Genomic DNA, 57,671 nt, shown 5'->3' with positions numbered 1-57,671 from the left:
TCCCGGACCTCAACGAACGGAGAGACGCGCGATGAGTCTCGCGCCAGAACTGCTGGACATCCTGGTCTGCCCGAAATGCAAGGGAGACCTCGAATACCGGCCGGACGATCAGGTGCTGATCTGTCATGTCTGCAAGCTGGGCTATCCGGTTGAAGATGACATACCCGTGATGCTGATCGACGAGGCGCGCCCGCTATGACCGAGGTCGTCGATCGTACCCTCTCCACTGCGCGAGGGTTGGCGGCCGAGCATCGCCACGGCTTCGTAGGAACCGAACACCTGCTTGCTGCGCTGCTGAGTGACGACACCAGCTTGGCAGCGACCCTGTTTGCCAGCGCCGGGATCGAACCGGCGCGGGCGCGTCAGGAGCTCCTCACCGGACTCAGACAGGGACCGGAAGGGGCACCGTCGGAACCGACCCTCAGTCGCTTTGCCGAGCGGGTGGTGGAAGCGGCCCGGACCGAGGCGCTCCGCGAGGGGCGCGAAGCGGTGGAGGATCGGGACCTGTTGCGTCAGCTGTTGGCGCAGCCGAAGGGCCGGATGTCCCAGTTGCTGAAGGCGGATCCGCGCGCACCGGTCGCGCTGCGCGCGGCGCTCGGACTTCCGGACCCACCGGTCGCGCCGCCGCAAGCCACTGCGCCGGCAGCTGCGGAGGCATTCTCCGGCAGCGAGGAGGCGGTGGCCAAGCCTGCCGTCGAGGCGCGACAGGGGCGGGAGGCGCGCGAGCCACGGCCGCCGCGAGAACCCCGCGACAAGAAACCGCGTGAGGAAGCGAACCCGCAGCCGCGGGGTGAGGCCAAGCGCGAGAGGCCAGAGCGCCCGAAACGGGAGGAGGGCCGGCGGGACGACCCGAAGAGCGCCTCGCCTCGTGCTGAACAGCGCGCCGATCGTCCAGGTCGGGATCGGTCCGACTCGAACCGGCAGCCGGCGCGTCCGGCGGTGCAGCCTCCGGGGCCTCGTCGGATTGCCCGCCCGCAGCCGACCTTCCGGTTTCGTCTCAGTTGGCTGCTCTTCCTCGCTCTGCCCGCCGCGGCAGGCCTTTGGTACACGGGAGCGGACCCGCTGGCCGTTCTGCCGGCGGCGGCGGTTGGCCTGGCGGCGTTCGCTGTGCTGGCCGGATATGTCTCCGAAGCCTTGGCGGATCGCGCCGGACCGACCATCGGGGCCGCCGTCCATGGCCTGTTGGGCAACACGGCTACGCTGGTCGTGGTCGTCGTTGCGCTGATGGCAGGTGCCACGCAGCTGGCGCAGGGAGCGCTGGTCGGTGCGATCGTGGCGACTGCGCTGCTGGTGCCCGGGCTGGGGTCGCTCGCGGCCGGCATGGAGCCTTCCGTGCGAACCAACCGGTCATTGCAGCGGGCGTCTGGCGCGGCGGTGGTGCTCGCCCTGGTCGGACTCGGGGCTGCGACCGCGTTCGTCCGGCTCGGTCAAGACACGGCGGCCGTGGCCGATCCCTCCTACGGAATGGCGACAGTCCTGCTGCTGACCTACCTGGCCGCGATCTGGCATGCCCGTCGAACCAAGACGGCCGTTTTCGGGCGAGGCGAGCATACCCCTGTCGCTCCGCCGTGGGGCCCCGGAACCGCGATCGGCCTGCTGGTGCTGGCCCTGGGGGGCCTGGCCGCCAGTGCGGGCCTGCTGGTTGGTGCCCTGCCGGCGGCGACTGCGCGGGGAATCCCCTTCGAACTCCTGGCATTTGTCCTGGTTCCGCTCGTGGCGGCACTACCGGAGCGGGCGCCGGCCTTGGAAGGCGCGCGACGCGGTCGGGTCGACCTGGCGTTTCAAGGGGCGTGTGCCGGCGCGGCGCAGGGCGCCCTGGTTCTGGCTCCGTTGGCCGTCGCCATCGGGGCAGGTCTCGGATCGGGAATGAGTCTTGTTCTGGGCAGACTGGAACTGGCCGGTCTGGTGGTAACTGCCGCGGCCTTGACGGCCGTTTCCTCGGAAGACGAAACGGGCTGGTTCCGGGGGGCGCAGCTGGTGGCGCTCTATGGCCTGATCGCAGTGGCGGCGCTGTTCATTTGACAGTCCGGTCCGACGGTCCTAAGTTGCCCATTTGTAATCTCTTACGGGATGTGACCTGGTGAGGAATCGCCCGACCATTCTCTACTTCGGGCCGGTCGGGCGACCGGTACCTGATCTGGTCCGTCGGTGGGCCACCGATCAGCGTTTCCCGGTGGAGGTGCTCGACGAACCCGACCAGGTCGAGTCGATCATCTTGCGTGGGCATCCTTGCATTCTGCTGGTCGACGGCGATGCAACCAGTGCAGCGGGTACCGAGCTGATTCGCCGACTCAAGTCGGATTCCTTCACGGCGATCGTCCCGGCGCTCGTGCTCGGCGGGCAGCGTCAGGCCGACAAGATGCAGCAGTGGTTTGCGGCCGGGGCGGACGAGATCCTGACGGACGTGTTTCCTCCGGAAGAACAGTTGGCCCGGCTCGACGCCCTGTGCGTTCGCAGCCAGCGTGACGTCTCCGTTCATCCGTCGACCCGTCTGCCCGGTGCGCCGGAAATCGACCGGGAAATTCGTCGGCGGCTCGAGAGCGACCAGGAGTTCGCGGTTTGCTACGCCGATCTCGACCATTTCAAAGAGTACAACGACCGTTACAGCTACTACGATGGCGATCGCGTCATCTACATGCTGTCGCGTATCCTGCACGATGTCGTCAAAGGCGTGTTGGGCCCGAACGGCTTTGTCGGCCATATCGGCGGCGATGACTTCATCTTCATCATCCCCGCGGCCGAGATTAGCTTGGTCTGTACCGAAATCCTGTCGGTCTTCGACACGCTGGTGCCCTATCAGTACAACGAGCAGGATCGGCGCGCCGGATATTACTTCGGCAAAGACCGGCGGGGACAGCTGCACCGGGTGCCGCTGATGACACTCTCGGTCGGCATCGTCACCAACCGCCATCGCACCTTTGCGCATCCGGCGGAGGTCAGCGAACTGGCTACCGAGATGAAGAGCTATGCCAAAACGCTGCCCGGATCGGTCTTTGTGGTCGACCGGCGTCAGACCCGGACGGGCGATGACCGGGCCGGGCGGTAGGGGCTTCGTATGAACGCAACCTGTACATCCTGTCAAACCGTCTTCAGGGTCGATCCGGCCAAGGTGCCTGCTGCCGGGGTGCGGGCGCGCTGCTCTGTCTGCAGCGGCATCTTCTGGGTTCGGGTGACTGCTCCCGTGGCGGTGCCGGCTGCGATCGAGGTCCCCGCGCCCCCGCCGGAGCCCGTACGCCCGGAGCCCGCCCGAGACGATGCCCCTGGCTCGCCCTTTGGTGATTCCTTCGACGACTGGCATGCCCGCACCACGGCGCCAACGGCGGCGGACGCCATCGAGGAGCGACGGACCCGGGAACCGGACATTCCGACGCCTTGGCCTGAGTTCCCGCCGGAACCAGCCGCTCCGGAGGTGCCGCAGCCGGTCGGCGTCGATCCGGTGCCTCACGCCGTTGAGCGCCCCTCGACTCCTGCGTTCGGCCCGGGGCCGGCACTAGCGCCACCTGCGGTCGGGGGGCTCACCTCCCCGGCAAGGCCGGTCGAGAAGGCTGCGGCCATGGTGGACGCTGCGTTGCCCCCGGTGACACCGCCCGTAACCGCACCGCGATCTCCGACGCCTCCGGCGGTCTCGAGCGGCGGGTTCGGCCCCGCCTTCGCCCCGCCTCAGGCGGCGGCTGTCCCGGCTCCGGCCTTGCCTGGATTGCCGCGTCCCGCCGCTCCGGCACCGCCTGTGGGCGCCGCGGTACGGAAGGCTCGGGTCAATCCATTCATGCGCCAGGACCCGGCCGCCAAAGCCCGGCGGCTGGCGCGTGCGCTGATTTCAGACATGGTGGTCTACCATCCCGCCAAGCGGCGCGAAGGGCTGCAACGGAACTCGCTCAAGGCGCTCTTCGAGGAGGAAATCAAGAAGAGTTGGGAAGAATACGTCGACCAGGTTGGGGCTGAACTGGCCGAGTCGACCCCGTTTTTCCACGAGGCGCTCAACGAAATCCTGGCCGACGGGCAGACGCTTTTCCCATAGGAGAGGCCGGGGGGTCCCGGTATATTGCGACAGATGAGCCGACCTTCGCGATTCTCGATGGTCGGCTCGATCGTTTCTACGAATGCGAAAGGAACTCCCAGATGTCGAACCTCACCGATCGTCTCGCCGCGCTCGACCGCCGCGCAACCGAACTGCGAGACTTTCTTTGACTTGCCTGGCAAAGCGCAGCGGCTGGAAGTCCTGGAAGGTGAGCAACTCGGCCCCGGATTCTGGTCCAACCAGGAACGGGCGCGTGAGCTGGTGCAGGAGGTCAAGGCGCTCAAGGGCTGGTTGACGCCGGGGAACGAGATTGCCCAGCGCCTGGCGGATGCCAAGAGTCTGCACGAGTTGCTCGAGGTCGAACCGGATGAGGGGCTGACCGAGGAACTGGGGTCCGAGATCGAGCGATTGGAAAAGGCGCTGGCGGCGTTCGAGTTGAAGTCGATGCTGCAAGGCCCTGATGACATGCGGAACGCACTGCTCACGATTCATCCCGGTGCGGGCGGCACCGAGTCGCAGGATTGGGCCGAAATGCTGACCCGGATGTACCGCCGCTGGGCCGAGCAGCACGGCTATCGGGTCAAAGTGCTCGACTATGAGACGGGTGAGGAAGCCGGTATCACCTCCGCCTCGCTCGAGATCGAAGGCGATTACGCGTACGGATTCCTCAAGGCGGAGAAGGGGGTCCACCGTCTGGTGCGGATCTCGCCATTCGACTCGCAGGCGCGGCGACACACCTCGTTTGCCTCGGTCTTCGTCTATCCGGACATCGACGACACGATCGACATCGATCTTCGCGATGAAGACATCAAGATGGATGTGTTCCGGGCGTCCGGTGCCGGCGGACAGCACGTCAACAAGACCTCGTCGGCCGTTCGTCTGACCCACATCCCGACCAAGATCGTCGTGTCATGCCAGCAGGAGCGCAGCCAGCACAAGAACAAAGAGACCGCGATGAAGATGCTGCGCGCCGCCCTGTACCAGCGGAAGCTCGAGGAACAGGAAGCGGAGAAGGCCAAGGTCGAGGCGACCAAAACGGACATTTCCTGGGGCAATCAGATCCGGTCGTATGTCTTCCAGCCCTACACCATGGTCAATGATCACCGGACCGAGCTCAAAGTGAGCGACGTCCAGGGTGTCATGGACGGCGATCTGGACGACTTCATTCACAGCTATCTCAAGCGGTTCGGAGGATCGGCGGCGTGACCCAGGGCGACGAACGGACGTATGTCGAGGCGGCCCGGCGGCAATCGCGCGCCGCGCTCGAAGCCATGGGCGAAAACCCGTATGCCTATCGTTTCGATCGAACCCACCCGGCCGGTGAGATCGCCGCGTTGTATGACGATGCGATGGGGGAGCAGGGACCGGAGGTCAAGGCGGCCGGACGCGTCGTCGCGCTCAGGTCGCAGGGGAAGACGACCTTTCTCCATCTCGAGGATGCGACCGGCCGGATCCAGGTCTACCTCCGTCAGGACGCGTTGGGCGATCGGTACGCCGTCGTCAAGCAGATCGATCTCGACGACTTCATCGGGGTGACGGGCGCGCTCTTCCGGACCAAAACCGGCGAGGTCACGATCAAGGGCACTGGCGTCCAGTTCCTGACCAAGAGTCTCAAGCCGCTGCCGCGCGGCAAGGTCCAGACCACGGATACCGGCGAGACGGTCACCTATGGGGGCGTCGCCGACCCGGAGTTCCGCTATCGGCAGCGCTATGCCGACCTGGCGGTTCATCCCGAGGTTCGACGCGTCTTCGTGCTGCGTGCGGAGGCCATCAAGTTCATTCGGCGTTTTCTGGATGAGCGCGGGTTCCTCGAGGTCGAAACGCCGATTCTGCAGCCGCTCTACGGTGGCGCGTCGGCCCAGCCGTTTGTCACCCACCACAACGCGCTGGACATGCCGCTCTACCTGCGCATCGCGGATGAGCTCTATCTCAAGCGCCTGATTGTCGGCGGCTTCGACCGCGTCTATGAGATCGGGCATGATTTCCGGAATGAGGGGATGGACCGGACCCATAACCCGGAATTCACCATGCTCGAGTTCTACGCGGCCTACATGGACTACACCGACATGATGGCGATGATGGAGTCGATGCTGCCGGAGCTCGTGCGGCACTGTCATGGGACGTCGTCGATCACGGTGGGAGGACGGACTATCGACTTTACGCCCCCCTGGCAGCGGGTCTCGTTCGTCGAGGCTATCGAGGAGCGGGCGGGCCTCAGCCTTGCCACGGCAACGGAAGCCCAGATGCGCGACCGCCTGGTGCGCGCGGGTGAGCCGCGCGAGGCGGTCGACACAATGACCGGGGGGCGCCTGATCGACGAACTCTTCAAGACCTTCGTCGAGCCGGAACTGGTGCAGCCGTCCTTCGTGATCGATCACCCGATGTCGATCTCGCCGCTGGCCAAAGTGCACCGGTCGAAAGCCGGCGTGGTCGAGCGTTTCGAGCTCTTCGTCAATACCAAAGAGCTTGCCAACGCCTTCAGCGAGCTCAACGACCCGGACGATCAGCGGGCCCGGTTCGAGGACCAGGTCCGGCAGCGCGCCGCCGGCGACGACGAAGCGCAGCCGTATGACACGGACTACATCCGGGCGCTGGAGTACGGCATGCCGCCGACCGGCGGCCTCGGATTGGGCATCGACCGGCTGGTTATGCTGCTGGCGGATCAGGCTTCGATTCGGGATGTCATCCTGTTTCCCGCGATGAGGCCGGAGGGGGGCGGGCAGGGGTGAGCGCGCCCCGTCGACCCTGGTGGCCCGATCCGCTCGAGCGGCGGGTGGCGCTGCGTTACCTGGCGGGACGCACGTCCTCTCGTTTCGCGAGCCTCAACACCAAGATTGCGGTTGCGGGTGTCGCCATCGGGGTAGCCGCGCTGATCGTTGTCTTAGGCATTATCAACGGCCTTCGGAACGATCTGCGAGACAAGATTCTGGTCGGTAATCCGCACCTGCATGTCCTGACCTTTGGGGCGAATCTCCGGGTCAATGACTGGCGCGCCGTGCTCGATTCGGTGCGGCAGGACCCCGACGTTGTGGCTGCAGCGCCCGAAGTCCTCGTCAAGACGCTGGTGCTCAACAGCGCCAACTATCCGGCTGCGGCGGACGTCGTCGGACTTGATCCTGATACGGGTGCGGTAGCGGTGACGGCGCTGCCGCAGGCGATCACCGAGGGAGCGCTCGATTTCCGGACCACCCAGGATACGGTCGATGGCGGCATCATCATCGGGTATCGGCTGGCCAACCGGCTCTCGACCTACGTCGGCGACGTGGTCTCGCTGATCTCGCCTAACGACGTGCAGAACCGGAATCGGGCCCTGGGCGTGCCGACGGTTCGCCCCTGGCTTTTCGAAGTGGTCGGCACCTTCAACACCGGGATGTACCAGTACGACGATGAGTTCATCGTGATGCGCCTGGCTGAGGCGCAGCGGTTTGCCGGGCTGGGCACCGCTGTTTCGGGCATCCAGGTCCGGGTCAAAGACCCCTGGAAGGCCCAGGAGGTGGGGCGCCGGATCGAAGCACGACTCGGCTATCCGTATCGGACCATTGCCTGGCAGGAGCAGAATCAGAGCCTCTTCGGCGCCATGCAGCTCGAGAAGCTGGGCATGGCGCTGGTGATCATGTTTATCAGTGTCGTGGCAGCGTTCAATATTATCGGCACGCTGACGATGATCGTCGGCGAGCGAACCCGTGAAATCGGCATTCTTCTGGCCATGGGACTCCGCCCGGCCTCGATTGGCCGCATCTTCGTGGCGCAGGGCGCCACCATCGGCGTCGTCGGCACGACGCTGGGGCTGATCCTGGGCTTTACCGTCGCGTTCGTGCTCGACGGCAGCCAGCTGATTCGGATCGACCCGTCGATCTATTTCATCGACCATCTGCCGGTTCACATCGAGCCGTTCGACGTGTTAGCGATCGTGACCGTCAGTCTGGCGATTGCGCTGGCGGCGACGATTCCCGCGTCGCGGTTCGCCTCGCGACTGCAACCCGTCGAAGCGATTCGTCACGAATGACGCCCGTGGTGGAAGCCGTCGGCGTCGGCAAGACCTATGTGGGTGGCGACGGCACGCCGATTCGGGTGCTCGACGGACTCGACCTCGCGATCTACCCGGCTCAGTTTCTGGCGGTCGTCGGCGCCAGCGGGGCCGGCAAGAGCACGCTGCTCCACATGCTTGGTGCGCTCGACACGCCCGATCAAGGCCAGGTGCGCATCGAAGGAACCGATGTCGGGACCCTGTCCATCGAAGCCCGGGCCCGCCTGCGCAACGTCCGGATCGGGTTCGTCTTCCAGTTCCACCATCTGCTGCGCGACTTCACGGCGGTCGAGAACGTGATGATGCCGCTGCTGATCGCCGGGGTGCCGAGTGCCGAGGCAGAGGCGCGCGCCGCCGCCGTGCTCGGGCAGCTCGGACTCGGCGCGCGGCTGCGCCACTATCCGGCTCAGCTGTCGGGCGGTGAGCAGCAACGGGCGGCGGTGGCGCGGGCCGTCGTTCCGGCGCCGGCCGTCGTGCTGGCCGATGAGCCGTCGGGCAATCTGGATCCGCACAATGCCGCCGTGCTGCACGAGGTCCTCGCGGGCGTCCGCGATCAGTTCCAAACCGCCGTGGTCGTCGCCACCCATAACCGCGATCTCGCCAACCGGGCCGACCAGATTCTGCGTCTGGCCGACGGCCGTCTGTCGGTGGAGTCGATAGCTGCGGACGCCGGCCCATGACCCTGTGCAGCAATTGCCAGGAGCGCGAAGGCATCATTACGCTGACCCAGATCGTTGGTGGGCAGGTCGAGACGGTGCAGCTGTGCGCTCAGTGCGCCGCGGAAAAGGGGATCCAGACGCCGGCCTCCATGGAGGACACGCCGATCGGCGGGTTGCTGGCTGCGCTTTCGCTGGAAGCCGAGGTTGCTGCCGCCGACCCCACGTCCGAAAGCGTGGTCTGCCCCGGGTGCGGCGCGTCACTGCAGGACTTTCGGGAGACGGGTCGCCTCGGGTGTGGACGATGCTACGACACCTTTGGAGAACCGCTGCGCGAACTGCTGCGACGCCTCCACGGTTCTGCGCATCACACGGGGAAGGTCTACCTCGCTCCGGGCGCCGCGGCCCGACCAACCGAGCCCGAATCGACCGAGCGGATCCGGGAGCGGCTCAAACGAGCCATCGAGCAGGAGCAGTTCGAGCAAGCCGCCGAGTTGCGTGACCGGCTCAAGGAGCGGGAATGATCGATCTCGATCTGTTGCCCGACGGCGGCCTCGGGTGGCTCGAAGCCAGTGGGCCAGCCAGCCACCTGGTCCTCTCGACTCGAGTCCGGTTGGCGAGGAACCTGGCCAATCGTCGCTTTGGTGTCCGGATGGACGCCGCGGAGCGCCGCCAGGTGCTCGACGAGGTCATTCAGGCGGCTGGCAGCACAACCGGGCTGGGCCATGCGCTGGTGATTCGGCCGGACCAGCTGGAAGAGTGGGACAATCGACTCCTGCTGGAACGGCACCTGATCAGCCGCGAGTTGGCCGGCCTGAGCGACCGAAATTCGGGCGCTGCGGCCCGAGCGCTGCTCCTGCAGGATCGAGCGGCGGTGATGGTAAACGAAGAGGATCACCTGCGGTTGCAGGTCCTTGCATCGGGGGTCGATTTCGCGGCGTGCTGGCGCGAGGTCGAGGGGCTGGACACTGAACTGGGGCAACGACTTGCCTTCGCATTTCATTCGGCGTTCGGTTACCTTACGTCGTGTCCCACCAACGTCGGAACGGGGCTTCGGGCATCGGTTTTGATCCACCTGCCGGGGCTCGTGCTGACGAAGGAGATCAACAAAACGTTGCACGGTCTGACCAGGATCGGGCTGACGTATCGGGGTCTGTACGGGGAGGGCAGCGAGGTGGTCGGCAACTTCTTTCAGTTGTCGAACCAGACTACGCTTGGCAAGAGTGAGGCGGAGTTGCTGGAGCACCTTGGCACGATCGTGCAGCATGTGATCGGGGTCGAGGAGTGGGCTCGGCAGGTGCTGCTGCGTGATGCCCCGACGGTGCTCGAAGACAAGTGCTGGCGTGCGTTTGGCTTGCTGCGCTACGCTCGCTCGCTGAGCTTCGAAGAAACGATGAACCTGCTATCCGGCGTGCGGCTCGGTGTGAGCCTCAAGGTGATTCCCAGCGTCGGAATGTATGCGCTCAACAAGCTGCTGGTGTTCAGCCAGCCGGCTCACTTGAATGCCAAGGCGGGACGGGTGCTGGAAGAAGAAGAAATGGCAATCCGTCGGGCGGAGTTCGTCCGAGGAACGTTGGAAGAGGAAGTCCGACGCGGGCAGGGAGCATGAACGGCTATAACTTCACCGATCGAGTGCGTAAGGTCCTCCAGATGGCACGGGAGGAAGCCGCACGTTTGCACCACGAGTACGTGGGCACCGAGCATATCCTGCTTGGTTTGATTCGCGAGGGCGAAGGGGTTGCCGCTGCGGTCCTGACCAACCTGAACGTCGACCTCGAAGAGATCCAGCAGAAGATCGAGGAAACGGTCAAGAAGGGCAAAGCGTCCTCGGCGCCGGGTCCCGACTTGCCCTACACCTCGCGGGCCAAGAAGGTGCTCGAACTCGCCATGACGGAAGCCCGCGAGCTCAACCACTCGTATGTGGGCACCGAGCATCTGCTGCTGGGACTGCTGCGGGAAGAAAAGGGCATTGCCGCCCAGGTGCTGACCGATGCCGGCGTCACCCTCGAGCAGTCGCGCGCCGAGACGCTGCGCCTGCTCGGCAGCGACATGCCGCCGCAGACGTCGACGGCGGCACCGTCCGCGCCGGCCGCAAGTGCGGCAACCCCCAAGTCGGAAAAGAAGTCGAAGACGCCGGCCCTCGATCACTTCTGCCGTGATCTGACCCAGCTCGCCGCCGATGGTCAACTCGACCCGACGGTGGGCCGCCAGAAGGAAATCCAGCGGGTCATGGAAATCCTGGCCCGGCGCAAGAAGAACAATCCGGTCCTGATCGGCGAGCCCGGTGTGGGTAAGACGGCCATCGTCGAGGGCCTTGCCATCATGATTGCCACGGGCACCTGCCCGGACGTGCTGCGCGACAACCGGGTCCTGTCGCTCGACATGGCCGCCGTGATCGCTGGTACCAAGTACCGCGGCCAGTTCGAAGAGCGGCTCAAGGCGGTCATGAACGAGATCGCCCAGAACAAGAGCATCATCCTGTTCATCGACGAGCTGCACACGCTGGTCGGCGCCGGAGCGGCCGAGGGCGCCATCGACGCCTCGAACATGCTCAAGCCTGCGCTGGCGCGTGGCGAGCTGCAGTGTGTCGGTGCCTCGACCCTGAACGAGTATCGCAAGTACATCGAGAAGGATGGCGCGCTCGAACGGCGCTTCCAGGCCGTCATCGTCGACCCGCCGACGGTGGACGAGACGATCGAGATCCTCAAGGGCGTCCGCAAGAAGTATGAGGACCATCACCGCGTCAGCATTCCCGATGCGTCGCTGGTGGCGGCTGCGGAGCTGTCCGAACGATACATCACGGACCGGTTTCTGCCGGATAAGGCAATCGACGTGATCGACGAGGCGGGCGCCCGTGCGCGCCTGGCGTCGCAGGCGCCGCCGCCCGAGTTGTCCGAGCTCAAGGCGGAGCTCGAGAAGGTCAATCAGGAGAAAGAGAACGCGGTCCGCGATCAGAACTTCGAGCGGGCAGCGGCGCTGCGTGACTCCGAGCGCGATCTTCAGAACAAGATCCGCCTCAAGCAGGAGGAGTGGGAGCGCGACCGTCAGAGCCGCCGTCCCGTCATCGACGAGGAAGCCATCGGGTTCATCGTCTCGCGCTGGACCGGTATTCCGCTCACCCGCCTGCAGGAGGCCGAGACGGCTCGGTTGCTGCGGATGGAGGATGAGATCCACAAGTCGGTGGTCGGTCAGGAAGAAGCCATTCAGGCCGTCTCGCGGGCCATTCGGCGCTCGAGGGCCGGGCTCAAAGACCCCCGGCGGCCCATCGGATCGTTCATCTTCTCGGGTCCGACCGGCGTCGGAAAAACCGAGCTGGCGCGGTCACTGGCCCAGTTCCTCTTTGCCGATCCGAGCGCGTTGATCCGGGTCGACATGTCGGAGTACATGGAGAAGTTCTCGGTGTCCCGTCTGATCGGCGCGCCTCCGGGCTACGTCGGCTACGAAGACTCAGGCACGCTGACCAAGGCAGTCCGACGCAAGCCGTATTCGGTGGTCCTGCTCGATGAGATCGAGAAGGCGCACCCCGACGTCTTCAATCTGCTGCTGCAGGTGCTCGACGAGGGGCATCTGACCGACAACTACGGTCGCGTCATCGACTTCAAGAACACCGTGCTGATCATGACGTCGAACGTCGGCGCACGCGACATCTTCAAATCGAAGTCGCTCGGATTCCATCAGCAGAGCGCCGCGGCGTCCTTTGCCAAGATCGCTGAGACGGTCAAGGAAGAGATTGCGAAAGTCTTCAATCCGGAGTTTCTCAACCGGGTCGACGACGTGATCGTGTTCCATCCGCTCGAGAAGGAGCATATCGAGCAGATCGTCACCATCCTGCTGAGAGAGCTCGATCGGCGGGTCGGCAATGAGGTACGGCTCACCCCCGCGGCAACCGATTTCCTGGTGGCGAAGGGGTACGACCAGACCTACGGCGCTCGGCCGCTCAAGCGGGCCATTCAGAAGTACATCGAGGACCCGCTCAGCGAGCGGCTCCTGGCCGGCGAGATTGCGCGGGGCGAGGAACTCGAGATTGACCTTGCGCCGGAGGGCGACAAGCTCGTTTTCCGGGCCCTGTCCGGCTCGTCGCTGTAAGGAGCCTTCGGTGGTGAGTTCCGGTCGTGCGGCCGATCCGGCTGGTCGGGGACGCGGACGATGGCATCATGCCGTGGTCGCGTTTCTCGCGTTCCTGTTCCTTCCCGTGATGGCGGCGCCGTTGGCGGCGCAAGATCCCGATCCGATCCAGGAAATCCTGGTCGACAGTATCGTCGTGCGCGGCAATCAGCGCCTCAAGCCCGACGAGATTGCGACCTTGTCGGGCATCCAGATCTTCCAGACCCTCAACTATCGAGGAGTGCAGCGGGCCATCACCAGCCTGTACCAGACCGGGCAGTTCGATGATGTCCGGATCGAAGCGCAGGAAGTGGAGGCCCTCAACATCGTCACCATCGTGGTGCGTGAACGTCCGACGCTCGGGCGGTGGTCGCTGCGGGGAGTCGAGAAGCTCGAGCTGTCGGAGGTTCGCAAGAAAGTTGCGGTGCTGGAGGGGCGACCGGTCGATCGGGTGGCACTCGCGCGATCGGCCGCGGGGATCGACTCACTCTACCAGCGCAAGGGATACTACGCCGTCCAAGTCGAGGTCGAAGAGACCCGGAGCGATTCAGCCAATTCGGTGGACATCGCGTTCGTCGTCAGCGAAGGCAACCGGGTGGTGATCAGCCAGGTCATCATCGAGGGCAACGAGCGCTTCAAGGATAGCGAGATCGTCAAAGGCATGTCCTCGCGCCCCGAGGGATTCTGGTGGTTCCGAAAGGGCGAGTACAGTGAGGATCGGGTGCAGGACGACCTGCGCAACCGGATTCCGCAGTGGTACGCCAATCGAGGATATGTCGATTTGCGGGTGCTGAGGGATACCCTGGTGGCCGACACGGTGCCGGGGAAAGCCATCCTCGTCGTCGAGGTCGACGAAGGTCAGCCGTACAAGGTCGGCAACTTCGATATCATCGGCAACCGCCGATTCTCGGCGGACGAGCTGAGCCTGTACTACCCCTTTGGCATGGCTATCGTCGCGGGCAGCGGCGTCGACGCCGATGTTGCCTTCAGCCGGGCCGAGTGGGAGACCGCCACGGACAAGATTCGCGATCTGTATTCGAACAACGGCTACATCATGGCGCGGGTCGAACCTGAAGAGATCCGTCGCACCGGAGCCGATGGTCGGCCGATCGTCGATCTGCGCTGGCGGGTGTACGAAGGACAGCCTGCGACGATCAACAAGATTACCATCGTGGGCAACGAGGTGACGCACGAGCGGGTCATCCGCGAGCAGATCGTGCTGGTGCCCGGTATGACATTCAATCGGGACCTGTTGCTGCGATCATATCAGAACATCTCGAACCTCAACTTCTTCGAGCAACCCTTACCGGGTCCGGAGGTCGAGCAGGCCGAGAACGGTGTCGATGTCGACATCACCTTCCGGGTCAACGAGAAGAGCACCGGTAACGTCAACTTCGGTGCGTCGGTTGGCCAGGGCGTCGGGGTTGGCGGTTTCCTCGGCCTCGAGGAGCCCAACCTGTTTGGCAAGGCCAAGCGGGGCCGGGTGCAATGGCAGTTCGGCGCCAACATCAACGATTTCAACCTGAGCTACTCCGACCCGGCGATTCGCGACAGCCGTTTCTCGGGAACGCTCACTCTCTTCAACAGCCGGCAGCGGTACACGGTGGGCGACCTGGGTCGGATCCGTCGTGAGGGTGCCAACCTGCAGTTTGGTTTCCCCTTCTTCGGCTCGCGCTACACCCGGGTCTTCGCCAGCTACGGATTCCAGCGGAACCGGTTTACCGACATGCCGGCCGACCTGGCGGACCAGTATCGCTGCGACGACAACTGCGTACGCTCGTCCATCGGGCTCAGCCTGGTGCGCGATACCCGCATCGGCCTTCCGTTCCCGGTTGCCGGGAACTCGATCACGACCTCGTTCGAGCACAACGGCGGGTTTCTGGGCGGCAGCGGCCAGTATCAGAAGATTGACCTCGACGGCGCCTGGTATGCGCCGCTTGGCCGGGCCGGCGGTGACGCCTTCGGCGGGGGAATCCAGTTCACCTTGGGATTCAAGGCGAAGTCTGGTTTCGTCTTTGGGACCGTCGGTCCCTTCTTCTATGAGCTCTACTCGTTGGGCGGGGTGCAGTACGGCATTCCGCTCCGCGGCTACGACGAGTTTGCGGTGACGCCGTTAGGCTACAACCCCGGCGCCAGCGGAGCGAGCGTTCGTCCCGACGCGTTCGGTAAGTCGTACGCGACCTTCACGGTCGAAGCCGGCGCGCGGCTGTCGCAGCAGTTCTACGTCAACATCTTCTCCGACGCCGGTAATGTCTACGGGCGTGCCCGTCAGTACAATCCGACGCGGCTGTATCGCAGTCTGGGCGCCGGTGTCGCATTGATTTCCCCGCTCGGTCCGATTGGCATCGACGTGGCGTACGGTCTCGACCGGACCGACGTCGCCGGGCGGCCGGATCCGGGATGGCAGTTGCATTTCCGGTTAGGCAACTTCTTCTAGGTGGCTACACTCATACCATCCCCTTAGGGTTGGAGGATCGACGATGTCGCTGGTTCGGTTCGTTCTGATGTCAACCACGGTTCTGGCCCTCGCGGGAACCGCATCACAGCTTGCCGCGCAGGCAACGCCGCCGCCGGCTCAGCCGCCTCGCGCGACGACGGCCCAGCCGCAAGTCGCTTCGTCCAGGATCGCCTTCATCAACGCCGGCGCACTCCTCCGCGGCATGCCGGGTTACGCGGCAGCCGAGAGTCTGTTCACGCGGGAAGCGACCCAGATCCGGGGCGAAGCGGACAAGCTGCGAGCGGCCTTCGATTCGTCGGTGGCGACGTATCAGCAGAGTCAGGCGATGATGACGCCCAGCAACCGCACCGCCCGCGAGCGGCAGTTGCAGGCGCAGGGCGACTCGCTCCAGGCCAAGCTGCAGGCGCTGCAAGCCAAACTGGGCAATCGGCAGCAGGAGCTGATGGCGCCGATGGAGCAGCGGCTCCGGGCCATCATCGAGGGGGTCCGCGCCGAGGAGAACATCGCACTGATCATCGACATTGGGGCGGAGGAGTCGGCCAACATCATCACCTACGATCGGTCGCTCGACATTACCCTCCGGATTGCGCAGCGGCTGGCGCAGGCGCCCCCCGGTTGACGTGACCATCGCCGCGGCGTCCCTGACCGCGGCGGCCATTGCCGAGCTCGTCGGGGGCCGCCTCGAAGGGGATGGAACAGTGCAACTTCACGCCGTGGGCCCGCTCGATCGGGCTCACGGCGATGCGCTTTCGTTCCTGGCCTCCCACAAGTATGTCGATCAGTTCATGGTGAGCCGCGCCGGCGCTGTCCTGGTGCCGCTCGACCTTCCCCCTGAGACGCCGGGACCGGCAACCCGGATCGCCGTGCGCGATCCGGCCGGAGCGATCGCTCGCGTGGTCAGCACCCTCTTTCCGACGGCACGCCCCACACCGAGTATCGACCCCTCGGCCCGGATCGGCACCGGCTGTCAGCTCGGACACGATCTCGCGCTCGCCGCGCACGTTGTGCTCGGCGATGGCGTCGTGCTGGGTGACCGCGTCGTGCTGGCGGCGGGCGTCGTTCTCGAACCGGGTGTCCGGATCGGCAACGACAGCGTGCTCGACCCGCATGTGGTCTGCTACCGGGGCACCGAGATCGGCGACCGGGTTCACATTAAGGCCGGGGCGGTCATTGGCGGGTCTGGATTCGGATTCATTTCGGACCGGCAGGGTCACCACCCGATTCCGCATGTTGGGGGCTGCCGGGTGGCGGACGACGTCCAAATCGGCGCCAATAGCTGCATTGACCGAGGTAGCATCGGTGACACAGTCATCGGGCCAGGGACCAAGCTCGACAATCACGTGCACATCGGGCACAACGCCCGGATCGGTGCCCGCTGTCTGATCATGGGTGGGGTCGTCGTTGCCGGTAGCGCCCGCGTAGGGGATGACGTGATCCTCGCGGGTCATAGTGCAATCGGTGGACATTTCACGGTTGGTGATCGGGCCCGGGTCGGTGCCAAAGCGGGGGTTATTTCCGAGGTGGCGCCGGGCACCGATGTGAGCGGGTTTCCCGCCCGGCCCCATCGCGAGTTTCTCCGTGCCCAGGCGGCGTTGTACCGGCTCGCGCCGCTCGTGGCCGAACTCGAAACCATCGTTAAGGATCGAAGGCAGGATGGCTAGACGAACCTTGAAGGACGTGGCGACCCTGACGGGGACAGGCCTCCATACGGGTGCCACCACCACGGTTCGCTGCGGGCCCGCAGCGTCGGGTACCGGGATCCGTTTCCGGCGGGTGGACCTGCCCGATACGCCCGAGTTTGCCGCCCGGATCGATGCGGTCGAAGCGACCGAGCGTCGCACGGCCATCGGACCGGTCGGCGCGACCGTCCATACGGTCGAACACCTGCTGGCAGCGGTTGCTGCGCTTGAGCTCGACGATCTGCTGATCGAGATCGACGGGCCCGAGGCCCCGATTCTGGACGGCTCCTTTGCCCCTTTCCTGGCCGAGCTGGAGCGGGTGGGGACGACCGAGCAGGATGGCACGCCGGCTGTCCTGACGGTCACGACACCGTTTACGGTCACCGTGGGTGACGCCAGCTACATCGTGTCGCCCGCCAAGGCGCTGCGGATTACCGCGACGATCGAATGGCCGCACCCACTGATCGGTCGCCAGGTTGGTGCGTATGATGTGACGCTGGACGAGTTCCGCCGCGAGTTGGCGCCCGCCCGCACCTTCGGTTTTGCGAACGAGCTCGATAGTCTGCGTGCCAAGGGACTGCTCAAAGGCGGCACCCCGGAGTCGGCGGTCGTGTTATCGGACACCGAGGTGCTGACGGGGCCGCTCCGCTGGCCGGACGAGTTTCTGCGCCACAAGGCGGGCGACATCGTGGGCGATCTGGCGCTGACGGGATCCCGGATCCGCGCGCATATCGTCGCCACGCGGCCGAGCCATGAGGGGAATGTGGCCCTCGCACAAACCCTGATACGCACCGCGGCATCGAACGGCCAGGTGCTCGATATCGGGCGAATCCTGGACGTCATCCCGCATCGGTATCCCTTTCTCCTGGTCGATCGGATCATCGAGATCGAGCCGCGCAAGCGCGTGGTCGGAATCAAGAACGTCACCATCAACGAGCCATTTTTTCAGGGACACTTCCCGAACCACCCCGTCATGCCGGGCGTATTGATCGTGGAATCGATGGCGCAAGCCGGCGGGATGCTGCTGATGGGAGAGCTGGACGCCCCGGCAGACAAGGTGGTTTACTTCATGACGCTGGACAATATCAAGTTCCGGCGTCCCGTAGTTCCCGGGGACCAGATCCGACAGGAGGTCGAGATGGTCCAGTTACGAGGCCGGGTGTGTCGCATGAAAGGCGTGGCGTACGTCGACGGCGTCGTCGTCTGCGAAGCAGAGATGATGGCCATGGTTATGGACAAGTGAGCCTTCAATGACGGCGCCTCCGACCGAGACGACGGTCCATCCCACCGCGATCGTGGATCCCGATGCGGTGATCGGAACTGGCGTCGAGGTAGGTCCGTTTGCGATCATCGGTCCCAACGTCACGATCGGCGACCGCTGTCGGATCGGTCCGCGCGTTACCCTCGAACGGAATGTGCGGCTGGCCACCGGCGTGTCGATCGGTGCCGGCTCCATTCTCGGCGGTGACCCGCAGGACCTCAAGTTCAGAGGCGAAGAAACCTGGGTCGAGATCGGGGCCGACACCACGATCCGCGAGTATTCGACCGTGAACCGCGGCACTGCGGCGTCCGGTGTGACACGGATCGGCGCGCGCTGCTTCATCATGAGCTATGTGCACCTGGCGCACGATTGCCATGTCGGCGATCACGTCAGCATCGCCAATGGTACGCAGCTGGCAGGGCACATTACCGTGCACGACCGCGCGATTCTCTCCGGCGTCGTGGCCCTGCATCAGTTCGTCACGGTCGGCTCGCTGGCTTTCGTGGGGGGCTGTTCCCGGGTCAATCAGGATATTCCGCCGTTCGTCAAAGCCGTGGGCAATCCGGTCGAGCTCTACGGGCTCAACAGTGTCGGACTGCAGCGGGCCGGCATGCCGGAGGAAACCGTCCGGGCCCTCAAGCGGGTCTACCGCCTCTTCTTCAATTCGGACCTCAACGTCTCCCAGGCCATGGCGCGGGTGGAGGCCGAAGTTCCGATGATTCCTGAAGTGCGGCAGTTCCTGGAATTCGTTTCACGATCCGGGCGCGGCATCCCCTCCTGATGTGTCGTCTGCCCGTCGGGGTGATCGGAGTCGGCGCGCTGGGACGCCATCACGCCCGGCACGTTGCCCGGCTTCCTGACGCGGAACTCGTCGGGGTCCACGATACCGATGCGGCTCGCGGGCAGGAGATCGCGCAGGCCAACGGCACATCGTTCTTTGCGGACCTGGACGGGTTGCTCGACCGTGTCGAAGCGGTGACCGTGGCCGTTCCGACGCCGGACCACGCCACAGTCGGGTTGCGTGCGCTCGCTCGCGGGCGGGCCGTCCTGATGGAAAAGCCGCTGGCGGCGTCTCTGGCAGAGGCCGATGCCCTGCTGGCGGCGTCCTCGCGTTCCGGCGCGCCGCTGTTCGTCGGCCACATCGAGCGATTCAATCGAGCCGTGCGGGCGGCCGAACCGTACCTGGGAGAGGTTCGCTACTTCGAGAGCACCCGACTGGCGCCGTTCCAGCCCCGGGGAGCGGATGTGGCGGTGATTCTCGACCTGATGATCCACGATCTGGACCTGGTGCTGCACCTGAGTCGCGGATCGCCGGCCGTGGAGGTTCGGGCCAGCGGGGTGGCCGTTCTGACACCCCACGTCGACATCGTCAACTCGCGGGTCGAGTTCGGGTCTGGTGCGGTCGCCAACATCACGGCCTCGCGGGTGGCACGGGAACGCGTCCGCAAGTTACGGCTCTTTCAGCCTAACGGTTACTTTTCACTCGACCTCGCAGCCGGGACCGGCGTCTTCATGCGTCTGCGCAGCGATCGCCCGGCCAACGGAGCGCTCAATCTCGAGGAAATCGTCGAAGTGATTCCCCTGGCTGCGCCCGAGCAGGATGCCCTGGGCGAGGAAATCCGCAGCTTCGTCCGGTCGGTCCGCGGCGAGGAGGCTGCGGTCGTGAGCGGGGCCGAAGGACGGGCGGCGCTCGAGTTGGCGCTCCGCGTGGGCGAAGCGGTCAAGCCGGGGTGACGGACCGAATCTTCCTCTCGGCGGGGGAGCCCTCGGGCGATCTGCATGGCGCGGCGGTGGTACGGGCCCTCAAGGCCCGGATGCCGGGGGTCGAGATCGAAGCCTTCGGCGGACCCGCCATGGCGGCCGCCGGGGCCCGGATACGCTGGCCGATGGAACGGTACACGGTCATGGGCTTTGCCGAGATCATTTCGAAGATCCCAGCCCACGCCCGCCTCCTGGGCGACCTTCGGCGCGACCTCAAGGCCGGCCGCTATCGGCTCGTCATCCCGGTCGATTATCCCGGCTTCAACCTCCGGGTCGCCGAGGCCGCCCAGGCGGCGCAGGTTCCGGTGCTGTATTACGTCGCCCCCCAGCTCTGGGCCTGGGGGGCCAAGCGTGCGGCGCGGTTCCGGAAAGCGGTCGATCGTTTCGCGGTCATCTTTCCGTTCGAAGCCCCGTTCTTCGCCAAGCTGGGCCTGGCGGCCGAGTACGTCGGCCATCCCCTCGCTGATCGGGCGGTCGTCCCGACCCGCGCCGACGCGCGCGCCGCGCTCGGGATTCCACCGGATGCGCGGGTGCTCAGTCTGTTCCCGGGCAGCCGGCGTCAGGAACTGGCCCGCCACTGGACGGCGTTTCGCGGGGCGGGCGCCAAGCTCCTGGCAGAGGGGCAGGTCGACCGGGTGCTGGTGGCTACCGTCGCCGTGGGCACCTATCCCGACTCGGGGGCGCTGGAACTCCTGGATGCCGATCCGATGCTGGTCCTGGCCGCTGCCGACGCAGTCCTTGCCAAGTCTGGCACCACGACCCTGGAGGCGGCACTGACCGATACACCGATGGTGGTGGCCTATCGGGTTCACCCCTTCACGGCATGGCTCGCGCGGCGGATCATGCGGGTGCAGTGGATCAGCCTGCCCAACCTGATTGCCAACCGGCCGGTCGTGACCGAACTAGTGCAGGGCGAGGTCAAGGTAGACCGCCTGGCCGACGCGGTGCGTCCCCTCCTCGATCCCGACGCCGATGCAACCGTGACCCAGCGGGCTGACCTGGCGGCTGTCCGGGAACAGCTGGGCGGCCCCGGCGCCGCCGAACGGGTTGCGGAGCTTGCTGCGACCTTGCTGCGATGAAGTGGCGCCTGGCGCCCCGGACCACGGCACGCCTGGTCGGTCCGCTGGTCTCGTCGCTGGCGCGAACCTGGCGGATCGAGGCCCGGGGCGACGACGCCTGGCGCGCACTGCGCACCGCGCAGCGCCCGTTCGTCTTCCTGCTCTGGCACGAGGTCCTTTTGCCGCTGCTCTGGCATCACCGGCATCAGGGCATTGCCATCGTGGTGAGCGAAGCGAACGACGGACGTTACCTCGCCGCCTACGCCGAACGGCTGGGATATCGCTGCTTGTATGGATCGAGCACCCGGGGCGGAGTCCGCGCGCTGGTCGGTGCCATCAAGGCGCTCGAGTCGGGAACTCCCGTGGCGTTTACACCGGACGGCCCCCGCGGCCCTCGTCGCGAACTCAAGCCGGGTATCCTGGCGGCGGCGGCCAAAGCAGCGGTGCCCATCCTGCCGATTCATGCCGAGACCGATCGAGCCTGGCGACTGTCGTCCTGGGACCGTTTTGTCGTTCCGAAGCTGGCCGCTCGCGTCCGAATCGGCTATGGCAACCCCTTTTCCGTGGGCCCCGGCTCTGAGGCCGCCGCCGGAGCAGCCGGGCAGGCTGAAGCGGCATTGAGCACGATCGAAATGGAGATCGCATGGCAGCGCGACGCGGCGACAGCCACCGGCTGATCCGATGGCTCTGGACCAGCCGGCGGATCGACGCCCGGCTCGTCCGGGCGGGACTGGTGCCGCTGGCCGGCCTGTGGCGGGCCGCAGCCAGTGCCCGGAACCTGGCATTCGACCGAGGCTGGATTCCGGTCCGCGATCTGTCGCTGCCCACAGTCGCGGTTGGAAACCTCACGGTCGGCGGGTCAGGGAAGACCCCCATCGCGGGGTGGATCGCGGCTCGGTGGGCCCGCCAGGGCCGTGTGCCGGGCATTCTGCTGCGGGGCTACGGACACGACGAGGTCCTGGTCCATCAGCGAACGGTTCCCGACGCCGTGGTCGTGGCCGATGCCGACCGGGTCCGAGGCGCTGAGCTGGCGGCGGCCCGAGGTGCCGAAGTCCTGGTGCTGGACGATGCCTTTCAGCGGCGCGACGTCTGGCGCGACCTCAACATTCTTCTCGTGGCAGCCGAGTCTGCTCGTGCCGTCCGCTGGTGTCTGCCAGCGGGGCCCTGGCGCGAACCCGCGGCCGGTGCACGGCGCGCCGATTGCATCATCGTCACCCGGAAGCGGGCGGATGCGGCCACGGCCGCGCAGGTGGCGCGTGAGTTCGGTGCGATGATCGACGGTCCGGTGGGCATCGTGCACTTGGGCGTTGCCCAGTATCGCGGCATGGTGACGGGCCGGACCGTGGCGCGGTCGGAACTGGCCAATCGGCGGGTGGTGGCCGCCTCGGCCATTGCCAACCCGGAAGCGTTCATTGCCCAGACCAAGGCGACTGGCGCGCAGGTCCAGGCGGCCACCTGGCGCGACCACCACAGCTTTCGTGACGAGGACGTCGCCTGGCTGGCTCGCGCGGCGCGCAAGGCGGATTTCGTGATTCTGACGGAAAAGGACGCCGTCAAGCTGCGCGATCGCTGGCCGGCCAGTATTCCGGAGCCGCTCGTTGCGGAACTCGAGGTGCAGTGGGAGGACGGGCAAGCCGAATTCGAAGCGCGCCTCGACGGCCTCCTCCGCCCACCGGGAGCCGATTAGTTTTATCGCTCCTTGCGTGACCTAACCTTCTGGAGATCGTTACCGATGGCTTCCGTCCATGGCCAGATTCGGCCTGAAAAGGACACCCATTTGGGCGGGGAAGAAAACCCGTTCGAATCGATGATGGCTCGCTTCGACGTTGCGGCGGCCAAGCTCAACCTCGAGCCGGGTCTCTACAGCGTCCTGCGACATGCCGAAAAGCAGATCATCGTGGCGTGTCCGCTTCTGCGCGATAACGGCCAGACAGAGGTGTTTACCGGATATCGAGTGCTCTATAATACCGCCCGCGGCCCCGCCAAGGGCGGTATTCGTTATGACATGGGCGTCACGCTCGACGAAGTGAACGCGCTCGCTGCGTGGATGACCTGGAAATGCGCCGTCGTCAACCTGCCGTTCGGCGGGGCCAAAGGCGGGATTCTCTGCGATCCGTCGACCATGTCGATCGGAGAACTCGAGCGGCTCACCCGTCGCTACACCGCAGGGATCATCGACACCCTGGGACCCGACTCGGATGTGCCGGCGCCGGACGTCAACACCAATGAGCGCGTCATGGCGTGGATCATGGATACCTACTCCATGCACAAGCGCCACACGGTAACGCATGTCGTCACCGGCAAGCCGATCGCGATGGGCGGCTCGCTTGGGCGCCGCGAGGCGACCGGGCGGGGCTGCATGATCTCGGCTCGTGAGGCGCTCAAGACCCTGGGCATGCCGATCGATCGGTCGACACGCGTGGTGGTCCAGGGCTTCGGCAACGTCGGGTCGATCGCTGCCCAGCTGATGGAAGAGCTCGGGCTCTGCATCGTTGCCGTGAGCGACAAGAGCGGCGGTATTTACAATCCGAACGGGCTCGACCTGCAGAAGGTGCGCGACTACGTTCGCGAGAACCGGTTCCTGCGCGGATTTCCGGAAGCCGAGCACGTATCCAACGAGCAGATCTTGACGCTCGACTGCGACGTCCTGCTCCCGGCCGCGCTCGAGAACGTGATCACCGACGACAACGCCTCCGAGATCAAGGCGCGGATCATCGTCGAAGGCGCCAATGGGCCCACCTCCGCAACGGCAGACCAGATCCTCCAGGACAAGGGCATCCTGATCGTGCCCGACATTCTGGCCAACGCAGGCGGCGTCACGGTCAGCTACTTCGAGTGGGTCCAGGACCGCGGCGGCTACTTCTGGGACGAGGAAACCGTCAATACCCGTCTCGAGAAGATCATGGTCGACGCCTTTGCCGAGGTGTCCGCAATGGCGGCCAAGCACGACGTCAGCATGCGGATCGCCGCGTACATGGTAGCGATCGACCGGGTGGCCCAAGTCCATCGACTCCGCGGGATGTATGCGTAGTAACCTGGCGCGGCGGTGGTCACCCAGCTGATTGCCGTCGGCAGGCTGCGCCCGGCGTTTCGAGAGGCGTGCGACGATTATCTCGCACGCCTCCGACGCTTCGGCGAGGTGGAGGAGCGGGAAATCAGGGAAGGGCCCGCGACCGCCAGCGCCGACGAACAACGGCGCTTCGAAGGCCGGAAAATCCTCGAGGCGATTCCCGATCGGGCGGCCGTGATCGTCCTCGATCGGACCGGAACGGCGTGGTCGAGTACCGCGCTCGCCGCGCAGCTCGATCGCTGGCGTCAGCGTCAGCGAACCCTGGCCCTCGTGATCGGTGGGTCTACAGGTGTCGATGAGTCGGTGCTGACCCGCGCCGAAGCGCGTTGGAGTCTGGGTCCGCTCACGTTGCCGCATGAGCTGGCGCGGGTGGTGGTGGTGGAACAATGGTACCGGGCCCTGACCATTCTTCACGGTATCCCGTATCACAAGTAGCGTGAACGCTGCCGTGCGCCGCCGGTCGGGCCGCGCACCGCAGCATCCCGATGATTGGCAGAAGGACCCATGATCTCGATTATCGATACGCCGCTGGCGGGATGTCCCACCATTCCGGAACCACGCACCGGCGGGTGGAACCCCGCGCTGGAAGGCGCCCTCTTGCCGGGCGCGGCGGCGGCGCGTGCCAAGCTGGCGGCCGGTGCGCTCGTCGTGACCACGGGTCAGCAGCCCGGGCTCTTCACCGGACCGCTCTATACGGTCTACAAGGCCCTGTCGGCGCGCTCGCTGGCTGCCGCCCTCGAGCGCCGCTGGGGACGTCCCGTCGTCCCCGTCTTCTGGGTCGCCGGTGACGACCACGACTACGCCGAGGGGTCTACGGCGGCCTGGTTCGGCCAGGACGGCGGCCTGGTGCGGGCCACCCTCGACCCGAGGGACCCCGATGCGCCGCTGCGCCCGCTGGCCCGCGAGCCGGTGCCCGCTTCCACCGCCGGCTGGCTCGATGATCTGGAGCGGTCGCTGCCCGCTAGCCCCTCGCGCGACGAGGTCGTGGCCTGGCTCCGGCGCCATTACAGGACCGACCAGACGCTCGGACGGGCCTTCGGGATGGCGCTGGCCGAGCTGCTCGATCCGTTCGGAATCGTCTGCCTCGATGCATCGGCGCCGGAAGTAAAACTCGCCGCGACGCCGCTGCTTCTCGAGGCGGTTCGCCGCGCCGCCGATCTCGATGCGCTGCTGACGGCGCGGGCAGCGGAATTGGCGGCAGCTGGGCAGCCCGTGTCGGTCAAGGTGGGCGATGGGGCTACTCTGGTGTTCGTCGAAGGGGCAGGGGGACGCGATCGGCTCCGACGCGACGGCGATGCGCTGGTCGCCCGCCGGAGCGGCGAACGCTACACCGAACCGGCGCTGGCCGCCCTGGCACGAGCCCAACCGGAACGATTCTCTCCCAACGTGCTGCTCAGACCCGTGATGGAGAGTGTCCTGCTCCCCACCGTCGCCTACGTCGGCGGCCCTGGGGAACTCCGCTATCTCCGCCTGGCCGAGGTGCTGTATCCAGCGCTTGATGCGCACCGACAGATTCCGGTACCGCGATGGTCCGGCGTGCTGGTCGAGCCGCGGGTCAACCGGACGGCAGATAAGTTCGGCCTGACGGTCACCGAGCTGATCGCCGGCGACGGTGCCCTCGAGCAACGGGTCTTGAAGAGCCTCTCCCCCGAGGATTTCGACCCGGCGTTTGCGGCGGCGCGGCAGGCAATCGCCGCCGGGTTCGAGCGCATTGCCGCCGTGGCACGCCAGATAGACGTAACCCTGGAAAAACCCGTCATTTCGGGGCAGAACTCGGCCATCGGTCAGCTCGGCGACCTCGAGAAACGCCTCCTCCAGGCCCAGAAGCGCCGCCAGGGAGAGCTGGTCAGCCAGCTCGATCGCGCTCGGACCGCGGTGCGTCCCGACGGCGAGCCGCAGGAGCGTGTCCTGGGCTTTCCGGCGTTCGCCGGCCGGTATGGTGGCCCCGCGCTGCTCGAACAGCTCGCGACCCATATCGATGCGCGCTACGATGCTGCCCTTGAAGCCGGCACTGCCACCCCCTAGACTCGATCGTATGGTACTCCTCGGCTTGATCGTATTGGCGGCGTTGATGATTCCCATCCTCGTCGTGCTGGTCGACTCGCCGATCGGGCGGGCGATTGCCCGACGGCTCGAGGGACCCGCCGTCAACCCGCCCCAGGTCGACCACCTGGCCAAGCGCGTCGAGATCCTGGAGTCGGAGGTCGACGACCTCCGGGGCTCGGTCGAGTCTCTGCGCGAAGAGAATCGCTTCCTGCAGCGGTTGCTCGAGGCGCCGCGCGGTCCCACCCTCCCGCCCCCGTCCGACACCTGAGCACCCGGCGCCGCAGTGCAGCGGCGTTCGTCGCTGCCGGAATCCTGACCAGCCGTCTTGCCGGCCTGGTGCGCCAGCGAGTCATTGCGCACCAGTTCGGCCAGGCCACGGCCGCCGCCGATGCACTTGCCGCCGCGTTTCGGATTCCCAATTTGCTCCAGAATCTCTTCGGCGAAGGTGCGCTGTCCGCGTCGCTGATTCCCGAGTACACCAAACTGCGGGCGGCCGGCCGACACGATGAGGCGCACCGCCTTGCCGGCGCCATTGCCGGTCTCCTTTCGCTCGTCGTCACTGTGGTCGTCGCGCTCGGCGTCCTGGCTGCCCCGGCCGTCATCGACCTGCTGGCCCCTGGGTTCGGCAGCGAGCGCCGCGACCTTGCCATTCGCCTGGTACGCATCATCTTGCCTGGTGTCGGCCTGCTCACTTTGTCGGCATGGTGTCTGGGTATCCTCAACAGCCACCGCAAGTTCTTCCTGTCCTACGCCGCGCCGGTCGGCTGGAACGCGGCCATCATCGTTGCCACGTTGTGGGGAGCCACCCGGGAAGGCGACCCGGACCGACTGGTCGTCTGGACCGCGTGGGGCGCGGCCGCAGGCAGCCTGCTGCAGCTGCTGCTGCAGCTGCCGCGGGTCTGGAAACTGCTCGGTGGCATCCGGCTATCATTCGATCGCTACGCACCGGGCGCGGATCGAGTACTCCGCAACTTTGTTCCCGCAGCTCTCAGTCGGGGTGCTGTCCAGGTCAGTACCTTCGTCGACGGAATCGTCGCGAGCTTTCTCCCATTGGGATCCGTGGCGGCACTCACCAACGCGCAGCTGCTCTACACGCTCCCGGTCAGCCTGTTCGGGATGTCGGTCGCGGCCGCGGAGCTGCCGGAGCTGTCGGAAACGGCGGGCCACGATCGTCCCGACCCGGCAGGCGCGCGCGCCGGAGCGTTGCGTCAGCGAGTCGCCACCGCTTCGGGACACGTAGCCTTCTTCATCATCCCGTCGGTGGTGGCATTTCTCGCCTTCGGTCACCTGATTGCCGGTGTCGTGCTGCGCAGCGGGGCGTTTACGCAGGAGGATACCCTGTGGGTCTGGGGCACGCTGGCCGGCGCGACGGTCGGTCTGCTCGCCGCCACCCTCGGGCGTCTGTATGCGTCGGCCCATTTCGCCTTGGGCGACACTCGGACTCCGTTGCGCTGCGCCGTCGCTCGGGTCACAACCGGCGTTACCCTCGGCGTGACAGCCGCGTGGGGTCTGCCTGCGTTGTTTGGGGTATCGGCTCACTGGGGAACCGCGGGCCTGACGTTAGGCTCCGGCATTGCCGGGTGGGTCGAATTCAGCCTGCTGCGCCGCTCGCTCGGACGTCAAGTCGGCGCCATCGCCACGGACTGGCCGCGGCTGGTGCGATTGTGGGCTGCTGCCGTCCTGGCTGCGGCCGCCGGGTGGCTGGTTCTCGCCTCGATCGATCGTGGCTGGATCGTCGATCTGGCGGCGCTCGGCCTGTACGGACTACTCTACATCGTGCTGACCATGGTGTTTGGCGTGCCGACTGTGGCCGCAATCCGACAACGCTTCGGATCGAAAGGATGAGCGGGCCCAGTCCACTCGAGCGTCGGCTCGATACGCTGCCTGACAGCCCGGGCGTCTACCTCTGGAAGGATCGAGACGGACGGGTTCTATACGTCGGCAAGGCCAAGAACCTCCGCAGCCGCGTTCGCAGCTATTTCGGCATCGACCACACCAACAGCCCGAAAACACAACTGCTGCTGCGCCACATTGCGGATGTCGAAACCATCGTCGTGCCGGATGAGGTCCAGTCGCTGCTGCTCGAGAACAATCTCATCAAAGAGCACCAGCCCCGTTTCAACCTCCGGCTCAAGGACGATAAGAGCTATCCCTCGATCGCGGTGACCGTGCGCGAGCCGTTTCCGCGCATTCTGGTCACCAGGCGGCGGGACATTCCGGGGGCCCGGTACTTCGGACCGTACACCGATGTGAGCGAGATGCGACGAACCCTGTCGCTGATCCGGCGCATTTTCACGGTCCGGAGTTGCGCCGACGATCTGCCGCTGGCGCGACGCGAACGCCCCTGTCTCGATTATCACATCGGACGCTGTCTGGCCCCATGCGTCGGGTGGCAGGACCAGTCGTCCTATCGGGCGATGATCGATGAAGTGCTCCGCTTCCTCGACGGGCGCACCGTCGATGTGCGCAGTCGGATGCGCGAAATGATGGCCGACGCGAGCGCGCGAGAGGACTACGAGCGCGCCCGCGACCTTCGCGATGCGCTCAAATGGCTGGAGCAGCTCGAAACACCGACGGCCGTCGATCTGATGGCTGGCGGCGACGCCGACGTGATCGGCTACGCCCGCGACGGCGACGACGCCGTGGCGGTCCTGCTCAGGGTCCGGGACGGGAAGCTGATTGCACGGGATCATCGGATTCTGGACAATCTCGAAGAAGAGGAAGACGCCGCCATTCTGGAGCACTTCCTGCTCAGGTACTACCTCGCGACGGACGACCGCGCCAAGCGCGTCGTTCTGCCATTTCTGCCCGGCGATCTCGAACAGCTCGAAGTCGTTTTTGCCGGCGGCGATCTCAGCGTCCCGGTGCGGGGCACCGGTCGTCGCTGGCTCGACCTGGCCGATCAGAACGCGCGACACTTGCTCGAGAGCCTGAAGCTCGAGTCGTTTGAAACCGATGAACGGTCCGACGATCCCGTCTACGCATTGGGCCGCGCCCTTGGGCTGCCGACCGTACCCCGGATCCTGATTTGCGTCGACATCTCGACCAACCAGGGGCGTGACACCGTGGGTTCGCTGGTCTGGTTCGAAGCGGGCCGACCCAAGAAGGCCGAGTATCGGAAATTCAAGATCAAGACGATCGAGCAGCAGGATGACTTTGCCTCCATCCACGAGGTCATCAGTCGCTATTTTCGGCGCCGGCTCGACGAACGGAAGCCGCTGCCGGATCTCGTGGTCATCGACGGCGGCAAGGGCCAACTCGGCGCCGCACTCGCAGCCGCAGAAGCGATCGGCCTGGCGGGCATTCCGTTCATCGGCCTCGCCAAGCGGGAGGAAGAGATCTACCTCCCGGGCGTCGACGAGCCGCTTCGGCTGTCCCGACGCCACGCCGGGCTCAAGTTGTTGCAGCGAGCCCGTGATGAGGCCCATCGCTTCGGCGTCGAGTACAACCGGAAACGCCGCGCCAAGCGAACCATCAGCTCCGAATTGCTCGGTATCCCCGGAATCGGAGCCGCCCGCCGGCGCGCCCTGATCGAGCGGTTCGGCAGCTTGGCAGGGATCCGCTCCGCCACCGCCACCGAAATTGCCACCGTGCCCGGAGTCTCGACCACCCTGGCAGATCGAATCGTGGAGCAGCTGCGCAACCCCGGTGGGGCCTGAGCCCCCCGTCATTCGGCGTACCCTAAACCGATCCAAGGTCCGATGAGTTCCTGGCATCTCGAATGCTCACTATGCGGAGCCACCGAGTCCGCGGCTGGTCTCCCCACCGTCTGTCCGGTCTGCCAGCGGCCCTGGCTGGTTCGTTATCCCGGCCGGACCCACGGACCGGAAGATCGTCGCACAGCGGCGACCGGGCGCGGCATGTGGCGCTTCCGCTCGTTTCTGCCGCTCGAGCCGGGCGAAGACCCCGTCAGCCTCGGCGAGGGCGACACCCCACTCCTCGCGATCCCGATCTGGGGAGAGCCGATCGGGATTCCTGGATTGATGGTCAAGGACGAAGGCACCAACCCGACGGGGTCGTTCAAATCCCGCGGCCTCGCGGCTGCGGTGACCCGCGCGGTCGCGGGCGGCGCTACCAGCTTTACGCTGCCGACCGCCGGCAACGCCGGTGTCGCGGCGGCAGCCTACGGGGCGCGCGCCGGGGTGCCGGTACGGGTCTACGCACCCGCCACGACGCCGGCGCCGATTCTCGATCAGATCCGGCGGTTCGGTGCTCGACTCGAGCTGCTCGAGGGACATATCGGAGACTGTGGCAAGGCCAGCCGCGCCTTCGCAGCCGAGTCAGGGGCATTCGACCTTTCCACCCTCCGCGAACCCTATCGGATCGAGGGCAAGAAAACCCTCGGCCTCGAACTCGCCGAGGCGCTGGGCTGGAGTCTGCCGGATGTCATCCTTTACCCCACGGGCGGCGGGACCGGCTTGATCGGCATGTGGAAGGTCTTCGGCGAACTCCTTAGCGCCGGTTGGCTCACGGGGCCGCTGCCGCGCATGTTCTCTGTCCAGGCCGAAGGCTGCGCCCCCGTGGTCAGGGCTTTTGCCAACGGCGCCGACGCGTGCCAGCCCTGGGCCGATCCCGTCACGAGTGCCAGTGGACTCCGGGTCCCAGGCCCCCTGGGCGATCGGCTGATGCTGGCGGCGCTGCGGGAGAGCGGTGGGGGGGCGATTGCGGTATCCGAGGCAGCGCTCTCAGCCGCTGCCTCAGGGGCAACGGCCAGGACGGGGATTGATTTCTCCCCGGAGGGGGGGGCCGCCCTCGCCGCAGCAGAACGTCTGCGCCAAGACGGGGTTATCCGCCCGGAGGATCGGGTGGTTGTCTTCAACACCGGGGCCGGCTGGCTCTACCGCTGAGGTTGGTCCTGGTACCGGTATCGCTGGTTGCCGGAAATTGGAGCTGGGGCGATATTTCCATGTCTGTGCCCGATCGTGGCACCGAGCCCCCGCGCCTGTGGGGTGCCCTTGCGAACGGCTGGATGCAGCCGATTTTGAGTCTCGCCGGTGCAACAACGGGCCTCCACTAACGTCATTGGAACGGTCGGGCCCGCACCGGGGCAGTGCGACCATGAAGTAAGTCAACCAAGGAGTCGAAACGATGAAGCGCATCTGGACTGGGATTTTCGCCACGGTGCTTGTCAGCACCGCGTCGGCCCAGAGCCCTACGCTCCAGCCGAAGCTGGCAGAGTTCCAGCCGGACAAGTTTGCGGTCCCGCTTTGTCCCCTCCGGCCGGCTGGCAATATCAACCGGGGTGTCGACGCGCTGAAGAAGGCGCACGACGCCAAAGCGGACAAAGCGGCTGAACTGACCAAGGCAAAGGACATCCTGATCAAGTCGATCACGAGCGAAGGCCAGGATCAGAACGCCGCCGCTTGGTATTATCTGGCCCGCGTCTACCTGATGCAGGGTGACGTGCACGGTGTCGATTCCGCATTCACCAAGGCAGAGGCGTTGCAGCCGCAGTGCGAACTCGACATCAGCCAGTACCGGCAGAATGCCTGGGCCCAACTCGCCAACGCCGGCCTCGAGCTTCAGCGCGAGGACAAGATCGCCGAGGCCATGGTTCTGTTCCGCGATGCCGACGTGCTCTTCGATGACCTCCCGCACGTTGCCGCCAACCTTGGCGTCCTCTATGCCAACATCGGTAAGGACGACTCGGCGGCAACCTTCTTTGCCCGGGCGCTCAAGATTGCCGAACTGAACGCCGAGTCCGACACCTCGGCGATCGGCGATCGCAACTCGAACGCCCTCAACCTCGCCCTGATGCAGCAGCGGCTTGGCCGCCACCAGGATGCGATTGCGACGTTGACAAAGTACCTCTCCTGGGAGCCCACCAACGTCGACGCGCGGAAAGCGCTGTCGTACTCGTATCGCGGGTCCGGACAGGCGGCAACCGCCGACTCGATCGACCGGGCCATGCTGACCGAGTTGTCGAAACAGAACCTTGACTCGCTGGAAACGAGCGACATCCTCTCGATTGGCGTCGCAGCGTTCAATGCCCAGGACTTCGAGCGGGCTGCAGAGGCGTTCGACAAGGCCGTCAGTCGTAACCCCTACAGCCGGGACGCGGTGTACAACCTCGCCAACGCCTATCTCGCGCTCAAGAACAACGCCAAGCTGGTCGAGACGTCGAAAAAGCTGGTGGCCATCGAACCGATGAACGAGGATGCCTACCGGCTCCTCGGTCAGGGGCATCGGGGCCTCGATCAGCAGGACGAGATGCTCAAGGCAGCCGAAGCGCTGATCGGCCTGCCGATTTCCGTCGACGTCACCGGGTTCCAGATTGGTCGCACCTCGACTCGACTCGAGGGCGTTGCCACGGGCCGGGCGCCGACAGACGCGCAGGGGAAGCCGCTCAAGGTCGAGGCGGTAACCCTGGTCGTCGAATTCGTCACCGCGGCAGGTAGCGTGGTCGGCAGTCGGGAAGTCTCGATCCCGGTACTCGAGGCTGGGGCCCAGCACAAGTTCACGGCGGAAGCCTCGGGCGCCGACGTGGCTGGCTGGCGGTATCGCAAGAAGTAGACTGCTGATCCGAGTCAGTGTCGAGGCGCCGATCTCAAACGGGTCGGCGCCTCTTGCTCTCCGTCACTGGCCGGGCAATCTTTCCGGCCGTTCAAGTTCGCGGGCGTAGCTCAGTTGGTAGAGCGTCAGCTTCCCAAGCTGAATGTCGCCGGTTCGAGCCCGGTCGCCCGCTCTTTGCGATGACGATGCAAAGCCGCCCTCCTCGGGGCGGCTTTGTCGTTAGGGTCTGTCGCGATTCAACGACAGGCCTCGAAACGAGGTGAGAAGTGAAGCTCTAAGTATTGAAAAACCAAAGCCATACGTGCATTATTCTGACTTGAAGAACTGGGCAGTGGCGCGGCTCAACCGTGCTTCGAAGTCACCGCTTTTTTTCGCGATTCAAGTTTCTATGAGTAAGCCAACCGTTGCCATCGTCGGTCGCCCTAACGTGGGGAAATCGACTCTTTTCAATCGGCTGATCGGAGGCCGAGTGGCAATCGTGGCTGATCAGGCCGGCACCACGCGCGATCGCCACTTCGGCGACGCCGAGTGGAACGGCCGCCCGTTCTGGGTGGTCGACACCGGCGGCATGGTTCCCGACTCGCAGGACTCGATGGATCGGGCCATCCGCCGCCAGGCCGAGCTCGCCATCGAAGAAGCAGACCTCATCATGTTTGTGGTGGACAGCCGTGAGGGCTTCCATCCGATCGATCAGGCTGTGGCCGAGTATCTCCGGCGGTCGAACCGCCCGGTGCTGCTGGTCGCCAACAAGCTCGACAATATGCCGCGCGAATCACCGGACCCCGAGTTCTACAGCCTGGGCCTGGGGGAACCGGTGCCGGTGTCCGCAGCGGTCGGCAAAGGCAGCGGCGACCTCCTCGACGCCATCGTCGAGCGCCTCCCGCCGGCCGAGGATATCGAGGCGTCCGAAGAGGTCCGGGTCGCCATAGTCGGCCGACCCAATGTGGGCAAATCGTCGCTCGTCAATCGGTTGCTGGGCGAGGACCGTCATGTCGTTTCCCCGGTGGCGGGAACGACCCGCGACGCGATCGACTCGGTCATGACCTACCACGGTCGGACCGTTCGGTTCATCGATACGGCCGGCCTGCGGAGGAAGTCGCGGGTCGACGATGACGTCGAGTTTTACTCGACCGTTCGCACCAGTCGCGCCATCGAGGATTCCCACGTCTGCGTGCTCGTGGTCGATGCGGCCCAGGGCGTACACCACCAGGACCTTCGGATCGCCACCGATGCCTGGGAGCGTGGCAAGGGGCTGGTCGTTGCGGTCAACAAGTGGGACCTGGTCGACGAAAAGGACGCCAACACCGCGGTGCGCGGCCATGCCATCGTGGTCGAGAAAGCACCGTTCCTGGCGGATGTTCCGTTCGTCTATCTGTCTGCCGAGACCGGGCAGCGGGCCCGCAAGATTCTCGACTCGATTCTCGAGGTGGCGGAAGCCCGGACTCGTCGGGTGGCAACGGCCGAAGTCAACAAGGTTCTCGAGAGCCTCCTTGCCAGGAATCAGCCGCCGCAGAAGAGTGGGGAAGAGGTTCGCCTGTTCTACGCCTCGCAGATTGCCGTGGCGCCACCGACCTTTGCCCTGATCAGCAACCGGCCCGACGACGTTCCTGAACACTACCTGCGCTATCTGACCAAGGGCTTCCGCGAGGCGTGGGCCTTTTCGGGCGTCCCGCTTCGTCTCAAGCTTCGGGCTCGCAAAGGCAGCCGATGACGCTTGCTCTCTGGCTCGGCGCGTCGTATCTGCTCGGGGCCGTCCCGACCAGCTATCTCGTGGCTCGCCTTGCCAAGGGCATCGACCTGCGTCAGGTCGGCAGTCGCAACCTGGGTTCGACCAATCTCTACCGCACGCTTGGCTGGCGCTACGCAATTCCAGTCGCGCTGTTCGACATCGCGAAGGGGACGGCGCCGGTGCTGCTGTTCGCTCCGTATGCAGGCGGGACTCTCTGGGTCGCTCTGGTGCTTGGTTTTGCCGCCATCATCGGGCACGTCTTCAGCGTCTTCGTTCGGTTCAAGGGCGGGAAGGGGGTCGCCACGGCCGCCGGCGTTGTGCTTGGCCTGGCGCCGGCGCCGACGCTGGTCGCCGCGGGGGTGTGGGCGTTGCTGGTGCGCGCCTCGGGATATGTCTCGCTGGGCAGCATCGCGGCTGCCGTCGTGTTGCCGATTGCCGTGTGGATTCTCAGCCCGGACCTTCGCCCGGCGATCTGGCTCTTTGTCGCGCTCGGAGCCTTCGTCGTGGTGACGCACCGCGCCAACATCGGTCGACTCCTGTCCGGAACCGAGAACCGGTTCGGCAAACGGGCCGTGCGCGCCGAGGGCAATCGATGAGCAGGATCGGTGTGCTGGGAGCTGGTAGCTGGGGAACGGCGCTCGCCGATCTGCTCGCGCGGAAGGGGCACGCCGTCAGCCTGTGGGCCTACGAGCCGGAAGTGGTCACGGCCATCAACGCCAAGCATCTCAATCCGCTCTATCTGAGCGAGGCGCCACTCAGCCCGACGCTCCGGGCGGTTGCCGATCCGGTTGCCGCGGTTGGCGCAGCCGAATGCGTCCTCCTGGCATCCCCCAGCCACGTTGCGCGCCGGGTCCTCGAATCGGTTGCGCCGGCCCTGGCCCAGGACACCCTGGTGGCCAGCGCAACCAAGGGACTGGAGACGGACACGCTCGACCTGATGTCCGAGGTCGCCGCAGCCGTCCTTCCGCCACACCGGTTCGTCGCGCTTTCGGGGCCGAGCTTTGCTCGCGAGGTCTATCAGCAGCAGCCGACCGCCGTGGTGGCTGCTGCGCACGACCTCGCCGACGCGGAGCAGGTGCAGGAGCTGTTCGTCACCGGATACTTTCGAGTCTACTCCAACACGGATCTCGTCGGTACGCAGCTGGCGGGTGCGCTCAAAAACGTCATCGCCATTGCCGCCGGAATCCTGGAAGGCCTCGGGCTCGGCCACAATCCGCGCGCGGCGCTGATTACCCGCGGGCTCGCCGAGATCGCTCGGCTTGGCGCAGCCATGGGCGCTGATTCCGGCACCTTTGCCGGCCTCGCGGGCATGGGTGATCTCGTGCTGACGACTACCGGAGCGCTGAGCCGGAACCGGGCCCTTGGGATTGCGATTGCGCAGGGTGAGTCGCTCGAGCAGCACCGTCGGCAACACCGGACGGTGGCTGAAGGCGCCACCACAGCGCCCGCAGCCGTTCGGCTTGCCGAACGGTATGGCGTCGAGTTGCCGATCATTGCGCAGGTTGCCGATGTGCTCCAGGCCCGCACCACGCCTCGCGAGGCGATCAGCGCACTGATGGAACGGGCCCTCAAACCGGAGCAGTGGACGTGAACCAGTCCCGCCCGATGCAAGAGTTCTTTTCGATCGGTGAGGTCTGCGCACTGACGGACCTCAAGCCGCATGTGCTGCGCTACTGGGAGAGCCAGTTCCGATTCTTGAGCCCGGCCAAGAATCGATCGGGCAATCGGGTGTACAAGAGCCGCGAAGTCGAGATGATTCTGCTGGTCAAGCATCTGCTGTACACCGAGAAGTACACCATCGAGGGCGCTCGGCAGCGGGTCGAGCATTTCCGCCGCACGGGTGAGCTCAAAAAAGAGGCCGGACGCGCGGTTGCCCAGCAGGCGGTCGACGAGCTCGATGCGGCCATTCAATCGATTCTCGATACGCTTGACGGTCGTCCCGCGCGGCGGCCGCCGACCGGCGCCGAAGGAGCCGACTGATGCGGATTCTGGTATCCAATGACGACGGTATTCTGGCGCCGGGCATCCGGCACCTGGCCAACGCCTGCCGTGAAGTCGGAACCGTCACCGTCGTCGCTCCCGACCGGGAGCAAAGCGGTACCTCACATTCGCTCACGCTCCATCGACCGCTCCGGCCGGCGCGAACCCACGACGGGGCCTATCAGATCGACGGCACCCCGACCGACTGCGTGCTGCTTGGCATCGGCGCGCTGATGGCCGACAAGCCCGACTTCGTGTTTTCCGGCATCAACCACGGTCCCAACATGGGCGAGGATGTGCTGTACTCCGGCACCGTCTCAGCTGCCATGGAGGCGGTAACGTTAGGTGTTCCGGGCATCGCGTTTTCGTTTGCGGGTCGCGACCCGGAGTTGATGGAGACCTACCACGTCACCCTGGTTCGCCTGATCCGCCAGATTACGCAGATTCGGAACTTTCCGAAAGAGACGCTGCTCAACATCAACCTGCCGCAGATTCCGGCTTCAGATGTTCGAGGTGTCAAAGTCACCAAGCTCGGTAGTCGGTTCTTCTCCGGGTCGATTACCAAGATGACGGATCCGTGGGGTCGGGAAGTGTTCTGGGTTGGGGGTGGGGACGTGACCTGGACCGTCGATCCGGATTCCGACCAGGCGGCTGTGCATGAAGGGTACATTTCCGTGACACCGCTCCACATGGACCTCACCAACTATCGCCTCTTCGAGGCCGTGAGCGAATGGGCGCTCGAACCTTGAACGAGCGCGACAGCTACGGGGGTTACCGCCAGCGCCTGGTCGAACAACTCCAGGACAAAGGCATTCGCGATCTCGCGGTGCTCAAGGCGATTGCCACGGTTCCGCGCCATCGGTTCGTCCCGGAGGCGGTGCGGCATCGCTCGTACGAGGACTCTGCGCTGCCGATCGGAGCCGGCCAGACCATTTCGCAGCCATGGGTCCAGGCGCGATCACTGCAGGAATTGCGGCTGACTGGCAAAGAAAAGGTGCTCGAGGTGGGCGCCGGGTCCGGCTATCAGACGGCGCTGCTCAGTCAGCTTGCCGGCAACGTCGTAGGCATTGAACGGGTCGCCAGCCTGGCGGAGCAGGCACGAAACGTGATCCGCGAGCTGGGCATTCGAAACGTCGCCATCGTGGTTGGCGACGGCACCCTGGGGTGGCGCTCGCTGGCACCGTTTGACGCGATCGTGGTTGCTGCGGCGTCGCCCTCGATTCCCAAGCCGCTGCTGGAACAGCTCGCGCCTGGGGGCCGGATGGTCGTGCCGATCGGGAACCGCGAGGAACAAACCTTGGTTCGGGTCGACCGGGTCGGCGACCAGTATCTCGAGACGCAGCTGTCGGGCGTCCGCTTCGTGCCGCTGCTCGGGCAGTTCGGCTTTGATTCTTCCTCCTGAGCTGGGACACCTCAAGTGATCGACCTGATCCGCTTTCTGATCGACTTCATCATCAACTTGGACCAGCACCTGGGCGAACTGATTGCCCGGTATGGCACCGGCACGTACGTCATCCTCGCCCTGATCGTTTTCGCGGAGACCGGCCTGGTCGTCATGCCGCTCCTGCCGGGAGACTCACTCCTGTTCGCCGCCGGGGCATTCGCGGGTCTCGGGTCGCTCAACCCCTGGATCCTGTTCTTTCTACTCACAGCTATGGCCATCATCGGCGACACCGTCAACTACTGGATTGGAGCGTGGATCGGGCCGCGGGCGTTCAGTGGCGAGATCCGGTGGCTCAAAAAGGAGTATCTCGACCGGACTCACGCTTTCTTTGAGAAGCACGGAGGAAAGACGATCATCCTGGCGCGGTTTGTTCCGATCATCCGAACCTTCGCACCCTTCGTCGCCGGCGTCGGGACGATGAACTACCCTCGGTTCCTGACCTACAATGTGGTTGGGGCAGTGGTTTGGGTCGGGATATTTGTCTGGCTGGGGTACTTCTTCGGCAACCTGCCTTTCGTTCGCGAGAACTTCGGGCTGGTCATCATCGCGATCATCGTGCTGTCGGTATTGCCGATTGTGATCGAGGCCATCAAGGCGCGGCGCGAAAATGCCCGGTCAGAGAGGCCGTAGAGTTCGCTTGAGGTGATCTCTGTAAGTCATTGCAGGTCATTGGATTGTACGGGTACTGTTAAGCCTAATTCTATGGCGAGGTGGAACCAGCGTCGCTCGAGGGTCGACGCTGGACGAGTCCGCCGCGCACGCGTAAAACCTGATCGCTGCGACGCCCGGTGCGATGTGGTATTTTTGAAGTTGTTGGATCGCTTGCCGTCGCCCAAGCGCCCCCGTAGCTCAGCTGGATAGAGCAGCGGTTTCCTAAACCGTTGGCCGGAGGTTCGAATCCTCTCGGGGGCACTGCACATGGGGTTATATTATCGGGCTACTTCAAGGCTGGACGATCCGGCGGCCCCAAGTGGCCCCAGACCGCAAGAGCCTCGACCAGTCAATCACCAACCACGATGGGATCAAGCGCCGCAGAACGCGTCGACCGATATATGACCGATACCGACAATCAGTTCGTTGCGTGGGTGCAGGCTCGGCAGAAGGTGATCGGCATCGTTGCCGGGATCGTCGTCTTCCTCCTGCTGGCCGGCTGGTACGTCGTCGAGAGTGAGCGCCGCAAGGAGGCGCAGGCCTTCGACGCGCTCGACCAGGCGCGGGGCGCCATGGAGACCGGGGCCTATGCAGATGCGGCCACGGCGTTCCAGCGCATCACCGAGACCTTCGGTGGTACGGACGCCAGCCTCGAGGCGGCGCTGGCCCTGAGCCAGGTTCGGCTCCTGTCCGGGCAGGCTGAGCTCGCCATCGAAGACCTGCGGAAGTTCATCGCCAGCAATCCGCCAGCGTTCTACAAGTCGGCGGCGCACTCGCATCTGGCCGTGGCCCTCGAGAACACGGGACGGGTGGCCGAGGCGACCCCTGAATATGTCAGGGCGGCGGAACTGGCCACGGCACCGTACCAGAAGAACGACGCCCTCCTGAATGCCGCCAGGACCTATCGGATCCAGGGCAATACGGCCGAAGCGCGCAACATTCTGGCGGGTATCCTCAAGAACAACAAGGATGAGGTCGCGGGAACCGCCGAGGCTCGGGTCCGACTCGCCGAGCTCGACGCGACCAACTGACGGTCCCATCATGAGGCTGTAGCTGACCCCGGACGGTGCCAACTGTCCGGGGTTTCTCGTTTCCGTCTGCGCGATGGTGTCGCAGGGCTTGGCCCGGCGGGGTCCCGGCGGCGGCGAAAGACATCCGAAGCTCCTGGATTGGCCCTGAGCGGACGATCTGGCTGACCTTGCGCCCTGGATGGGACGGACGATTCTGAAGGCTCGGCCTAAGGTCGTATAAGATGTATTATGTTAAGTTGTTGAGTGGATAAGTGGGGATAACTCCGAAACCGGTCCCCCCTTCAAGGTTTTTCGGCTTGTTTCCGGTCAGCGTACGAGGCGCTCGGTAACATCGAGAAGAACGTTGGCCCCCGCTGCGAGCTCGTCGTCGGAAGTAAACTCACGAGGGTTGTGGCTGATTCCATCGCGGCTCGGCACGAAGATCATGGCCGCAGGTGCGATCCTGGCCATCATCTGGGCGTCGTGCCCTGCACCTGAAGTCATCCTTCTTGTCCGAATTCCGCGGCCCGACGCCGCCGCTTCGATCAGTCCGACGAGTTCCTGATCGAAGCGAACCGGCTCGAAGCGAGACAATCGTTCGGTCGAGATCAGGACCCGCTCCTGCCCCTCCAGGCCGGCGAGGTAGCCGCTCAGGGCCCGCTCGGCCGCCTGCAACCGGGCTTCATCGGGGTCCCGGAGGTCGACCGTCATGACGACCCGACCGGGAATCACGTTGATCGCTCCGGGCTCGTACTGCATGGTGCCCACCGTGGCGACGGTCGATCCGTTCGACCGCACCGCGAGATCCCGAAGGTAGGTCGTTATCCGGGCCGCGGCATACCCTGCATCGCGCCGCAGCACCGTCGGTGTCGTCCCGGCATGGTTCGCCGTTCCCTCGATCGTGATCCGCTGCCAGGAGATGCCCTGGAGGTTCTCGACCGCGCCAATTGCGACCCCCTCCTGCGCGAGGATCGGCCCTTGCTCGATATGAAGTTCGAGGTATGCCGCCGGTCTGATCCAGCCCGGTTCATAGCGGCCGGCGTACCCGATCCGCTCCAACTCGGCTCCCAGGACAGCGCCGTCCGTGGCTCTCGCCCCCAGCGCCTCTTCAACGCTCAGCCCACCGGCGTAGACCAGGGAACCCATCATATCGGGAGCGAAACGGACTCCCTCTTCGTTGGTAAACGCCGCAATGACCACGGGTCGACGCGGAACCACACCCTGCTCCCGCAACGTCTCAACGACCTCGAGACCGGCCAGAACACCGTAGCATCCGTCGTAGATGCCGGCGTCGATGACGGTGTCGATGTGCGATCCAATCATGATCGGGCTGCCGTCGCCGGCCTCCCAGACGAGCAGCATGTTACCGACCCGATCGACTTGGACCGTGAGTCCGGCCTGCCGTGCCCAGGCGGCCAGCTGGTCCCGACCGGTCCTGTCTTGATCGCTGCCCGCCAGACGAGTCAGCCGACCAGACGGGTCTCGGCCGATCTGCCCAAGCGCGCGGATCCTCGCGATGAGCCGGGCCGCGTTGACGGATCCGCTCATCATTCCCGGCTCGGGTTCGGTATCTCGACTGCCGGGTCGGCGTCGTGGCACTGACACGAGGTCAGTCCGCGCATGATGCCGCAAATCTGCCCGCCCCCGGTCGGTCCGCTGCACTGCTCCCGAAGCGCCACCAGTTGTCCTCTGAGTTCGGTCAGCTGGGCGATCTTGGTCTCGATCTCGGCAATGTGAGCATCCACCAGGCTGTTGATCCGCTGACAGTCGCCCACCGGTGTGCTGCGATAGCGGAGCAACGTGGCGATCTCCTCGAGGGTCATCCCGAGCGATCTGCAGTGGCGAATAAAGGCGAGTTGCTCGAGGTGGTCCGGGCCGTAGACGCGATAATTGCCGCGGCTTCGGGCTGGCTTTGGAAGCAGCCCTTGGCGCTCGTAGTAGCGGATCGTTTCTACCTGGCATCCCGTTCGGCGGGCCAGGTCGCCGATTTGCAGCATCATTATGCCCCAGTCCCCTCTTGACCCTAAAGCTACTTCAGGGTGTAACGTCCTACAATGAGACCTGGCCAGACACGACGATGACGGCGTGCAATCAGCCCGCCTGCGGCTGCCTCGCCCACCAGACGACCCTCTCGATTGCGCAGATGGATTGTCCCACCGAAGAGGGGCTGATCCGGGCCAAACTCTCGGGCCTGCCGGGCATCCACAGCCTGGATTTCGACCTGATCGGCCGAACCTTGACGGTCACCCACGTTCCCGAGGCCCTGCCGAGGTCGCTCTCAGCCATCCGGTCGCTCGGGTTCGATCCGCTGCTCGCGCGGGAAGGTGCCGCTCAGCCGGTCGACCGAGCTGCCGGGTCGTGGTGGCCGCTGCTCCTGTCAGGGGGGGCGGCTCTGCTGGCCGAGGGCATCCACTGGGTGGTCGGCGGGTTTCACTGGGCCATGGCGATCCTGTCGGCGGGCGCCATTCTCACCACTGGGCTGCCGACCTATCGCAAAGGGTGGGTCGCGCTGGCCAACCGAAACCTGAACATCAATGCCCTGATGGCGATCGCCGTGACCGGCGCTCTCCTGATCGGCGAGTGGCCCGAAGCGGCCATGGTGATGGTCCTGTTTGCGGTTGCCGAGCGACTCGAGGCCGGCGCGCTCGATCGCAGCCGCCGCGCCATTCGAGACCTGCTTTCCCTTGCCCCTGCCACCGCGTTGGTGCGGACGGCTACCGGCAGCTGGGATGAGGTCGACGCCGGCGCCGTCCCGCTCGGTGCGCTGGTGCGTGCCAGGCCGGGCGAACGGATTGCGCTCGACGGCCTGGTCCGTTCCGGCACTTCGGAGGTCGATCAGGCGCCGATCACCGGTGAGAGCGTGCCGGTCGATGTCGGTCCGGGGGATCGGGTCTTTGCCGGCTCGCTGAATGGCTCCGGCTTGCTCGAGTACGAGGTCACAGCAGCCGCAACGGACACGGCGCTGGCGCAGGTACTCCGCAGCGTCGAGAGTGCCCAGCGGTCCCGGGCGCCAATCCAGCGTTTCGTCGACCGCTTTGCCCGCATCTACACGCCACTGGTGTTCTTCGCCGCTGTCCTGGTTGCCCTTCTCCCTCCACTGCTGGGGGCCGGGAGCTGGGGGGAGTGGATCTATCGCAGCCTGGTGCTGCTGGTCATTGCCTGCCCCTGTGCGCTCGTCATCTCGACCCCGATTGCGATTGTCAGCGGGCTGTCGGCAGCTGCGCGTCGCGGCATCCTCATCAAGGGCGGCAAGTTCCTCGAACTCGGCCATCGGCTGCGATGGCTCGCGCTGGACAAAACGGGCACTCTGACATCCGGGCAGCTGCGTGTCGCCGAGGTTCTCCTGTCCGACGGTGTGACCCGGGACGATGCGATGGCACGAGCGGCAAGCCTCGCGGCGCTTTCGAATCACCCTGCCTCCGCAGCGATCGTTGCCCACGTTGAGAGCGATCGCTCGCGCCTTGCGACCGTTACCGACTTCCGCGCTGAACCCGGGCGTGGTGTCAGTGGCACGATCGCGGGGCGGCGTTACTTCCTCGGCAGTGCGCGCTGGCTCGCCGAGCTTGGCCTCGAGTCCAGCGAGCCCGCTCCAACTGGGGTCTCGACCTGGCTGGCCGACGAGCGCGGCACTCGCGCCGGGTTCGTCATTACGGACACCGTCAAGCCGACCAGCCGACAGGCGATCGATCAGCTCAGAGCGTTGGGCATCGAGACCGTGATCTTGAGTGGGGACCGACAGGACACGGTCGATGAGGTGGCCCGTCAGGTCGGGGTTGGCGCGGCGAAAGGCGGCCTGCTGCCCGACGCCAAGCTCAGAGCGATCGAGTCGCTGCTGTCACGCGGCGGCGCGGTCGGCATGGCCGGCGATGGTATCAATGATGCCCCGGCGCTGGCGCGTGCGGACATCGGATTTGCCATGGCAGCGGCGGGAACGGATACGGCCATCGAATCGGCTGGCGTTGCCCTGGCCGACGACGACCTGCGAAAGATCCCGGCCTTCGTACGGATTGCTCGGGCCACACGCTGGGTTCTCTACCAGAACATTGCCTTGGCGCTCGGAATCAAGGTCGTGTTCCTGGGCGCCACGGTTGTCGGTGCCGGCACGATGTGGATGGCAGTCGTCGCAGATGTCGGGGCCAGTCTCCTCGTGATCGGCAACAGTCTGCGACTGCTCCGGCGTTAGGCACCCGCTGGGAGGATCAGTCGACCCACTCCCCGATAAAGCTCAACTGGCCCGGGCCCCGAAGCCACAGGTCATGCGCCTGCCCGTCGTTGATCCGACCGCTGATCACGTATACCGCACCGCTCGACGATCGGATCCGAGCCGGCAAGGTGAGCATCCCGACGCCTGTCAGAGCCAGTGCCGACGCAACGGTTCCGGTTCCGCACGCAAGCGTCTCCGCCTCGACCCCTCGTTCATAGGTGCGCAGGGCCCAATCCGCGTCCTCGGCTGTGACCGGTCCGATGAAATTGACGTTGGTTCCCTGCGGCGCAAAACGCTCGGCATAGCGTAGCCGACGACCGCGGGCGGCCACATCCACCGCCTCGATGCTGTCGACCAGCACGGTAACGTGTGCCACGCCGACCACGCCATAGAACGCCCGGCGCTCACCCGCTTCGAGGTCGAGGGCCAGCGGCGCCGGAACTCCGACCGACGGAAATGCCAGCTCCGCATCGGCGCCGATCCCGATGCTCCGGCTGTGATAGCGGCCTGCGTCGGCATCGAGGGTTATCCTGCTCCCGGGTTCCACCAAGCCGAGCCGAACTGCCAGCTGCGTACTGCAGAGGGCCGCATTGCCGCACATGTCGACCCGCGAGCCATCGGCGTTGAAGTAGATCATCCGGACGGACTGCGGGCCGATCTGCGCCAGGTGGACGACGCCGTCGGCTCCGACCCCCATCCGGCGATCGGTCACCCGCCGGATCCGCTCGACCGGCCAATCCTCGAGCCGATGCTCTCGGGCATCGAGAAAGACGAAGTCATTCCCGGATCCCTGCATCTTGTAGAACCGCTTCGAGCTCACAGGCGCCCCAGTCGATCGGCAATCCAGAGCCACCATACCATCCATACCGCCTCGCGAACGATCGCCTTGCTCATCTTGCTGCTGCCCTCGACCCGATCCGTAAAGACGATGGGAATCTCAGTCAAGCGAAACCCTTTGCGCCAGGCGCGAAAACTCATCTCGATCTGAAATGCGTAGCCATTGGATCGAACCCGATCGAGCGGCAAGGCGGCGAGAACTTCCCGGCGAAAGCACTTGAAGCCGCCGGTGGCGTCGGTCAGCGGAAGGCCGGTAACCCACCGCACATAGATATTGGCGCCGTACGAGAGCACCAATCGTGACATCGGCCAGTTGATCACATTAACGCCGCTCTTATAGCGCGAGCCGATCACAAGATCGGACTCGTCGGCGGCCGCAAGCAGCTGCGGCAGAAACTTGGGGTCGTGGGAAAAATCGGCGTCCATTTCGAGGAGCCGGTCGTAGCCCCGTTCGAGTCCCCAGGCGAAGCCCGCCAGGTAGGCTTTGCCGAGACCTTCTTTGGCGCTGCGGTGCAGCACGTGGACACGGGCAAAAGCCGCCACCAGCTGATCTGCCAGCTCACCGGTTCCATCGGGCGAACTGTCGTCGACGACGAGCACCTCGAGCCGCGGGTCCTGATCCAGAATCGCAGGTACGATCTGAGGCAGGTTCAGGCTCTCGTTGTAGGTCGGCAGAATGACGAGGTATCGCTCAGCCATCGCGTGCCTTCCTCCGCCTGACGACCGCGCCGGCGAAGATGCCCACCACGCCAAGCAGAGAGATCAGGCTGACGGCCCGCCCACGCCGATAGCTGCGCGAGTCGTACTCGAAGACGACGTCCCTGGCGCTGGCGGGGAGCACAACGCTGAGCAAGGTATTGTTGGCGCGAAGAACGGCAGCAGGTTTCCCATCGATGGTGGCTTTCCAGTCGGGGTACCAGTTCTCCGAGACCAGCAGATACTCATCCTGCGTTGCCTCCCCGCTGATGGCGACACGCATCCGTCCCGGCCGCCACTCGGTAACGTCTGCGCGACGGGCCGAGGGTTCCGGCACCTGATTGCCCAGGTCCCGCAGCGTGACGCTGGCCGTATCCGGGTAGATCAGGACCCGATCGATTGGAAAACGTTGATCCGTAACTGACTCGACGATGGCGTCGTCCGGAACCTTGATCGCCCCGGCAATGACCCGGGCATACGGCGGTGGATCCTCCGACTCGAATAGATATCCAGGACCATGGTGGGTCTGAACCGGTCCGAGTACCTGGCGGAACCCGGGAATCTGCTGGGGTTCTTTGACAACGAAGTAGCGGACAGCGAAAAGATCCCACATGGCTGGGTTCAGCTGGTTCTGGGCGATCTTCCCGCCGAGCAGGTCATTGAAGTATCGAATCTCATTGCCGTGATAGCCAAAGAGGACCGGAATGTTCGCGGTCATCAGCCAGCTCTTCGGATATGGATTGAGGCCGCTATACTGCGTTACAGGCCCATAGACGCGGTACGGCGGTTTGACCTGCTCCAGATGCTGCATGATCGGATCGGAGGCGTAGGTCACCTTGGCCCCAGGCGAATAGACGAACGAGTGCCTGCCGACGATCCAAAGGTCCGCCCAAAGTACGGCGCCGATCGCGGCAACCGCCGCCACTCCGCGAATCCGATCGCGTGTAACCGCCCAGATCAGGCCAGCGGCTACTAGTGTGACGACCAGCAAACGAAGGCTGTCGGTGCGAAGGACGCCTGCGTTGCCAATGGCCATTTCCGCGACGCCCTGGTAGCCTGTCCCCCGTGCCCAATCTTCGACCACCATTTGTAGGAAGCCGATCAAGCCGAGCAGCGCTAACAAGGCGATCAGCCCGGCGAAGACGGCAAGACGTGGAATCGAGATCTCGCGGCGAAAAAGCCGCTCAGCGCCGAACCCGGCTAAGACCGCAATCGGCATCGCGACCAGAAAGAATGCCATGCCGGGCGCCCGAAGCGTTGCCGACATTGGCATGACCGCGTACCAGAGCCGAAAGAACGGCGTGTCCCCACCGAGACTAACCAAGAGAAACAACCCGGCAATGCCCCCCAGCGCGAGTCGGACTCGCCTTCGTTCGGCGCCGCCCGCGCCAAGCACGGCAAGGATGATCGCGACGGGCCCAAGGTACTCGGTATGCAGCTTGAGACCATTCCGGCCGAAGTAGTTGGGCGACACGCCACCGTCAATCATCGGCAGCAGCAGGCCGGGCAGCTCGCTAAGGGGCAAGGCGAACGACGTCGCCCACGCCCAGCCGGAGTTGGCGGTCCCCTCGACGCGGGGACTATACGCTACATGCGCAGACATCGGCATGCCGTAGATGGCGTAGAGGCCAATTCCCAGGAGGACGACGGCAACACTTGCCAGGATCACGCGTCCGCGGAGGGCAGCGGTTCTGGGCCCTTCCGGTCCGAAGACCCAGAAGAGGCCCCAGATCAGGCCGGCTACGAGGAGGTAGTAGGCCATCTGTGGATGACCATGCAGCGAGAGACCCACCGTCAGCGCGATGGTCCCGTACCCTGCAAACGAATTGTCGCGCACGGCGCGCACGATGGCCAGGAACAGGATGGGCGCCAACGCGGAGACGAACAGCTTGCCGTCGTGGCCCGGGTGCACCTGCGAGAGAACGATTCCCGTCATTTGAAACGCGAGTCCGCCGATCAACGCTCCGGCCCAACTGACCCGCAAGGCCCGCAGCAACGCGAAAACGGCCGCACCCGCCAGAACGATGTGGGCCGCAAAGCCGAGGTTGATCGCGACATCGGTCGGCAAGATCCAGCGCAGCCAGGCCGTCGGGTAGAAGATGTCGCCACCGCCGGCTCCGACGAACGGCACGCCTCCCATGAGATACGGATTCCACAGCGGAATCGAGCCGTACTCCCGGAAGTAGTTGGCGGCAAAGATCCGAAAGCTGTACCCTGCCTCATACATGTCCGAGTACTGCCCAATCAGGAAATCGCCCCGAAGCATTGGCCAACAGAGGGTCAGCGCCGCCACAACGAACACGGCAGCAGCCACGAGCGTCGGTCGCCGGGGCTCGAAGTCTGGCGATGGGCTATCGGTCACTTAGGTTTTCTCCCGGCAACAAGAAATGGGGCTACCGCCACAATGTCTGCCACCGTCATGACGAGCCGCGAAGCCGCGGCAAGGGCAACTGCGGGTGCCGCACCGATCGGCCCCTGCAGCAGTATGACCATGGTACCCTCTCGCACCCCTAACCCTCCCGGAGCCAGGAGTGCCAGGAAGCCAACGATATAGGAGATCGTGAATCCCGCAATGGCCTCGCGGAGACCAAGCTGAACCTCGGGAAGCGTTCCCGCCAGGACGAGCAGCAGCGCCACGCCGTACCCTGCCCATGAGACCGCATGAATCGCGGCGGCAAAGAGCACCGGACCTCGACGGATTGGCAGCGCGACCTGCCCGCCCGTCGCCGCAGCCATGATCCGACTGAGCACCCGAGGCGAGATCAGAAACAGCAGACCGATTAGACCTCCGACAAAGCTGACCCAGACCAGAACCCGAAAGATGCCATCGGGAGCAACACTGAATCCCGTCAGCGCCGCCACAGCGGCACCGGCCGCGAGCGACAGGACCTGGTTGACCAGCGCAGAGCCGGTCGCGGCCCAAACCGAGACCCCTGCTTCCTGCGCAAAGGACGCCACTCCCGCCACCGTCCAGACCTTACCGGGCAGGTACTTTCCCATGCTCGCGATGATCCAGACCCGTGCCGCCTGACGCCAGGTCATGCGCCAGCCCCATGCGGCCGCCAGCTGTCGCCAGGCTTCAACCAGCAGCCCGTAGGTCGCCACGATGACCAACACTGCGGCAACCAGCGGCACCGGTCGGAGCTGCCACGACAGCTCGATCGCGCGGAACTGCTCCCAGTTGCGGAGCAAATGCCGCCCGACGAAGTACAGCACCAGGATGCCGATCCCGGCGCGGAGGTACCGCAACCAGACCCGAGGCGGCCGAACTCCAGGGGGCGCCGGCGATGTCATGCCGCACGAGCCTCCAGGAAACCATCGACTCGGACCCCTGCCGGGTCCGCCAGGATTGGCCGCCCGTCGGGTTCGAACCCGTGAACCCGCAAGCGACGGCGGCGGTCCCGCCAGGCAGCAACCTGGCTGACCGTCGCAAACCACGGCGTACGAGCTGCCAGTCGAGCCACCAGGTCCGCAAAGGCCGGCTCCGCGTCCGGGAACCCCAGGGGCGCCGCCAGGTTCGGATGCCAAAGCCCGACCCAGAGTCCCTCCACCGACTCGACCACCCTCGCCGATGCCAGCGCCTCGTCGACCCATGCAGCTGGCGACTCGACCCCGCGGTACTTGCTGCTGGCGCGATCCATCCATACCAGCGGCGCCTCGGCGATCCCGAGCGGCGCACCGGCTTCATCGGCAAGGGGTACCAGGTCGGCAACCCCGAGCCTCAGACCGGGCCGATCATAGTAGCCGATGGTCGAGTCGACCGAAAAGCCGAGGGAGGCTGCCTGTCGCTGCGTCGCCAGGGGGGTCATCCGAAGGAAGTGCTGACGGGAGGCCTGAACCGGGGCCTCGACGGCCTGGCTCAGCCGATCCCGCTCGTCACGCATCACCTCGACGGACCCCGCGGTTGCGAAGCTGCCGTGAAGACCGATCTCGTGGCCGCTGTCTCGAATCCGCTCCAGGATGGCCTGTGCGGATCCGATCGGATAGGTCACGTCGCCAGCCAATACGCTGCGAAACGTGGGAGACCCTGCCATCACGAACCAGGTCGACGCGATACCCAACTCCGCCTCCACCTGCAGCAGTCGCTCGATGGCGGCAAACACCGGTCGGCCGCCGATGGCACCGAGAGCAGCACCTGTGGCTCGCCTCCAGCGACGCCACTCGCCGCGGCGGAGCAGTTCCAGGCTGCGGGCCGCGTAGCCCAGCCCCCACCAGCGCACCAGGTCGAGGTCGTGCGTCAGGGCCACTGCCCACCTGGCACCACCTGGCCACGGTGCAAGCAGCGTTGGCATGCCGCCTCTCGCTTGTGCGACGGCGTCGCGCAGCGCGGCGGCGTGGTGCTGAAGCACCGGCTCGAGACTTCGACCGGACGTGACCATGGCGTTGAAAGCCGCCGGGACGCGTCCTCGGGCGTCTCGCACCGAACCAGTCCGCTCCGCAGCAAGAGTCAGCAGCGAGGCTGTCTCGCTCAGCACCACACCGCCGATCACAACTCGTCCATCTGCCAGACCGATCCCGGTCGCACCCGGCGGTCCCGCGGTGACGACCGTGGTGTTGTCGAGCATGCGATCAGTACGCGGCAACCGACTGAGGTCGAGCAGCACATCCATGGCGTAGCAGTCGAGGGGCGACAGCCCGTCGGTCACGGCCAGGACGGTCATGTCCATCCCGGTGGGGTGGGTACCGTACCGATGGTGCGGGCAGGCTGACCGCCAACGATGTCGAGCGAGGCAACATCGCTGGTCACGACGGCGCCGGCGGCCACGATGGCCCCGCGACCAACCGTGACGTTGGGAAGGAGAACGGCTCCGGTACCAATCCAGGCGTCGGCTTCGATGGTGACCGGGCCGGCCGCGACCGGAGCCGTATACCCGATCCGAGAACGATTGGGATGCGAGGATGTCACGATGGTGACCCGGGGACCCAGACTGGCACGGTCGCCGACGGTTACGAGGCCAGGCCCCGAGAGCTCTTCAACGATAATCAGGTCGTCAGCAATGTACGCATCACGACCGATCCGAACCCCGGCCCATCGAAGCAGTGTGATCCGCCAGCCGGGCAGCATGGTGTGCCGGGCCCAGGTCTTCAGAAACTTGCGGCGTACTTTGCGGAGCAGCATGAGCTTACCCCAGGTAGCGGTAGAGCGATGAGCCGAGTCGGGTGATCCCGAGCGGCAGAGCCGACCAGACCCGGGCCGCCACCCGGAGCGGACCGCGATTGCGCGGCGCCAGGTGCACACCCCGCGGGGCTGGCCAGTAGTCGTAGGCCAGCGGTACCGGTTGCCCGCCCCATCGGCGTTTGAAGGTTACCAGCCCCTCCTGCTCCGGTGCCGCACGACCGAGATCGAAGACCTGGCTTCCCTCCGCCATCGCGTCCGCCATCGCGGTCCAGAGCAGCAGGTGGTTCGGCCGACGATCCAGATAGCGTGAGTCTGCCCCACCAAAGGCATAGATCCAGCGACTCGGTGCCGTCCATACCGTGATGCCGGCAACCGGCCGAGTGCCATCGGCAAACGCGAGGTATGCCCGCGCCAAATCATGCGCTGCCAGACCCGTGACACCCTCTCGCCAGAAATGTCGGGGTGGTGCCGGAAGGCCATGGCGACGCGCGGTGTCGTCCTGGAACGCCGCCATCGCCTCCCATCCGGCCCGGTCGGCGACCCGTTCGACCCGAAGCCCCGTCTTCTGTGCCTTTCGAATGCCTCGGCGCGTGCTGTCACCGTCAAGGGTAGTCCACACCGCATCGGATCCGCCAGCGAGAGGGACTTCGAAGGTATGATAGCGCGCCACCCGAACCAGCGGCTCGACCAGGGCCGGCGCGCCCGGTCGTTTGATCTCGAGATACCGGACCCGACGCTCCCCGGCGAGAGCGATCGCATAGCGGGCCAGGTCGGCATCGGCGGCTGGATCACCGATACTGCCGGCGACATAGCTGAACGGGAAGCTCACCAGGTGCGGCCGCCCGCCCAGGGAGGGAACCGACGCCAGCGCCAGCGCGGCTACCGGTCGGTCGCCCTCGAACGCCGTCAGACAATCGAGCGGGAACTTGAAGGTCCGGGCAATCGTTTCGACCCAGAGGGGTTCATGGTAGAAGCTCCCCGCCACCCGAGCGAGCGCAGTCCAGCTCTCAGGCGGAGCCCCGGTTCGCTCAATCCGGCGCGACACGTCGAAACAGCTCCAGAAACGTGGTCACCGCAGCGTCGACACCGTACTCGCGGCTCACGCGCCGCTGGCCCTGCTCGGTAAGCCGCGCCAGCTCCCCAGGATTGCTGAGCAACGACACGAGTGCATCGGCCAGGGCGCCAGGATGGTCCGGAGGCACCAGGCGCCCGGTCAGCTCGTCCTCCACCACTTCAGGAATCCCTCCCGAGCGCGTGCCGACCACCGCCGACCCGGCGGCGAGCGCCTCGACCAGCGTCAAGCCGAGCCCCTCGGTTCCGCCTCGAGACGGCAGCACCGTCACGGAGGCCCGGCCATATTCGGCCGGCATCGCCTGCTGCGGTAAAAATGGCGACCACTCGACCACCGAGCCGAGCCCCAACTGTTCAGCCCTCGCGCGGAGGCGCCCTTCCTCGCCGCCCTGCCCCAGAATCCGAAGCCGTACCCTGATGCCTCGACCGACCAGGATCCCGATGGCGTCGAGCAGCGTGTCGACCCCCTTGGTCGGCACCAGGTTCCCGGCGTAGAGAACGATCGGCGGATCCGCCTTCGCCACCGCCCTGCCAGCTTCGAATACCGGCAGGTCGATCGGCATCCGTGTCACGAGCGTCTCACGCAGCGGCCCGGACTGCGCCGCCACCCCGTCGAGCAGGAACTGCGAAACGGCCGTTACCGCAGCGGCCTTCCTCAGCACCCCTCGACCGAGGAGGCGCGCCAATCGCGAATGCTCGAGAAGCCGGACATCGCTTCCGTGGCAGGTAACGACGACCGGTCGACCGGCCGCCAGAGCAGCCCACCCTCCCGGGAACCACCAGTGGGCATGGATGAGATCGGGCTGAAACTGCGCCGCTTCCTGCCGGACCGCCCGACGCAGAGCCAGTAAGAACGGCACCAGCATGAGCGCCGTCGCCGGCTTGGAAAACGCGCTGCGATGCAACTGACCGGTGTAGGCCACCCGCTCCCACCGATCCGGACCGTACCGGACTCGGCGCACCGGAACGCCCTCGATCGTATCAGCCTCGGCCAACCCAGCCGCATGCGGCACCACGGCGCGAACGTCGACACCGCGCTGGCCGAGGGCTCCCGCAAGCCGCGCAACAAACGCGCCTGCCGGATCGCCGGCAAAGCGAGGAAAGTTGTGACTGACGACGAGAACCTTCACGGGTGGGCGACTCCGGTTACCGGAATCGACTCCGACGCCGGTCCGGTCGGGACACGCTGGATCTACCGTCCCGGACCATCGGATGTCTCGTCGGAGCGCGCGGCCAGCAACTGACGGGTTTCCTCTCGGAAACTCGCCACCATCTCCGCCACGAAACCGAAGCCGAAGAGCACGATACCGCTGATGACCATCGTCTCGATCAGATTGAGCAGGGGGCGGAATCCGATGCCATAGCCGAACCGGAGTATCAGCGCAGCCACGCCCCCAAGAAACCCGACCAGGAACAGCAGAGCGCCACCCACGCCGAAGAACAGCATGGGCTTGCGGCCGAAACGCAGCTGGAACCAGACCGAAAGCAGATCGATCACGCCGACCGGAATGCGGGTCCAGGTAAACTTTGATGCACCGGCCGTGCGCGGGTAGAGCGGCACCGGACGTGAGGTCAGCCGATAGCCCTCGACCGCCGCGATCACGACCATGTAGCGATGCCAGTCGGGCCGCATCGGAACGATCCGCATGATCTCGGCGCGATAGGCTTTGACCGAATTGAGGTCCTCGACCTTAACCCCGAACAGCCAGCGACAGAGCCGGTTGTAAATGCCGCTGACAAAGGCCTTTTCGTACTTGCCCTGCTTGGAGCCGGTCACCATGTCGGCTTCGTCGTCCAGGATCGGGCGCACCAGCGCCGGAAGATCCTCCGGACGGTACTGAAGATCCGCGGGATAGAACACGAGGATGTCGCCGCGCGCCGCCTCCGAGCCACTCCGCAACGCGTCCGCGATGCCACGCTGCCGTCGGTGGGTCACTACGCGAAGCCATTGGTACCGCGCCGTCTGCTCAGCCAGCACCGCGGCGGTGCGATCGCGGGATCCGTCGTCGACAACCACCACCTCGAAGCTGAAGCCTGCACCGCCAAGAGCTTCGTTGCACTGGCGTAGAAACTCCGGAAGGTTCTCGGCTTCGTCCTTGGCCGGAACCAGCACGCTGACGTCGAGGTGACGCGGCGCGACGGAAATCATACTCGCTTGCGCATCCGGGCGGGCAGAATACCGAGCTGATCACGATACTTGGCAACCGTGCGGCGGGCAATCTGAATACCCTGCTCCTTGAACCGGTGAACGATCTGCTGGTCGGTCAGCGGCTTCGAGGTCTCCTCCTCGGACACCATCTTCTCGAGTTTGGCCCGGATCGAGCGAGCGCTCGCATCCTCACCCGACACCGTGGTGAGCGCGCTCGAAAAGAAGAACTTGAGCGGCAGGACGCCGCGAGGCGTCTGAACATACTTCTCGTTGGTCACGCGGCTGACCGTCGACTCGTGCATGCTGATGACTTCGGCAACTTCACGCAGCGTGAGCGGCTTGAGATACTCGACACCCTTCTCGAAGAAAGCCCGCTGCCGGTCGACGATGAAGTTCATCACCTTGAGCATCGTTTGCCGACGCTGCTCGATGGCCTGGATCATCCAGTTGGCGCTGTTCATCTTCTGCGCGATGAACTCTTTATTCTCCTGGGTCAGCGACTTCTTGTCCCGTGCCACGTCCTGATAGGAACGACTGAGGCGAAGACGCGGCACCCCAGTGTCGTTGAGCGTAACGTGATACTGGGTGCCGACCTTATCCACGATCAGGTCAGGAATGATGTAGCCGTCCCCCCGGTCGGAGTGCTTGAGGCCTGGCTTCGGGTCGAAACGCGCCAACGAATCTGCTGCCGTCTGCACTGTGCGGGGCTCCACACCAAAGCGCTTGGCAAGGTCGTTCCAGCGGTGCGCAATCAGGTCCGTGAACGCCTCGCTGACCAGGTGATACACCAGCGAGTCCGTATCCTTGGCGTCCTGCAGCTGCAGCACCAGACACTCGCGAAGGTCGCGTGCACCGACCCCAGGCGGGTCAAGCCGCTGGATGATCCGCAGCATCTCCTCGACTTCTGCAAGCTGGAAGGGTGCCACCTGTGCCAGACGCGGCTTCGGCCGATCGTCAACGTCCTCGTCGTCGCCATCATCTTCAGCGGCGGCGAGATACGACTCCATCAGGGCATTGACCGAGCCGAGAATTTCCTCCAGCGATGCACTGAGATAGCCGTCATCATTGATGTTGCCGAGAAACTCTTCGCTCAAGAGTCGCTGCCGCGGCGTCAGGTGCATCAGTTGCAGCTGGTCACGCAAATGATCGATCAGGTCGACCCGCTCGACCATCACGGGCTCGAGATACTCCTGATCTTCGTACTGCGACTTGGTCCCACCGACATCGAAACCGTTGAGGAGGATCTCCTCCCAGTCGATCTCGTCTTCCTTCTCCTGCTTCTCCTTTTCCTGCTCTGCAGTCGGCTCCTGCTGATCCCGCTCGTCCTCTTCCGGTTCGAGCAGCTCGAGGAACGGGTTCGTCAGCAGCTCCTGCTTGAGATGCTGTTGCAGGTCCATCATGGGCATGTAGAGCATGTCCATGGCCTGATACAGCCGCGGGTTGATGCGCAGCTCCTGCCGGAGGCCGGCGTGTTGCGACAGGCCGGTCTTCACAGCGTCGTCTCCGCGCGTTCGAGCCGCTCTCGCAGGCGCGCCGTCATGGTCGGACCGAGGTACAACTCGGCGACCTGGTCGTTGAACACAAGCTCTCGCACCGTTCCGGCAGCGCGAACCTCACCCTCGAACATGATGTAAGCGCGGTCGACGATCTCGAACATCTGCTCGACACTGTGATCTGTGATCAAGACGCCGATACCGCGGTATTTCAGATTGGCGATAATGGTCTGAATGTCGTGCACCGCAATCGGATCGACGCCGGCAAACGGTTCGTCCAGCAGCATGAACTTCGGTTCCGTAACCAAGGCACGGGTAATCTCGAGACGCCGCCGCTCACCGCCGCTCAAACTGTAGGCCTTGTTCTTCCGGAGATGTTTGAGCCCCAACTCGTCCAGCAACCGTTCCAGCCGTTCACGGCGCTCCGCGCGTGACAGGTCGACTGTCTCGAGGATGGCTTTAACGTTGTCCTCGACAGTCATTCGCCGGAACACTGACGGTTCCTGCGCCAGATAGCCGATCCCGCTGCGGGCACGCCGATACATCGGCTGGCTCGTGATGTCGGTCGAGTCGAGCACGATCTTGCCGGCATCGGGTCGAATCAGCCCCGTAATCAGGTAGAACGTCGTCGTTTTGCCGGCACCGTTCGGGCCAAGCAATCCGACAATTTCTCCTTGCGACACCGAGACGCTGACGTCCTTGACGACGCGCCGGCGGCGGAACGCCTTATCGAGATGCTCTCCGGAGAGAACGCTGGTCATTGAGATCCTCTCCGCGGCGCTACGCCGGCGGTGTCGCGCCTTGCCGGCATGGCAACGCTGTCGGGCCGGACGGGCGGTACAATCGTCGAGTCCCGCACCGCAGCTGTGTCCCGAGCCCGCGTCAATGCCGGCTGCAGGTGGATTCCGTCCACGTCGCCGAATGCGTCGACCTGTTGAACCGTGTTCGAATCCGTGGTAATCCGCATCGTCACCAGAATCCGCCTGGCGCGGGTGTAATTGATCGACCCCTTGGTCTGCCCTTGTTCCGGCGCCAGCTGATAAAATGACCGCGCGTTCTGAGTCGCCTCGACCTCACGGATCCTGGTCTGCTCCGCGCCGGCTGCGCCGAGCGAAAGAAACTCCACCGCCACCGTGTCGCCCGAGATCCAGTCGCGACGCGAGCTCTCCGCGCTGTCACCGGAAAATCCAACCCATCCCCCGCCAAAGGCGCGGAGAGACGTCAACCGCTGATTGGGCATCTCGACCCGGAGTGAGTCACCCCGAACGAGGTAATCGGTGGACACGAGCGACGGGCGAACCGTCTTGCCCCAGGCAACCACCCGCTCGGGCTGGCGATTGATCAGCTCCACACCGACCGAATCCCCAGCAAGAGTGATGTCCTTGCTGACGAGCTTGGCCGAATCCCGAGCCTTGAGGAGCCGGAGTTCCCGATCCGTCAGGCCAATGTCGATGACGCGACCCGTCAGCGTGAAGCCATCCCGACGCTCGGTCCGCAAAGCGGCCCGGCCGACGAGTTGCCCGCTCTGGCGTCTGCCGGTGTCGAGCCAGAGCGAATCCGCCGACCCCCTGAGGTCCTCGCGTTCGATCGTGACATTGCCGTTCGCGTAAATCACTTCGTTGGCACGAGTGCGCACCAGGTTGCCGACGATCGTGTACGGCGACTGCGCCTGACCGGCAGAGTCCTTCACCACATACCGAACCGTCGGTCGGTTGTAGGCAACGACTTCCATCTCGGCCCGCAAGCCGCGGACTGGGCGAAGATAATCGATTCGTTGGCCCGTAATGGTCGAACCCGACTCGAGGTCGCGATGCAGCACGTTGTTCTGCGCCTCGAAGCGCTCGCCGTTCTGGAAATAGGTACCGAAATCAGCATCGAGCGCAGTCGTCGAATCACGATACCTGACCTTGTTGCCCAGCGAGATGAACTGGACCACGGACCCACCATAGGACGCCACGCTGTCGGCGTACATGTGGATATTCCGCCCGGCGCAGCGCGCGTGGACGTTGCCGCCGGCAAAGTAGTTCTCGGTTCCGGCCATCGGCGTGGTTCGGACCCCCTCGCGGTCGACATTGACGATCTGAAGCCGGCACCGGTCGCTGGGCTGAGCCCGAGGTGCCTGCGCCCTCGGCGTCTGCGCAGAGAGCGATGCGACCCCGGCAACCCCCGCAAGGAGCGCGAACCACATCGCCGACTTCACGGCGCGGCTCCGCTGTCCGGACGCTGCCCGGGGAGATCAAACCCGCCGCGCAACTGAACCCCTTTGGGTTCGACGATTCGCACGTTCTTGAACTCGAGGTCCGAGGTGAAGCTCTTCCCGGTGAGCCGTTCACCGCGAGAGTCGTAAACGAAGGTCGTGTCGCTGCGGAGCTGAAGCAGCGTTCGATCATAGATCAGGCGCGGGGTGGTCAGCCGCCGTCCGTCCGTCGAGACGATCCGGACATTGCCCCGGGCGTCCAGCGACCCGTTGGCAAGGCTGTAGTCTCCCTGCTCGGCGGTGAGAACCGAGGTCTGCTTGCCATCCTCGAAGAAGAGCACCCGCATCTGGCGCAGATCCATTCGCTGCGCCATCTGGTACACATACGCCGACTCGGCGTAGACGTACCCGGTCCGGACCCCGTTCTCGACCATGTTGGT

The 57,671-nt window shown here is 65.3% G+C and carries 52 protein-coding genes and 2 tRNA genes (2 of these 54 running past the window's edge); 39 read left to right on the top strand and 15 right to left on the bottom strand.

Features of this window, described 5'->3' with window-relative positions:
• From era to KF785_03080, 38 genes are all read left to right on the top strand, one after another.
• Nucleotides 1-35: the final stretch of a GTPase Era gene (era, locus tag KF785_03265; protein ID MBX3145765.1), read on the top strand. The gene continues 838 nt to the left of window position 1, outside the view; the window shows 35 of its 873 coding nt (coding positions 839-873); its start codon lies off the left edge, out of view; the stop codon is at nt 33-35.
• The gene (locus KF785_03260) at nt 32-199 is read left to right on the top strand and encodes a Trm112 family protein (protein ID MBX3145764.1); all 168 of its coding nucleotides are present in this window, start codon (nt 32-34) and stop codon (nt 197-199) included. The genes era and KF785_03260 overlap by 4 nt, the downstream gene beginning before the upstream one ends.
• Nucleotides 196-2,022, top strand: a complete 1,827-nt coding sequence (locus KF785_03255) for a hypothetical protein (GenBank protein MBX3145763.1) — start codon at nt 196-198, stop codon at nt 2,020-2,022. Before KF785_03260 ends, KF785_03255 begins: the two co-directional genes overlap by 4 nt.
• A 58-nt stretch (nt 2,023-2,080) precedes the next feature.
• The gene (locus KF785_03250) at nt 2,081-3,046 is read left to right on the top strand and encodes a diguanylate cyclase (protein MBX3145762.1); all 966 of its coding nucleotides are present in this window, start codon (nt 2,081-2,083) and stop codon (nt 3,044-3,046) included.
• A gap of 9 nt (nt 3,047-3,055) precedes the next feature.
• Nucleotides 3,056-4,018 (top strand): zinc-ribbon domain-containing protein, encoded by a 963-nt coding sequence (locus KF785_03245; protein MBX3145761.1) that lies wholly within the window; start codon nt 3,056-3,058, stop codon nt 4,016-4,018.
• Nucleotides 4,019-4,189: 171 nt separating this feature from the next.
• Nucleotides 4,190-5,224, top strand: coding sequence for a peptide chain release factor 2 (gene prfB, locus KF785_03240; GenBank protein MBX3145760.1), 1,035 nt, complete (start codon nt 4,190-4,192; stop codon nt 5,222-5,224).
• A complete protein-coding gene (lysS, locus tag KF785_03235; GenBank protein MBX3145759.1) occupies nt 5,221-6,747 on the top strand; it encodes a lysine--tRNA ligase in 1,527 nt (508 codons plus the stop codon). The genes prfB and lysS overlap by 4 nt, the downstream gene beginning before the upstream one ends.
• On the top strand, nt 6,744-8,024 hold the full coding sequence (locus KF785_03230) for an ABC transporter permease (GenBank protein ID MBX3145758.1): 1,281 nt from the start codon (nt 6,744-6,746) through the stop codon (nt 8,022-8,024). Before lysS ends, KF785_03230 begins: the two co-directional genes overlap by 4 nt.
• Nucleotides 8,021-8,725 carry an ABC transporter ATP-binding protein gene (locus KF785_03225; protein MBX3145757.1) on the top strand — a complete coding sequence of 235 codons (705 nt, stop codon included), beginning with the start codon at nt 8,021-8,023 and terminating at the stop codon, nt 8,723-8,725. Before KF785_03230 ends, KF785_03225 begins: the two co-directional genes overlap by 4 nt.
• Nucleotides 8,722-9,225, top strand: coding sequence for a UvrB/UvrC motif-containing protein (locus tag KF785_03220; protein MBX3145756.1), 504 nt, complete (start codon nt 8,722-8,724; stop codon nt 9,223-9,225). The genes KF785_03225 and KF785_03220 overlap by 4 nt, the downstream gene beginning before the upstream one ends.
• Nucleotides 9,222-10,310: a protein arginine kinase gene (locus tag KF785_03215; protein MBX3145755.1), complete on the top strand. Its 1,089-nt coding sequence runs from the start codon at nt 9,222-9,224 to the stop codon at nt 10,308-10,310. The genes KF785_03220 and KF785_03215 overlap by 4 nt, the downstream gene beginning before the upstream one ends.
• Nucleotides 10,307-12,787 carry an ATP-dependent Clp protease ATP-binding subunit gene (locus KF785_03210; GenBank protein ID MBX3145754.1) on the top strand — a complete coding sequence of 827 codons (2,481 nt, stop codon included), beginning with the start codon at nt 10,307-10,309 and terminating at the stop codon, nt 12,785-12,787. Before KF785_03215 ends, KF785_03210 begins: the two co-directional genes overlap by 4 nt.
• A gap of 13 nt (nt 12,788-12,800) precedes the next feature.
• Complete coding sequence (bamA, locus tag KF785_03205) at nt 12,801-15,242, top strand: outer membrane protein assembly factor BamA (GenBank protein MBX3145753.1); 2,442 nt, start codon at nt 12,801-12,803, stop codon at nt 15,240-15,242.
• 43 nt (nt 15,243-15,285) lie between these two features.
• Nucleotides 15,286-15,882 (top strand): OmpH family outer membrane protein, encoded by a 597-nt coding sequence (locus KF785_03200; protein ID MBX3145752.1) that lies wholly within the window; start codon nt 15,286-15,288, stop codon nt 15,880-15,882.
• A 1-nt stretch (nt 15,883) separates the two neighbouring features.
• Complete coding sequence (gene lpxD / locus KF785_03195; GenBank protein MBX3145751.1) at nt 15,884-16,924, top strand: UDP-3-O-(3-hydroxymyristoyl)glucosamine N-acyltransferase; 1,041 nt, start codon at nt 15,884-15,886, stop codon at nt 16,922-16,924.
• Nucleotides 16,917-18,185 carry a UDP-3-O-[3-hydroxymyristoyl] N-acetylglucosamine deacetylase gene (lpxC, locus tag KF785_03190; GenBank protein ID MBX3145750.1) on the top strand — a complete coding sequence of 423 codons (1,269 nt, stop codon included), beginning with the start codon at nt 16,917-16,919 and terminating at the stop codon, nt 18,183-18,185. The genes lpxD and lpxC overlap by 8 nt, the downstream gene beginning before the upstream one ends.
• Nucleotides 18,186-18,192: 7 nt before the next feature.
• Entirely contained in the window at nt 18,193-18,984 is a 792-nt protein-coding gene (gene lpxA / locus KF785_03185; protein MBX3145749.1) for an acyl-ACP--UDP-N-acetylglucosamine O-acyltransferase, read from the top strand.
• Entirely contained in the window at nt 18,984-19,937 is a 954-nt protein-coding gene (locus KF785_03180) for a Gfo/Idh/MocA family oxidoreductase (GenBank protein ID MBX3145748.1), read from the top strand. Before lpxA ends, KF785_03180 begins: the two co-directional genes overlap by 1 nt.
• On the top strand, nt 19,934-21,043 hold the full coding sequence (gene lpxB / locus KF785_03175; protein ID MBX3145747.1) for a lipid-A-disaccharide synthase: 1,110 nt from the start codon (nt 19,934-19,936) through the stop codon (nt 21,041-21,043). Before KF785_03180 ends, lpxB begins: the two co-directional genes overlap by 4 nt.
• Nucleotides 21,040-21,699, top strand: coding sequence for a lysophospholipid acyltransferase family protein (locus KF785_03170; protein MBX3145746.1), 660 nt, complete (start codon nt 21,040-21,042; stop codon nt 21,697-21,699). The genes lpxB and KF785_03170 overlap by 4 nt, the downstream gene beginning before the upstream one ends.
• The gene (gene lpxK, locus KF785_03165) at nt 21,666-22,709 is read left to right on the top strand and encodes a tetraacyldisaccharide 4'-kinase (GenBank protein MBX3145745.1); all 1,044 of its coding nucleotides are present in this window, start codon (nt 21,666-21,668) and stop codon (nt 22,707-22,709) included. Before KF785_03170 ends, lpxK begins: the two co-directional genes overlap by 34 nt.
• A gap of 45 nt (nt 22,710-22,754) precedes the next feature.
• Nucleotides 22,755-24,053 carry a Glu/Leu/Phe/Val dehydrogenase gene (locus KF785_03160; GenBank protein ID MBX3145744.1) on the top strand — a complete coding sequence of 433 codons (1,299 nt, stop codon included), beginning with the start codon at nt 22,755-22,757 and terminating at the stop codon, nt 24,051-24,053.
• 15 nt (nt 24,054-24,068) lie between these two features.
• Complete coding sequence (rlmH, locus tag KF785_03155) at nt 24,069-24,527, top strand: 23S rRNA (pseudouridine(1915)-N(3))-methyltransferase RlmH (protein MBX3145743.1); 459 nt, start codon at nt 24,069-24,071, stop codon at nt 24,525-24,527.
• A 69-nt stretch (nt 24,528-24,596) separates the two neighbouring features.
• Entirely contained in the window at nt 24,597-26,117 is a 1,521-nt protein-coding gene (bshC, locus tag KF785_03150; protein ID MBX3145742.1) for a bacillithiol biosynthesis cysteine-adding enzyme BshC, read from the top strand.
• A 33-nt stretch (nt 26,118-26,150) separates the two neighbouring features.
• The gene (murJ, locus tag KF785_03145; GenBank protein ID MBX3145741.1) at nt 26,151-27,983 is read left to right on the top strand and encodes a murein biosynthesis integral membrane protein MurJ; all 1,833 of its coding nucleotides are present in this window, start codon (nt 26,151-26,153) and stop codon (nt 27,981-27,983) included.
• Nucleotides 27,980-29,797: an excinuclease ABC subunit UvrC gene (uvrC, locus tag KF785_03140; GenBank protein MBX3145740.1), complete on the top strand. Its 1,818-nt coding sequence runs from the start codon at nt 27,980-27,982 to the stop codon at nt 29,795-29,797. The genes murJ and uvrC overlap by 4 nt, the downstream gene beginning before the upstream one ends.
• A 42-nt stretch (nt 29,798-29,839) precedes the next feature.
• Complete coding sequence (locus tag KF785_03135; GenBank protein MBX3145739.1) at nt 29,840-30,985, top strand: threonine synthase; 1,146 nt, start codon at nt 29,840-29,842, stop codon at nt 30,983-30,985.
• Nucleotides 30,986-31,226: 241 nt separating this feature from the next.
• Nucleotides 31,227-32,651, top strand: coding sequence for a tetratricopeptide repeat protein (locus tag KF785_03130; protein ID MBX3145738.1), 1,425 nt, complete (start codon nt 31,227-31,229; stop codon nt 32,649-32,651).
• A 99-nt stretch (nt 32,652-32,750) separates the two neighbouring features.
• Nucleotides 32,751-32,823 (top strand) — tRNA-Gly (locus tag KF785_03125).
• Nucleotides 32,824-33,039: 216 nt separating this feature from the next.
• Entirely contained in the window at nt 33,040-34,362 is a 1,323-nt protein-coding gene (gene der / locus KF785_03120) for a ribosome biogenesis GTPase Der (protein MBX3145737.1), read from the top strand.
• Nucleotides 34,359-34,976, top strand: coding sequence for a glycerol-3-phosphate 1-O-acyltransferase PlsY (gene plsY / locus KF785_03115; GenBank protein MBX3145736.1), 618 nt, complete (start codon nt 34,359-34,361; stop codon nt 34,974-34,976). Before der ends, plsY begins: the two co-directional genes overlap by 4 nt.
• Nucleotides 34,973-35,971 (top strand): NAD(P)-dependent glycerol-3-phosphate dehydrogenase, encoded by a 999-nt coding sequence (locus tag KF785_03110; GenBank protein MBX3145735.1) that lies wholly within the window; start codon nt 34,973-34,975, stop codon nt 35,969-35,971. Before plsY ends, KF785_03110 begins: the two co-directional genes overlap by 4 nt.
• Nucleotides 35,968-36,360, top strand: a complete 393-nt coding sequence (locus KF785_03105) for a MerR family transcriptional regulator (protein MBX3145734.1) — start codon at nt 35,968-35,970, stop codon at nt 36,358-36,360. Before KF785_03110 ends, KF785_03105 begins: the two co-directional genes overlap by 4 nt.
• The gene (gene surE / locus KF785_03100) at nt 36,360-37,109 is read left to right on the top strand and encodes a 5'/3'-nucleotidase SurE (GenBank protein MBX3145733.1); all 750 of its coding nucleotides are present in this window, start codon (nt 36,360-36,362) and stop codon (nt 37,107-37,109) included. Before KF785_03105 ends, surE begins: the two co-directional genes overlap by 1 nt.
• The gene (locus KF785_03095; protein MBX3145732.1) at nt 37,091-37,762 is read left to right on the top strand and encodes a protein-L-isoaspartate(D-aspartate) O-methyltransferase; all 672 of its coding nucleotides are present in this window, start codon (nt 37,091-37,093) and stop codon (nt 37,760-37,762) included. The genes surE and KF785_03095 overlap by 19 nt, the downstream gene beginning before the upstream one ends.
• Before the next feature lie 15 nt (nt 37,763-37,777).
• Nucleotides 37,778-38,434, top strand: a complete 657-nt coding sequence (locus tag KF785_03090; protein ID MBX3145731.1) for a DedA family protein — start codon at nt 37,778-37,780, stop codon at nt 38,432-38,434.
• 208 nt (nt 38,435-38,642) lie between these two features.
• Nucleotides 38,643-38,716, top strand: a tRNA-Arg gene (locus KF785_03085).
• A 140-nt stretch (nt 38,717-38,856) separates the two neighbouring features.
• The gene (locus KF785_03080; GenBank protein MBX3145730.1) at nt 38,857-39,486 is read left to right on the top strand and encodes a tetratricopeptide repeat protein; all 630 of its coding nucleotides are present in this window, start codon (nt 38,857-38,859) and stop codon (nt 39,484-39,486) included.
• A gap of 306 nt (nt 39,487-39,792) precedes the next feature.
• On the opposite strand, the gene KF785_03075 is transcribed toward KF785_03080, so the two are convergent.
• Both KF785_03075 and cadR read right to left on the bottom strand, forming a co-directional pair.
• The gene (locus tag KF785_03075) at nt 39,793-41,016 is read right to left on the bottom strand and encodes a Zn-dependent hydrolase (protein MBX3145729.1); all 1,224 of its coding nucleotides are present in this window, start codon (nt 41,014-41,016) and stop codon (nt 39,793-39,795) included.
• Nucleotides 41,013-41,465 (bottom strand): Cd(II)/Pb(II)-responsive transcriptional regulator, encoded by a 453-nt coding sequence (gene cadR / locus KF785_03070; GenBank protein MBX3145728.1) that lies wholly within the window; start codon nt 41,463-41,465, stop codon nt 41,013-41,015. The genes KF785_03075 and cadR overlap by 4 nt, the downstream gene beginning before the upstream one ends.
• Nucleotides 41,466-41,542: 77 nt before the next feature.
• On the opposite strand from cadR, the gene cadA reads away from it, so the two are divergent.
• The gene (cadA, locus tag KF785_03065) at nt 41,543-43,648 is read left to right on the top strand and encodes a cadmium-translocating P-type ATPase (protein MBX3145727.1); all 2,106 of its coding nucleotides are present in this window, start codon (nt 41,543-41,545) and stop codon (nt 43,646-43,648) included.
• A gap of 16 nt (nt 43,649-43,664) precedes the next feature.
• Here the strand turns inward: cadA and dapF are convergent, their stop codons facing one another.
• The 13 genes from dapF to lptC all read right to left on the bottom strand — a co-directional run.
• Nucleotides 43,665-44,489: a diaminopimelate epimerase gene (gene dapF / locus KF785_03060; protein ID MBX3145726.1), complete on the bottom strand. Its 825-nt coding sequence runs from the start codon at nt 44,487-44,489 to the stop codon at nt 43,665-43,667.
• The gene (locus KF785_03055) at nt 44,486-45,205 is read right to left on the bottom strand and encodes a polyprenol monophosphomannose synthase (GenBank protein MBX3145725.1); all 720 of its coding nucleotides are present in this window, start codon (nt 45,203-45,205) and stop codon (nt 44,486-44,488) included. Before KF785_03055 ends, dapF begins: the two co-directional genes overlap by 4 nt.
• A complete protein-coding gene (locus KF785_03050) occupies nt 45,198-47,564 on the bottom strand; it encodes a hypothetical protein (protein ID MBX3145724.1) in 2,367 nt (788 codons plus the stop codon). The genes KF785_03055 and KF785_03050 overlap by 8 nt, the downstream gene beginning before the upstream one ends.
• Nucleotides 47,561-48,496 (bottom strand): flippase-like domain-containing protein, encoded by a 936-nt coding sequence (locus KF785_03045; GenBank protein MBX3145723.1) that lies wholly within the window; start codon nt 48,494-48,496, stop codon nt 47,561-47,563. The genes KF785_03050 and KF785_03045 overlap by 4 nt, the downstream gene beginning before the upstream one ends.
• Nucleotides 48,493-49,863 carry a hypothetical protein gene (locus KF785_03040; protein ID MBX3145722.1) on the bottom strand — a complete coding sequence of 457 codons (1,371 nt, stop codon included), beginning with the start codon at nt 49,861-49,863 and terminating at the stop codon, nt 48,493-48,495. Before KF785_03040 ends, KF785_03045 begins: the two co-directional genes overlap by 4 nt.
• The gene (locus KF785_03035; GenBank protein MBX3145721.1) at nt 49,860-50,321 is read right to left on the bottom strand and encodes an acyltransferase; all 462 of its coding nucleotides are present in this window, start codon (nt 50,319-50,321) and stop codon (nt 49,860-49,862) included. The genes KF785_03040 and KF785_03035 overlap by 4 nt, the downstream gene beginning before the upstream one ends.
• A gap of 4 nt (nt 50,322-50,325) precedes the next feature.
• Nucleotides 50,326-51,366: a GNAT family N-acetyltransferase gene (locus KF785_03030; GenBank protein ID MBX3145720.1), complete on the bottom strand. Its 1,041-nt coding sequence runs from the start codon at nt 51,364-51,366 to the stop codon at nt 50,326-50,328.
• Nucleotides 51,350-52,522, bottom strand: coding sequence for a glycosyltransferase (locus KF785_03025; GenBank protein MBX3145719.1), 1,173 nt, complete (start codon nt 52,520-52,522; stop codon nt 51,350-51,352). Before KF785_03025 ends, KF785_03030 begins: the two co-directional genes overlap by 17 nt.
• A gap of 62 nt (nt 52,523-52,584) precedes the next feature.
• The gene (locus KF785_03020; GenBank protein MBX3145718.1) at nt 52,585-53,541 is read right to left on the bottom strand and encodes a glycosyltransferase; all 957 of its coding nucleotides are present in this window, start codon (nt 53,539-53,541) and stop codon (nt 52,585-52,587) included.
• Complete coding sequence (gene rpoN / locus KF785_03015; protein ID MBX3145717.1) at nt 53,538-55,034, bottom strand: RNA polymerase factor sigma-54; 1,497 nt, start codon at nt 55,032-55,034, stop codon at nt 53,538-53,540. The genes KF785_03020 and rpoN overlap by 4 nt, the downstream gene beginning before the upstream one ends.
• Nucleotides 55,031-55,795 (bottom strand): LPS export ABC transporter ATP-binding protein, encoded by a 765-nt coding sequence (gene lptB, locus KF785_03010; GenBank protein MBX3145716.1) that lies wholly within the window; start codon nt 55,793-55,795, stop codon nt 55,031-55,033. The genes rpoN and lptB overlap by 4 nt, the downstream gene beginning before the upstream one ends.
• Nucleotides 55,792-57,234: a hypothetical protein gene (locus tag KF785_03005; GenBank protein ID MBX3145715.1), complete on the bottom strand. Its 1,443-nt coding sequence runs from the start codon at nt 57,232-57,234 to the stop codon at nt 55,792-55,794. Before KF785_03005 ends, lptB begins: the two co-directional genes overlap by 4 nt.
• Nucleotides 57,231-57,671, bottom strand: the 3' portion of a protein-coding gene (gene lptC, locus KF785_03000) for an LPS export ABC transporter periplasmic protein LptC (GenBank protein ID MBX3145714.1). The gene runs 168 nt beyond the window's last position; 441 of the gene's 609 nt are visible here — the last part of the coding sequence; the start codon falls outside the window, past its right edge; the stop codon is at nt 57,231-57,233. Before lptC ends, KF785_03005 begins: the two co-directional genes overlap by 4 nt.

The organism is Gemmatimonadales bacterium, assembly GCA_019637315.1.
Lineage (GTDB): Bacteria > Gemmatimonadota > Gemmatimonadetes > Gemmatimonadales > GWC2-71-9 > SHZU01.
Note: the sequence above shows the minus strand (reverse complement) of the source record. Positions and strands in the feature narration are given on the sequence as shown.

Bases quoted from the DNA above. Each gene is read 5' to 3' on its own strand.
- KF785_03260 (MBX3145764.1), top strand. From the start codon at position 32: ATGAGTCTCGCGCCAGAACTGCTGGACATCCTGGTCTGCCCGAAATGC.
- KF785_03255 (MBX3145763.1), top strand. From the start codon at position 196: ATGACCGAGGTCGTCGATCGTACCCTCTCCACTGCGCGAGGGTTGGCG.
- KF785_03245 (MBX3145761.1), top strand. From the start codon at position 3,056: ATGAACGCAACCTGTACATCCTGTCAAACCGTCTTCAGGGTCGATCCG.
- KF785_03225 (MBX3145757.1), top strand. From the start codon at position 8,021: ATGACGCCCGTGGTGGAAGCCGTCGGCGTCGGCAAGACCTATGTGGGT.
- KF785_03220 (MBX3145756.1), top strand. From the start codon at position 8,722: ATGACCCTGTGCAGCAATTGCCAGGAGCGCGAAGGCATCATTACGCTG.
- KF785_03215 (MBX3145755.1), top strand. From the start codon at position 9,222: ATGATCGATCTCGATCTGTTGCCCGACGGCGGCCTCGGGTGGCTCGAA.
- KF785_03210 (MBX3145754.1), top strand. From the start codon at position 10,307: ATGAACGGCTATAACTTCACCGATCGAGTGCGTAAGGTCCTCCAGATG.
- KF785_03200 (MBX3145752.1), top strand. From the start codon at position 15,286: ATGTCGCTGGTTCGGTTCGTTCTGATGTCAACCACGGTTCTGGCCCTC.
- lpxC (MBX3145750.1), top strand. From the start codon at position 16,917: ATGGCTAGACGAACCTTGAAGGACGTGGCGACCCTGACGGGGACAGGC.
- lpxA (MBX3145749.1), top strand. From the start codon at position 18,193: ATGACGGCGCCTCCGACCGAGACGACGGTCCATCCCACCGCGATCGTG.
- KF785_03180 (MBX3145748.1), top strand. From the start codon at position 18,984: ATGTGTCGTCTGCCCGTCGGGGTGATCGGAGTCGGCGCGCTGGGACGC.
- KF785_03170 (MBX3145746.1), top strand. From the start codon at position 21,040: ATGAAGTGGCGCCTGGCGCCCCGGACCACGGCACGCCTGGTCGGTCCG.
- lpxK (MBX3145745.1), top strand. From the start codon at position 21,666: ATGGCAGCGCGACGCGGCGACAGCCACCGGCTGATCCGATGGCTCTGG.
- KF785_03160 (MBX3145744.1), top strand. From the start codon at position 22,755: ATGGCTTCCGTCCATGGCCAGATTCGGCCTGAAAAGGACACCCATTTG.
- bshC (MBX3145742.1), top strand. From the start codon at position 24,597: ATGATCTCGATTATCGATACGCCGCTGGCGGGATGTCCCACCATTCCG.
- uvrC (MBX3145740.1), top strand. From the start codon at position 27,980: ATGAGCGGGCCCAGTCCACTCGAGCGTCGGCTCGATACGCTGCCTGAC.
- KF785_03135 (MBX3145739.1), top strand. From the start codon at position 29,840: ATGAGTTCCTGGCATCTCGAATGCTCACTATGCGGAGCCACCGAGTCC.
- KF785_03130 (MBX3145738.1), top strand. From the start codon at position 31,227: ATGAAGCGCATCTGGACTGGGATTTTCGCCACGGTGCTTGTCAGCACC.
- der (MBX3145737.1), top strand. From the start codon at position 33,040: ATGAGTAAGCCAACCGTTGCCATCGTCGGTCGCCCTAACGTGGGGAAA.
- plsY (MBX3145736.1), top strand. From the start codon at position 34,359: ATGACGCTTGCTCTCTGGCTCGGCGCGTCGTATCTGCTCGGGGCCGTC.
- KF785_03110 (MBX3145735.1), top strand. From the start codon at position 34,973: ATGAGCAGGATCGGTGTGCTGGGAGCTGGTAGCTGGGGAACGGCGCTC.
- surE (MBX3145733.1), top strand. From the start codon at position 36,360: ATGCGGATTCTGGTATCCAATGACGACGGTATTCTGGCGCCGGGCATC.
- KF785_03095 (MBX3145732.1), top strand. From the start codon at position 37,091: ATGGGCGCTCGAACCTTGAACGAGCGCGACAGCTACGGGGGTTACCGC.
- KF785_03080 (MBX3145730.1), top strand. From the start codon at position 38,857: ATGACCGATACCGACAATCAGTTCGTTGCGTGGGTGCAGGCTCGGCAG.
- KF785_03075 (MBX3145729.1), bottom strand. From the start codon at position 41,016: ATGATGAGCGGATCCGTCAACGCGGCCCGGCTCATCGCGAGGATCCGC.
- cadR (MBX3145728.1), bottom strand. From the start codon at position 41,465: ATGATGCTGCAAATCGGCGACCTGGCCCGCCGAACGGGATGCCAGGTA.
- cadA (MBX3145727.1), top strand. From the start codon at position 41,543: ATGACGGCGTGCAATCAGCCCGCCTGCGGCTGCCTCGCCCACCAGACG.
- KF785_03055 (MBX3145725.1), bottom strand. From the start codon at position 45,205: ATGGCTGAGCGATACCTCGTCATTCTGCCGACCTACAACGAGAGCCTG.
- KF785_03045 (MBX3145723.1), bottom strand. From the start codon at position 48,496: ATGACATCGCCGGCGCCCCCTGGAGTTCGGCCGCCTCGGGTCTGGTTG.
- KF785_03040 (MBX3145722.1), bottom strand. From the start codon at position 49,863: ATGACCGTCCTGGCCGTGACCGACGGGCTGTCGCCCCTCGACTGCTAC.
- KF785_03035 (MBX3145721.1), bottom strand. From the start codon at position 50,321: ATGCTGCTCCGCAAAGTACGCCGCAAGTTTCTGAAGACCTGGGCCCGG.
- KF785_03020 (MBX3145718.1), bottom strand. From the start codon at position 53,541: ATGATTTCCGTCGCGCCGCGTCACCTCGACGTCAGCGTGCTGGTTCCG.
- lptB (MBX3145716.1), bottom strand. From the start codon at position 55,795: ATGACCAGCGTTCTCTCCGGAGAGCATCTCGATAAGGCGTTCCGCCGC.